We start from the raw sequence: 57,671 nt of genomic DNA, 5'->3' as shown, positions 1-57,671 counted from the left end.
GCGGGGGGCTCTATGAGCTGGGGCGGTTGCAGTACGAGCCGAACCGGGCGGGCGCGGAGGGGCCGGTGGCCTGGTACCCGCGTGAGGAGGCGGCGGAGCGGGGGCCGGAGTGGGCGTGGGGCGCGCCGGTGCTGCGGCTGCACATCCCGGTGCAGGGGCCGCTGGACCCGGGGCGGGTGGGGGAGTCGCTGGGGCGGGCGCGGGGGTTCTTCGCGGAGCGGTTCGGGGTGGACTACCCGCTGGCGACGTGCTCGTCGTGGCTGCTGGACCCGCAGTTGGCCGAGTACCTGCCGGAGTCGTCCAACATCGTGGCCTTCCAGCGGCGGTTCACGCTGGTGGAGGAGGACCGGGAGGTGGTGGGGGACTCCGACGTGTTCCGGTTCGTGTTCTGGCGGCCCGGGGTGGAGGTGGACGCCGTGCCGCAGCGCACGCGGCTGGAGCGGGCGGTGGTGGCGCATCTGCGGTCGGGCCGGCACTGGCGGGTGCGTACGGGCTGGCTGCGGCTGGGGTAGGCCGGGCTAGTCGGGGTCGGGCCGGGGCGGGTCGTCGGCGGGGTCGGGGCGGCTGGTCCAGCCGCTGGTGCGCACCCGGCCCGAGCCGTCGCACTCGCGGCAGCGGCGGGGGACGACCATCTCGCCGGTGAGGTCGCTGCCGCCGTAGCCGACGACGGTGACCCGCAGTCCGCTGCCCTGGCAGGCTTGGCACACGATCATCAGGTCCATCCCCGCAGCATAGGGGCTGATCGGGCGGGGGCGGGGTCAGCCGGGGGCGGTGAGGTCGAGGGCGGCGAGCAGGGCGGTGACGTGGCGCTGGTCGTGTTCGAGGACGGGGGCGTACTCGCAGACGGCCACGCCCACGAGGTCGTGGTGGGCGGTGATGGCGGCCAGGGCGCGGGCGACCTGGGCGGGGCGGGGGCCGCCGGGGGCGGGGACGCCCACGGCGGGGAGGTCGGCGGGGTCGCAGACGTCGAGGTCGAGGTGGACGTAGGCGGGGGAGCCGGTGCGGCGGGCGGCGGTGACGGCCCGGGGAGCCTCGGCGAGTTCCGCGGGGGTGACGTGGGCGATGCCGTGGGCGCTGATGTGGTCGCGTTCGGGCGGGTCGAGGTCGCGGGTGCCCACGAGGACGATCTGGGCGGGGGTGAGGGCGGGGCGGTCGGGGGTGCCGGTGATGTCGGGGTGGCCTTCGCCGAGGAGGGCGCGCAGGCCCATGCCGTGGGCGGTGCCGCTGGGGGAGGTGCGGGGGGTGTTGAGGTCGGCGTGGGCGTCGACCCAGTAGAGGGTGAGGCCGGGGTGGCGGGCGGCGAGGTGCTGGACGGCGGGGATGTCGCAGGCGCAGTCGCCGCCGAGGGTGAGGACGCGGTGGGGGTCGCGGTGGATGAGGCGGTCGCGGGTGCGCTGGAGGGTGTCGGCGACGGCGTCGAGGTTGCGGACGCCGTCGCGGGTGTGGCGGGGGCCGTCGAAGACGGCGACGTGCAGGCGGGCGGTGCTGGTGGGGACCAGGCGGGCGAGTTCGGCGGCGCCGGCGGCGACGCGGAGGTCGTCGGCGCCTTGCCAGAGGGGGACCACCAGATCGACGTCGCGCTTCCAGACCATGGACCCACCTTAGAGCCGCTGAGGCCCGGCGGGGCGGGAATCAGCGGGGGTGCGGGGCGGTGGGGGTGGGGGCGTGCGCGGTCAGGGGGCGGGCTTGGCGGCCAAGACGCGCAGCCGGCGGTAGTCGGCCCACCAGGAGCCGCTGTGGTGGAGGCGGGGGCGCAGGCGGTCGGCGAGGTGGGCGAGGAAGGCGTCGGGGTCGGGGGCGCCTTCGACGAGGTGGGGGGCGAACATGCGCACCCAGGCGGTGAGGCCGTCCTCGCCCTCCAGGCGGGTGGGGCGGTCGAACAGCCAGGCGCCGGTGACGGTGAGGCCGGCGGCGTCGAGCACGGCGGAGTACTCGGCGATGTCGGGGAAGTACCAGGGCTGGGCGGCGGCGGGAAGGTTCTGCTCGGCGCGCAGGGCGCGGGCGGCGGTGTCGATGGCGGTGACGTTGCCGGCGCCGCCGAACTCGGCGGCCAGGCGCCCGCCGGGGCGCAGGGCGGCGGCCAGCGCGGTGGCGGCGGCCTGGGCGTCGGGGATCCAGTGGAGGGTGGCGTTGCTGAAGACGGCGTCGAATCCGGTGCCGTCGAGGTCGAGGCGGCGCAGGTCGGCGACGCGCAGGTCGAGGTCGGGGAAGCGGTGGCGGGCGCGTTCGATCATCTGGGGGCTGGCGTCGACGCCGACGACGCGGGCCCCGGTGCGGCGCAGGGCGTCGGTGAGGTCGCCGGTGCCGCATCCGGCGTCCAGGACGCGTTCGCCGGGGCGGGGGGCGAGGTCGGTGATGAGGTCGGAGCCGTAGGCGGCGACGAAGGCGTGGCGGGTGTCGTAGAGGTGGGCGTCCCACTGGTGTGCTGCCATGGGGGCAACCTACCGTGTTGTCTCACTAATTGGTATTTCCGTCTCATATTTCGAGAAATTCTTTCGGCGGGCCGGTGTGCCGGGGATGGAAGGCGCGCGGGGGATGCGCTTTGCGGGCCTCCCTGGGCCTCCCTGAGAGAATTCACAGGAATTTCGGTGCAGCGACTTGTTTGTAACGAGCAGATCACGCCACCATGGTGGGATCGTCGGGTGACGCCGCCGCGCTGCGCCGGGCGGTTCGGCATCCGGTGAACCCGTGACCCTCTGTGACCCCGTGGCCCCGTACGGAAATGCGCCCGTGACCATAGACACCCGCTCCGCACTCCACCGTCCCCCGTCGTCCTCCGCCGCGCCCGCGGCCGCGCGCCGGTTCCTGCCCGAGGTGCAGGGGCTGCGCGCGGTGGCGGTGCTGCTGGTGCTGATCTACCACGTCGACCACGACCTGCTGCCCGGCGGCTACGTCGGCGTCGACGTGTTCTTCGTGATCTCCGGCTTCCTCATCACCACGCTGCTGCTGCGCGAGGCCCGTGAGAGCGGCCGCGTGTCCCTCGCCGGGTTCTACGTGCGCCGCGTCCGCCGCATCCTGCCGGCGGCCGGCCTGGTGCTGGCCGTCACCGGCGCGCTGTCCTTCGTGCTCCTGCCCTCGCCGCGGCTGATGGACACCGCGATGCAGCTGGCCGCGAGCGCGTTCTACGTCGAGAACCTGTTCCTGGCCGACCAGGCCGTGGACTACCTCGCCGCCGAGACCGCCGCGAGCCCGGTGCAGCACTTCTGGTCCCTGGCCGTGGAGGAGCAGTTCTACCTGCTGTGGCCGCTGCTGTTCGTGGGCTGGGCCGCCCTGCCGCGCCGGTGGCGCCGCGCGTGGACGGTGCTGGCGGCCGCGGCGGCGGTGCTGGCGGCCTCCTTCGCCTTCTCCGTGGCGATGACCCCCGACAGCCCCCAGCAGGCCTACTTCCTGCCGCAGACCCGCATGTGGGAGCTGGCGGTGGGCGGCGTGCTGGCGGTGGTGCTCAGCCGCCGCGAGGTCCCCGCCCGCCTGCGGTGGGCGCTGGGCTGGGCGGGCCTGGCCGCCATCGGCGCCGCCGCCTGGTACTACAGCGACGAGACCGCGTTCCCGGGGTGGGCGGCGGCCCTGCCGGTGCTGGGCGCGGCCGCCGTGATCGCCGCCGGCCACAACGGCGGGCGCTGGTCCACCTACCAGGTGCTCTCCAGCGCACCCGCCCGCTTCGTCGGCGACATCTCCTACGCCCTGTACCTGTGGCACTGGCCGCTGATCGTGTTCACCATCAGCATGACCGACGCCGACACCTTCTCGCCGCTCTACGGCGCGCTGGTGGTGGTGGCGTCCGTCCTGCTGGCCTGGGGCACCAAGGTGGCGGTGGAGGACCCGGTTCGCCGTTACGGCCTGCTGCGCACCGGCCGCGCGGCGGCGGTGTTCGCGGTGGTCTCGGCGCTGGCGGTCGGGCTGATCGCGGCCGGCCAGTACGCCCGCTTCGAGGGGCTGCGCAGCGTCCGGTTCGACCCGGTGGTGCACGTGGGGCCCTCGGCGCTGGCCACCTCCGAGCCGGAGGGCTCGCCCGAGGAGCCCACCTACCCCTCCCCGGTGACCGCCGCCGACGACCTGCCCTCGGTCTACGGCGACGGCTGCCAGGCGTCGGTCCCCGAGACCGCGCTTAACCCCTGCGTCTACGGGCCCGAGGACGCCGAGACCACGGTGGCGGTGGTGGGCGACTCCCACGCCGCGCACTGGGTGCCGGCGCTGCAGCGCCTTGCTGAGGAGCGCGACTGGCGGGTGCACACCTTCACCAAGTCCTCCTGCGGGTTCACCTCGGCCACGCTGTGGCTGTCGGACAAGAACCGCGACTACTCCGAGTGCGTGGAGTACAACGACGCCGTGGTCGAGGAGCTGACCGGTGAGCTGCGCCCCGACCTGGTGTTCACCAGCTCCAGCACCATGGCCGACCTCTCCGGCGCCGAGTCGGTGGCCCAGGACCGCGCCGGGATCGCCGCGGGCATGGCCCGGCTGTGGGAGCCGCTGGAGGAGGCCGGAAGCGAGCTGGTGGTCATCCGCGACACCCCCAAGTCGCGGCCCCGGCTGCCCGAGTGCGTGGCGCGCCACACCCGCGCGCCCGGGGAGTGCGCCAACACCCAGGCCGAGGCGTTCGCCGAGGACGACCCCCAGCTGATCGCCGCCCAGGAGACCGACGCCGACGTCACGGTCGTCGACCTCACCGACGAGTTCTGCGTGGGCGGCACCTGCCCGCCGGTCATCGGCAACGTGCTGGTCTACCGCGACAGCCACCACCTCACCGCCACCTACTCCCGGCTGCTGGCGCCCTACCTGGAGGAGGCCGCCGGCGACACGCTGCGGGTGTGAGGCGGCAGCCGCGCCCGGCCCGCCCCGCCGCACCGGGGGCGGGCCGGGCGCGCGGGGGCGCGGGGCGGCCCGGCCGGCGGGCAGTTGAGTACGCGTACTCGGGCGCGCGGGCGCCGCGCGGCCCAGCATGGTGCCATGAGCACCACACCGGTCCGGCCCAGCACCACCTCCGCCTTCTTCCTGCAGTCGGCGCTGTCCTTCGGGGTCTCGGGGATCGCGGTGTCGGCGGGCATCGTGTTCCTGCCCGTGGACGCCTGGATGCGCGCGTTCCTGGCCCTGGGCGTCCTCTACGTCGTCACCTCGGCGTTCACGCTCGCCAAGTGCGTGCGCGACCGCCACGAGGAGACCACCGTCAGCAGCCGGGTCGAGCAGGCCCGCCTGGACAAGCTGCTCTCCGAGCACGACCCCTTCAAGGTCGACGCCGTCTAGCGGCGCGGACCCGCCCCTCCCGCGCCGAGCCGCGGGCGGGCGGGCCGCGCCTTCAGCGTGCCCGCAGCAGCGCGGCCACCCGGGCGCCGTCCCAGGCGCCCGCGGCGCCGGGGCGCCCCGCCAGGTAGGCGCCCGCCCGCTCGGGCGGCCAGCCGTGGGCGGCGCACAGCCCCGTTCCGATCGCGGTCAGGTAGGCGGCCGCGGGCGCGGCCGCCGCCACGTCGGCCCGGGACCAGTGGGCGGTGAAGGTGAAGGCGGGGCGGCCGTCGATGTCGCCCAGGCGCAGGACGGTCTCGTAGCGGCCCGGGCCCAGCCGCAGCCGGTCGCCGGGTGCGAGCGCGGCCAGGTCGAGTTCGGCCGCGGGGTCGCGGTACATCTCCTGGGCGGCGATGTCGGCGAACTGCCCGGGGGTGACCAGGTAGGCGCGCGCGGGGGCGGCTCCGGGCAGGTCGGGGTCGAGCATGGCCAGCCCGCCGCCCCACATGGGCGAGGCCAGGCCGAAGTAGACGCCGCCGCCCAGCCACACCCGCCGCTCGGCGCGCGGGGGCGAGGTGTCGCGGCAGCCGGGGTTGGCGCGGCTGCCGCCGGGCGGCACGCCCCCGGCCAGGTAGCAGTCGAAGCGGCCGCGGGACATGTTGGCGCCGTAGCTTGCGTACCACACCAGGTCGTGCACGCGGGCTCCTTGTCGCCGGGGGCGGCCTCAGACCGGGGCGGTGCTGGGTTCGCCGGTCAGGCGGCGCTCGAAGCACACGCTGGCCTCGGCGCCGACGTAGGGGCCGAACTGCGGGATCTCGCGGTAGCCGCGGCGCGTGTAGAGCCGGATGGCCTCGGGTTGCAGCGGGCCGGTCTCCAGGCGCATGACCGTGGCTCCGCGCTCGCGCCCGGCCTCCTCCAGGGCGCGCAGCAGCAGTTCGCCGATGCGGCGGCCCCGCCACGCGGGGACCACGTACATGCGCTTGATCTCGAAGGCGGTGTCGTCGATCCGGCGCAGGGCCCCGCAGCCGATGGTCTCGCCGGTCTGGGCGTGGTGGGCGGTGAGGAACACCGCGACGCTGTCGGCCGAGGGCTTGGCGCCGGCCTCCAGGTCGGCGCCGTAGCGCTGCAGGGTCTCGCGCTCCTGGTCGGCGCGCAGGCTCGCCCCGGCGGGGTCGTCCCAGGGGGTCTCCCTGATCTCGATTCGCACGAGTGGTGAGCCTAGCCGCCCTGGGCGGTGATCGTGGCCGGCGGGGGCGCCTGTTCGGGGCGCAGCCGGTAGAGGACGTGGCGGGTCAGGCGGTGGCCGGGCGGCAGGGCGGGGTGGTCGAAGTCGTCGGCGGGATCGCGGGTCATGCCCAGGCGGCGCATGACAGCCTGGGAGCGGTGGTTTTCGCGGGCGGTGAAGGAGACGATCTCGCTGAGCCCGGCGCGGGTGAAGCCGTGGTGCACGGCGGCGGTGGCGGCCTCGGTGGCGTAGCCGCGGCCCCACGCGTGGCGGGCCAGGCGCCAGGCGACCTCCACGGCGGGGGTGAAGTGGGCGCTGAACCCCGGGCGGGACAGCCCGGTGAAGCCGATGAAGGCGCCGGTGCCGGCGACCTCCACCGCCCACAGGCCGAACCCGTTGGCGGCCAGCCCGGCCTCGATGCGGTCGGCCAGGGCGTCGGACTCGGCGCGGGTCAGGGGGGCGGGGAAGTGCTCCATCACCCGCGGGTCGGCGTTGAGCCGGGCGAAGGGCTCGCGGTCGGCGGCGCGCCAGGGGCGCAGGAGGAGGCGGGGCGTGCGCAGGCGCGTGCCGGGGTTCAGGGCCCCGGGGGAGGCGGCGCGGTGGTCCATGCCGCGCAGCCTACCCCGGGCCGGTCGCGGTGTCCGGGCGCTTTTCGCGCGCGGCCGGGCGGGGCGGCCGGGGCCGGGGGAGGAGGCCGCGGCGGGGCGCCGCCGCGGCGGGCCGCCGGGTCAGGCCCGGCGGCCGGTGAGGGCCAGCAGGCGGGTCTGGGCGTCGGCGTCGTCGGGCACCGGGACGGGGTCGGCGAAGATGCCGGACCCGCTGAAGTCCTGGCCCCGGGTCCAGTCCAGGACCGCGTCGACCAGGGCGGGGTCGAGCCGCTCGTCGGCGCCGACGGCGCGGGCCAGGTCCCAGGCGTGCACGGTGAGGTCGAAGGTCATCTGCCACAGGTAGACCTCGCCGGGGGCGTCGCCGAAGGACAGGTGGACGGTGCGCTCCTGGGTGCCGGGCTGGAGCCAGGCGGCACGCGCCTCCCGCGCGGCGACCTCCCAGGTGGCGACGGGTTCGTCGCCCAGCACGTCGCCGTCGAAGCGGTCCCCGGCGGCGGCGGTGTCGCCGCCGGCCAGCAGGTAGGGCACCCACAGTTGCTCACCGGTGATGTGGTTGACCAGGTCGTGGACGTCCCATTCGGTGCAGGGGGTGGGGTCGGCCCACTGGGTGACCTGGACGGCGCGCACCCGCTGGTCGAACTCGGACACGGCCTGGCCGTGCAGGTCCAGCAGTTCGGACATCGGCGTTCTCCTCGCACTGGGGCATGGACGATGCTGGCCGATGCTGGCCCCTACCCCGCTGCGGGCGGGCGCAACCGCGTCGGCGGCGGGCGGGCGCGCCGAGGGTCTCAGGCCACCAGTTCCCAGTCGCTGAGCTTGGCGGTGATGCGGGCGGCGAGCGCCTCCAGGGCGGCCGGGGTGAAGACCAGCCCTTCGGAGAGCATGCGGTCGCGGGAGTAGACGGCGTGCTCGCCGGCGGCGACCTCGCTGCGGGGGCATATCCGGACGGTGCCGTCGTCGGAGACGGCGATGACCGCGTCGGGGGTTGCGTGCAGCAGGGCCATGATGTGGCCGAAGAGGTGCGTGACGGGGAGCATGGGTCCTTTCCGAACGGCGGCGCCCGGGGGTCGCGGCTGCCGTGGCGTGGTGCCGGAGGGCGCGGCGGGGACAGTGTCTCAGGTCGCGCCGGTCTCCGCGTCCCTCGCCCGTTTCGGCCCCGGATAAGGGGGTGTCCGAAACCGGGGGCGCGTGCGGGCGGCGGACGCCGCGCCCGGCGCCCACCGGCGCGGGGCGGCCCGGCGGGAGCCGCGCCCCGGCGGGCGGTCGCCGCAGGTGGCGGCCATGGCGCAGCCGGCCGTTGGGTCCGGTTCGGCCCGCGCGCGGCCGCCGCGGGCCCGTGGCCGCACACGGCCACGCCCGCCCGCCGCACCCTGTTCCCCTCCGCGCGCCGGCCAACCCCCGGAGCCGGTGAACAATGGGCGCACCCGTAGCCTGGGGTGCGCCCCACCGCCCGCCCGAGGGAGCCGTGATGCGGGTCCTGCTCGTCGACAACCACGACTCCTACACCTACAACCTGGCCCACCTGGTGGCCGGGGTGACCGGTGCCGCCCCCCGCGTGCTGACCCACGACGACCCCCGCCTGGCCGACCTGGACCTGTCGGCCTTCGACGCCCTGGTGGTGTCGCCCGGGCCGGGCCGGCCCGCGAACCCCCGCGACCTGGGCGCCCTGCCGCGCCTGCTGGCGGGCGCGCGCCTGCCCGTGCTGGGGGTGTGCCTGGGCCACCAGGCCGTCGCCCACCTGGCCGGGGCCTCGGTCGCTGCCGCCCCGGTGCCCCGCCACGGCCACCTCACCACCGTCACCCACGCCGGAACCGGCCTCTTCGCCGGGCTGCCGGACGGGTTCACGGCGGTGCGCTACCACTCCCTGGCCGTGTCGGAGCCCCTGCCCGCCGACCTGGAGGCGCTGGCGCGGGCCGAGGACGGCGTGCTGATGGCGCTGCGCCACCGCCTCCTGCCCCGCTGGGGCGTGCAGTTCCACCCCGAGTCCGTGGCCTCCGAGCACGGCGGCGACCTGCTGGCCAACTTCGCCGCCCTGGCCCGCGCCGCGCGCTCCGTCCGCGCCGGCCGCCCGGTGCGGACGGCCGCGCCCGGTGGCGCCCCCGCGGCGGGTCGGCCCGAGGCGCCGGCACCGGGCCCGGCCCGCCACGGGGGCGCGGCCCGGGCCCGCCGCGCCGCGCCGCCGGCGTCGGACCCCCCGCCCCCCGGCGGCGGCGACCTCGCCGTGTCCGTCCTGCCCCGGGCGGTGGACCCCGACGCCGCCTTCGCCCTCCTCCACGCCGGCTCCGGCCACGCCTTCTGGCTGGACAGCGGGCGGCTGGGCGCCACCGGCCGGTTCTCCTTCCTGGGCGACGTCCGCGGCCCGCACCAGGAGGTGCTGACCTACCGCGTCGGCGAGGGCGCGGTGCGCGTGGCCCGCCCCGGCGCCCCCGAGCGGCGCGAGGCCGGCACCGTCTTCGACGCGCTGCGCCGGCGCCTGCCCGGCCGGCCGCGCCCGGCCCCCGCGCTGCCCTTCGACTTCACCGGGGGCTACGTGGGCTACCTGGGCTATGAGGTCAAGGCCGACTGCGGCGGGCGCGCCGCCCACCGCGCCGACACCCCCGACGCGGTGTGGCTGCGCTGCGACCGGTTCGTGGCCGTGGACCGCACCGGGCGCCGCACCTACGCGGTGGCCTCGGGCGCCGGCGCCCGGGAGTGGGCGGCGGCCACCGCCGCGCGGCTGGCCGGTCTGCCCGCCGACCCCGGCCCCGCGCTCGACCCCGCCCCCGCGCCGCCCGGCGGCGCCGCGGCCGCGCGGTGGGAGGCGCTGCTGGAGCGCGGGCGGTCGGGCTACCTGGCCGACGTCAAGGAGTGCCTGGGGCTGCTCGCCCAGGGCGAGAGCTATGAGATCTGCCTGACCAACCGGCTGCGCGCCCCCGCGCCCGGCGAGGACGACCTGGCCTTCTACCGGCGGCTGCGCCGCGCGGCCCCCGCGCCCTACGCCGCGCTGCTGCGGCTGGGCGACACCGCCGTCTTCAGCGCCTCACCCGAGCGGTTCCTGCGGATCGGTCCCGACGGGCGCGCCGAGAGCCGCCCCATCAAGGGCACCGCGCCGCGCCACCCCGACCCCGGCACCGACGCCCGGCTGGCGCAGGCGCTGCGCACCGGCGCCAAGACCCGCGCCGAGAACCTGATGATCGTGGACCTGCTGCGCAACGACCTGGCGCGGGTGTGCCGGGCGGGCAGCGTGGAGGTCCCGGCGTTCATGTACACCGAGTCCCACGCCGCCGTGCACCAGCTGGTGTCCACGGTGCGCGGGCGGCTGCGCCCCGACGTCCACCCCGTCGACGCGGTGCGCGCCTGCTTTCCGGCCGGGTCGATGACCGGGGCGCCCAAGAAGCGGACGATGGAGGTCATCGACGACCTGGAGCACTCGGCGCGCGGCGTCTACTCCGGCGCGCTGGGCTACCTCTCCCACCAGGGCACGGCCGACCTCAGCGTGGTCATCCGCACCGCCGTGCGCCACGGCCGGAGCCTCACCGCCGGGGCCGGGGGCGCGATCGTGCTCGACTCCGACCCCGAGGAGGAGTACGCCGAGATGCTGCTGAAGGCGGGCGTGCCGCTGGCCGCCCTGGCGGGGGCCGGGCGGTGGGACCGGGCCCGGGGCTGAGCGGCCGCCGGCGCGGTGCCGGCGGCCGGGCGCGGGGGTGTGGGCGTGCGGGCCGCGCGGCCCGCGGGGGCTCAGGCGGCGGGGCGCAGCGCCGCCGCCGCGCGGGCCAGCTCCTCCACGCGGCCCCAGTCGCCCGCCGCCACCGCGTCGGCCGGGGTGAGCCAGGTGCCGCCCACGCAGCCCACGTTGGGCAGGGCCAGGTAGCCGGGCGCCGTCTGGGGGGTGATGCCGCCGGTGGGGCAGAACCGCGCCTGGGGCAGCGGGCCGGAGAGGGACTTCAGGTAGGCGCGCCCGCCCGCCGCCTCGGCGGGGAAGAACTTCATGGCGTGCACGCCCTGCTCCAGCAGCGCAAGGGCCTCGGAGGCGGTGGCCGCCCCGGGCAGGGCGGGCAGGCCGCTGTCGCGCACGGCCCCCAGCAGGCGCGGGGTGCAGCCGGGCGAGACCAGGAACGCCGCGCCGGCCTCGGCCGAGGCCCGCACCTGCTCGGGCGTGGTCACGGTGCCGGCGCCCACCACGGCCTCGGGCACCTCGGCGGCGATGCGCTCGATGCCGGCCAGCCCCGCCTCGGTGCGCAGCGTCACCTCGATGGCGGGCAGCCCGCCCGCCACCAGGGCCCGGGCCAGCGGCACCGCCGTCTCCGCCGAGTCCAGTACCACAACCGGGATCACGGGGGCCAGGGCGAAGAGGTCGTCGCTGCTGCGCGGGGTCATCGGGCGTCTCCTTGGGGGTCGAGGCACTGCTCCAGGCGGGCGGCCGCGCCGAGCAGGGCCGGGTCGCGCGCCACGATCAGCGACGTGGCGATGCCCTTGAGGTAGTCGGTCATCCGCTGCTTCTCCTCGAAGCGGCGGCGGAACCCGCTCGCCTGCACCAGCGCGGTGATACGAGGCAGGATGCCACCGCCCAGGTACACGCCGCCGGTCGCCCCCAGGGTGAGGGCGGCGTTGCCGGCGAACCCGCCCAGCAGGTCGCAGAAGACCTCCAGGGTCTCCGCGCACAGCGGGTCGCCGCGCTCGGCGCAGATCTGGGCGGCGGTGCGGCCGGGGTCGGGGAGGCCGCGCAGCCGGGCCAGGGCGCCGTGCAGCCGGGCCAGGCCCGGCCCGCACAGCAGGCACTCGGCGGTGACGGTGCCCTGCTCGGCGCGCAGCAGCTCCACCACCGCCACCTCCCGCTCGGCCACGGCGGGCACGTCGACGTGGCCGCCCTCGCCCGAGACCGGCACCCAGCCGCCGCCGGGCACGGGGACCAGCCCGGCCACGCCCAGCCCGGTGCCCGGGCCCAGCACGGCCTTGGGGCCCTCGGCGCGGTGCGGCGGCCCGCCCAGGGAGACGATGTCGCCGTCCTCCAGGCGGGGCAGCGCCATGGCGAGCGCGGCGAAGTCGTTGACGACCTCCAGGTGGGCCAGACCCAGGCGGTGGCGGGTGTCGGCCACCGAGAAGTCCCAGGCGGAGTTGGTGAGCTTGACGCGGTCGCCGGTGACGGGACCGGCCACCGCCACGCACGCGGCCGCCGGCGGCCCGGCCGCCCCGGCGCCGGCCAGGTAGGCGGTGGCGGCGGCGGCCAGGTCGGCGTGGTCGGCGCCCTCCAGGCGCGCCACCCGGGCGGGGCGGGCGCCGGGGGCCTCCAGCAGGCCGAAGCGGGCGTTGGTGCCGCCGATGTCGGCGACGAGCCAGGGGCGGTGGGGGGAGGGCGGGGCCACGCGGGCGGCGGAGGCGATCACCGCAGCGCCCCGAAGACGCCGGCGCCCCGCTCGGCGGGGCCCACCGCGTTGCGGAAGGCGGCGAACAGCTCGCGGCCGGTGCCGGTGTCCGATCCGGTGGGCGGGGCGGCGGCGGGTCGGGAGTCCAGGTCGTCCACCAGCACCTCCAGCACGCCGGCGGCGGCGTCCAGGCGCACGGGGTCGCCGTCGCGCACCCGGGCCAGCGGGCCGCCGGCGGCGGCCTCGGGTGAGACGTGGATGGCGGCGGGGACCTTGCCCGAGGCGCCCGACATGCGCCCGTCGGTGACCAGGGCGACCCGGTGGCCGCGGTCCTGGAGGACGCCCAGCGGCGGGGTGAGCTTGTGCAGTTCGGGCATGCCGTTGGCGCGCGGGCCCTGGAAGCGGACCACGGCCACGAAGTCGCCGTCGAGGTCGCCGGCCGAGAACGCCTCCTGCAGCTGGGCCTGGCTGTCGAAGACGCGGGCGGGTGCCTCGATCACGTGGCGCTCGGGCGCCACGGCCGAGACCTTCACCACCGCCCGGCCCAGGTTGCCCGCGACCATGCGCAGGCCGCCGTCGGGGCTGAAGGGGTCGTCGGCGCCGCGCAGCACGGTGGTGTCGGCGCTCTGCTTGGGTTCGTCGTCCCAGACCAGGCCCTCGTCGGTGAGGCGGGGGCGCTGCCGGTAGCGGGCCAGGCCGGGGCCGGCCACGGTGGCGACGTCCTCGTGCAGCAGGCCGCTGTCCAGGAGCTGGCCGATGAGGTAGGCCATGCCGCCGGCGGCGTGGAACTGGTTCACGTCGGCGGCGCCGTTGGGGTACATGCGGGTCAGCAGCGGCACCGCCTCCGACAGCGCGGCGAAGTCGTCCCAGGTCAGTTCGATGCCCGCGGCGGCGGCCACCGCCACCAGGTGCAGGGTGTGGTTGGTGGAGCCGCCGGTGGCCAGCAGCGCCACCACGGCGTTGGTGATGGCGCGCTCGTCGACGACCTCGCCGATGGGGGTGTGGCGGTCGCCCAGGGCGGTCAGCCCGGTGACGGTGCGCCCGGCGGCGGCGGTCAGGGCCTCGCGAAGGGGGGTGCCCGGCGACTCGAAGCTGGCGCCGGGCAGGTGCAGCCCCATGACCTCCATCAGCATCTGGTTGGAGTTGGCGGTGCCGTAGAAGGTGCAGGTGCCCGGGGCGTGGTAGGCGGCCGACTCGGCCTGCAGCAGCTGGGTGCGGTCGGCCTTGCCCTCGGCGAAGAGCTGGCGGATGCGGGCCTTGTCGTTGTTGGGCAGGCCCGAGGGCATGGGCCCGGCCGGGACGAAGGCCACCGGCAGGTGCCCGAAGGACAGGGCGCCGATGAGCAGGCCGGGCACGATCTTGTCGCACACGCCCAGCATGAGGGCGCCGTCGAACATGTCGTGGGACAGGGCGACGGCGGTGGCCATGGCGATCACGTCGCGGCTGAACAGCGACAGCTCCATGCCCGCCCGGCCCTGGGTGATGCCGTCGCACATGGCGGGCACCCCGCCGGCGAACTGGGCGACCCCGCCGGCCTCGGCCACGGCCCGCTTGAGGAGGGCCGGGTAGGTCTCCAGCGGCTGGTGCGCCGAGAGCATGTCGTTGTAGGCCGAGACGATGGCGATGTTGGGCTTGGTGGTCTCGCCCAGGTCGCGCTTGTCGGCCAGGGAGCAGGCGGCGAACCCGTGGGCGAGGTTGGTGCAGCCCAGCGCGGCGCGGGCGGGGCCCTGGGCGGTGGCGGCGCGCACCCGCTCCAGGTAGGCGGCGCGGGAGGCGGCGCTGCGGTCGGCGATGCGCCGGGTGACCTCGGCGACGCGGGGGTGGACGGTCATGGCGAGGGCTCCTCTGGGTGCCGGGCGCGGTGCGGGGGCGCCTGCCCGCCGGGACGGGCGGCGGCTGCGGTGGGGGTGCGGGGGGCGGCCGGGGCGGGCCTGCGGCCGGCCGCGGGGGGCGGTGCGCCGCGCGGCGCCGGGCGGCCGTCCGCCGCAGGCGGCGGGGGTGCCGGGGTGGCGGGCATGGGCGGCGGACTCCAGAGGCGGCGGGCGGGACGGCGAGCGGAGGGCGGGCGGGGCGGGCGGCGGGGCGCCCGGCGGGGTCAGGGCCGGGTGGCGCCGCCGAAGGCGGGGCGCTGAAGGCGACCCGCCCTCGGGGTTTGTGAGCTTCCGGCAACATAACCGGAACTTCGGCGACGTGACAAGCTTAACTTCTGAACTTTTCATGACAAAAGTACGGGACTTTGACACCGATACGGTGCGGGAGACCGGCCGGCGTGCGCCCCAATGGGGACGAACGTGTTTGAATGGGCCATGCCCAAGCCCGCCTCGGCCGCGGCTGTCTCCAGCGGCCACGTCCTGCAACTGGTCCGTGACGGCCGGGCCGCCACCCGCGCCGACATCGGCCGCCTCACCGGCCTGTCGCGCCCGGCGGTGGCCCTGCGCGTGGGCGAGTTGATGCGCCAGGGGCTGGTCACCGAGGGCGAGGCCGCCCCCTCCAGCGGCGGGCGCCCGCCCGGGCGCCTGGAGTTCAACGCCGCCGGCGGGGTCGTGCTCGCCGCCACGCTGGGCATCTCCACCAGCCAGATCGCCGTGTGCGACCTGGCGGGGCGGGTGCTGGTGCAGGACTCCGGCTCCCCCGACGTCGAGCACGGCCCCCACGCCGCCCTGCCCTGGCTGCTGGACACCTGGGCGGACCTGCTGGCCAAGTGCGGGCGCGGGCCGGGCGACGTGCGCGGCACCGGGATCGGGGTGCCCGGCACCGTGGAGTTCGCCACCGGGCGCGCCGAGACCCCGCCGGTGCTGGCCAGCTGGGGCGGCATCGAGATCCGCCCGCTGGTGGCCGAGCGCTTCGAGGCCCCCGTCCTGCTGGACAACGACGTCAACGTGATGGCGCTGGGCGCGCACCGCACCCACCACCGCGACGTCGGCGACCTGGTCTTCGTGAAGGTCTCCACCGGTATCGGCGCCGGCATCGTGGCCGGCGGCGTACTGCTGCGCGGCGCCCTGGGCGCCGCGGGGGAACTGGGCCACATCCCCGTGCGCGACGGCGCGGGCACCCCCTGCCGCTGCGGCAACACCGACTGCCTGGAGGCGGTGGCCGGCGGGCACGCGCTGCTGGCCGCCATGGAGCGCGCCGGGCGGCCGCTGGGCGGCCTGGCCGAACTCGCCGCGCTGGCCCAGGAGGGCGACGCCGCGGCGGTGACCCTGGTGCGCGGGGCCGGGCGCCGCCTGGGCGAGGTCCTGGCCGGCGCGGTCAACCTGCTCAACCCCGAGGTGGTGGTGCTGGGCGGGCTGCTGGGCGGGGCCTATGACCACCTCGTGGCCGGGGTGCGCGAGATCGTCTTCCAGCGCTCCACCGCGCTGGCCACCCGCCAGCTGCGCATCGTGCCCAACACCGCCGGCGACGAGGCGGGGCTGCGCGGCGCCGCCGCCATGGTCCTGGACCGCGTCCTGGCCCCCGAGGCCGTCAACGCCGCCATCGCCGCCGCCCGCGAGGGCGGCGGCGCCTGAGCATTCGCGGGTGCGGTACGCCTTTTCAGGGGGCCGCCGAGGAGACGGCCGGGCGCGGGGCCGCTGGGCCCCGCTGCCCGCCGTTGCCCAGGTCAGCGGGGCGGCACTAGCGTGGAGGACCGGTACCGCGACGGGGGGCCGCCATGACCGCCCGGCGATCCGAGGGCCCGGCACCGGCGCCCGACGGCCCCGCTGCGCCCGCGCCCGTAGGGCCCTTCCCGGGCGCCGAGGACGCGGTGGCCCGCCGCACCGGGCGCGCGCCGGCCGACCGGTTCGCGGCGCTGGACGCCTGGGGCGCCGCCGAGCGCACCCACACCGAGATCGCCCGCCGCCTCACCGCCCACCACGGCGTCGAGGGCTGGTGGGTCCAGCACATCACCGTGGCCTACGAGCAGGCCCGGGGTCGCCGCGCCTCCGGCCAGCGCGCCGACGGCCGGTTCGCGGCCGGGGCGTCCAAGACCGTGGCCGCCCCCGCCGAACGCGTCTTCGCCGCCTTCGCCGACCCCGCCCGGCGCCGCGCGTGGCTGCCCGGCGCCGAGACGGCCGTGCGCACCGCCACCGCACCCGCCTCCTTCCGCGCCGGCTGGTGCGCCGACGGCACCCTGGTGGCCGTCTACCGCACCGCCCAGGGCGGCCGCACCCGGGTGGGCCTGCAGCACGAGAAGCCGGCCGGCGCCGAGGCCGCCGCCCGGATGAAGGTCTACCGGCGGCAGCGGCTGGGCGTGCTCAAGGAGCTGCTGGAGCGCGGCTGAGCCCCGGCGCGCCGGGCCGGGGCTCAGGCCCGGGCCGGCGTCCCCGCCGGCCGCGGCTCGGGAACCACCCGGAAGTGGGAGGTCACCCGCCCGTCGTCGCCCACCACGTGGAAGGCCACCATCGGCGGGTGGGCGGCGTACACGCGCTCGGCGTCCTCCCAGGGCAGCGGCGCCGTCCACACCGTGGCCGGGGCCGCCAGCAGCGGCCGGCCCGCGAACAGGGTGGCGGCCGGGGTGTGGGCGTGCCCGCACAGCAGCGCGGCCACCTGGGGGTGGCGCTCCAGCACCGCCGCCAGGTCGGCGGCGTTGGCCAGCCCGATGCCGTCGACGGCGGGCATGTGCAGGGGCACCGGCGGGTGGTGGAGGGCCAGGACCACCGGCACGCCGGCCGACTCGGCCAGGACCGCCTCCAGCCACTCCAGGGTCTCGGGCGCCAGGCGGCCCCCGCCCTCGCCGGGCAGGGTGCCGTCCACCAGCACCACCGTGCCGCGTCCGGTGCGGTGCACCGTGTTGAGGGGCGCCTCGACGTTGTGCGGCTGCGGCGCGCCGCCCAGCAGGACGCGCCGGTAGGGGGCGCGGCCCTCCTTGGGCACGTCGTGGTTGCCCGGGCAGGTCAGCACCGGCAGCCGCCCCGACAGCAGCGCGCGCGCCTCCTCCAGCTCCTCGGGGGTGCCGTGGTCGGTGAGGTCGCCGGTGGCCACCACCGCGTCCAGGGTGCCGGCGAACGCGTCGAGGTAGGCCATCACGCGGCCCACCCGCTCGCGGGCGCGCGGCCCGCCGTCGACGTGCAGGTCACTGATGTGGGCCAGAGTGAACAACCGGTCGCTCCTCCGCGTGTCCGCGGCCGCGCGGGCCGGGCCAGGGCGCGGCGCCCCCGCCAAGCGCGCACTCTAGCCCGGTGCCCCGCGCCCTGTGCGCACCGGCCCTCACCGTCCCGCGCTGCCGGGGCTGGCGTGCCAGAGCCGGCGCGGGGCCGCCGCGGCGCCGGCCGGGGCGATGTCGGCGTAGGTGGACAGCTCGTAGCCGCTGGCGTAGCGGATGCGCCGCCCGCCCACGCCGCTGAGCCGGGCGCGCGCGGGGTCCTCGGCCAGGCGGCGGCGCAGCGCCCGCCGCGCGTCGGGGCCGGCCTCGTGGTAGGTCCGCGCCAGCTCCTCCAGGTCCCAGGCGTGGGTGGCGTTGACCGTGGCCATCCCCGACCCCACCCGCCGCACCCGGCCGCGCACCGCCAGCAGCCAGGAGCCGAACACGGTGGCCGCGCAGCGCTCCTGCACCGACTCGAAGAACGTCAGGTCCACCAGGCCGGTGGCGTCGTCCAGGGTGGCGAAGATGATGCGCTGGCCCGAGCGCACCGCCGGGGTCTGGGTGGCCACCTTCACCCCCACCACCAGCACCTCGGCGCCGGCGGGGACCCGCGCCAGGTCGCGGGCGCGCACGGCGCCGCACCCGGCCTCCAGCTCCGCGGTCAGCTCGGCGTAGCAGTCCAGCAGGTGCCGGGAGGCGTCGTAGCCCAGCACCTCCAGTTCGGCCTGCACCTCCTCGGCGGGCGTCATCGCCGGCAGCCCCTCCTCCGGCGGGGCCTCCACCGCCTCCAGGGCCATGGGCAGCTGGCCCCCGCCCAGAGCCCGGCGCCCGGCCCGCTCCAGGGCGCCCGCCCGCAGCAGCAGGTCGCGCCGCGTGGGCGCGCCGGGGTCGGTGCCGATGCCGTAGAGGGAGTCGAAGGCGCCCACCTGGACCAGGCGGTCCAGCACGTCGCGGGAGGGCCGGGCGCGGCGGGCGGCGTCGCTGAGGGAGGTGTAGGGCCGCCCGGCCACCAGCGCCTCGACCTCGGCCTCGGTGATGCCCTTGACGTCGGCCAGTCCGGCGCGGATGCCCAGCCGGCCGTTGCCGGCGGGCTCCACCCGCCATCCGGCGTCGGAGCGGTTGACGTCCACGCCCAGCACCGGCACGCCGAAGCGGCGGGCGTCGTCGATGACGGCGCGGCGCGGGTACATGCCGGGGTCGTGGGTGAGGACCCCGGCGTAGAAGGCGGCGGGGTGGTGGCGCTTGAGCCAGGCCGACTGGTAGGTGGGCAGTGCGAAGGCCGCGGCGTGGGCCTTGCAGAACCCGAACGCGCCGAAGGAGGCCAGCACCTGCCAGACCCGCTCCACCACCGCGGGGTCGTGGCCGCAGTCGGCGGCCATGGCGGTGAAGCGCCGGCGCACCTCCTCGCGGCCCTCCTCGGTGCCCAGTTGCCGGCGCATCGCCTCGGCCTGGTCCAGCCCGCAGCCGGTCATGGCGTGCAGCACCCCGATGACCTGCTCGTGGAAGATCACCACCCCGCCGGTCTCGGCCAGGACGCCCTCCAGCACGGGGCTGGGCAGGTCGAGGGCGCGGTCGCGGCCGCGCGCGGCGATGAAGGGGGTGATCATGTCGCTGTTGACCGGGCCGGGGCGGAACAGGGAGATGTCGGCGATGAGGTCGCCCATGTGGGCCGGGCGCAGCCGCGAGACCAGTTCGCGCTGGCCGGGCGACTCGATCTGGAAGCAGCCCAGGGTGCCCGAGGAGCGGATCATGGCGTAGGTGGCGGGGTCGTCGGGGGGCAGCGCGTCCAGGTCCACGCGCGTGTCCTCCACCCGCTCGATCTCGGCCAGGGCGTGGGTCATGGCCGACTGCATGCGCACCCCGATGACGTCGAGCTTGATCAGGCCCATCTCCTCGACGTCGTCCTTGTCGTACTGGACCATGTCGTAGCCCACGCGGCTGGGCTCCAGGGGGGCGCGGTCGCGCAGGGAGGAGTCCGACACCACGATCCCGCAGGGGTGCATGGCGATGTGGCGGGGCAGCCCGTCCAGCCGCTCGGCCAGCCGGAACAGCGTCTCCACCTGGGCGCCGCCCAGCCCCACCGAGCGCAGTTCGGGCAGGTCGGCGCATGCGGTGCGGATCTGGCGGGCGCGGATGTGGGGGAACGCCTTGGCCAGCACGTCGATCTCGTGGGGCGGCACGCCCATGACCGTGCCGGCGTCGCGGATGGCGCTGCGGGCGCGGTAGGTCTCCATCATCGACACGCACGCGGCGTCGGGGTAGGCGCCCATGACGACCCCGTAGGCCTCCAGCCGGCGGGCCGACTCCACGTCCAGGTCGATGTCGGGCAGGCCGGTGCGGCTGTGGGTGAGGAACCGCTCCATGAGCAGCCCGTGGGCCAGGGGGTCCACCGCCGAGATGCCGATGAGGTGGTTGACCAGGCTGCCGGCGCCCGAGCCGCGGATGGAGCAGCGGATGCCGGCGGCGCGGATGCGGCGGGCGATGTCGGCGACGGTGAGGAAGTAGGCGGAGAACCCCTTGCGCTCGATGATGTCCAGTTCGTGGGCAAGCCGGTCGCGGGCGCGGGTGTCGCGCGCCTTGCCCAGCCGGTCCATGCCCTCCCGGCAGGCCAGCCACAGCCGGTCGCGGGCGCCGGGGACCTCGGGCAGGTGGTGGCGGTCCATGCCCAGGTCGGCGCCCGGGTCCAGGGCGCAGGAGGCGGCCAGGGCGCGGGTGTGGGCCAGCAGCCGGCGGGCGGCGGCGGGGTCGGGGCCGCAGATCCGCTCGGCCACGGCGGCCATCTCGGCGGTGCCCTTGAGGTGGGCCTCGCCGGTGTCGGGGACCTCGGGCGGGGCGCCGCCGGGCAGCCAGCGGCGGGCCTCGTCCAGCACGCGGGCGACCTCGGCCTCGCCGGGGCGGGCGTAGCGCACCGCGTTGCCCAGCACGGCCAGGGTGCGGGTGTCGGCGGCCAGGCGCAGCAGGGCGGCGGCGCGGCGGTGCTGGCCGGGGCCGTAGTGGTCGACCAGTTCGACGGCGGTCTCGGCGACCTCGCGCCAGCGCTCCAGGCGGCGGCGCGCGCCCTCCAGGTGGCCCTGGGCGGCGGCCCGGGCGACGTCGGATTCGGGCCCCAGCAGCACCACCAGCCCTTCGGCGTGGGCGGCCAGGGCGGTGCGGGACAGGGCGGGCACCCCTCGCGCGCCCTCGGCGTGGGCGGCGCTGACCAGGCGGCACAGCGAGGCCCAGCCGCGGGCGCCGCGGGCCAGCAGGGTGACGCGGCCCCCCTCGGGGGCGGCCACGGCCAGGCTGGCGCCCAGCAGGGGGCGGATCCCGGCGGCCTGGCAGGCCCGCACGTGCTTGACGGCGCCGTAGACGCCGTCGCGGTCGGTGAGCGCGAGCATGTCCATGCCCAGTTCGGCCGCGCGCTCCACCAGGGCGGCGGGCGGGGTGGCGCCGTGGCGCATGGACGCCGAGGAGACCACGTCCAGGTGGACGAAGGGGTCGGCGGGCGGGGTCATCGCGCGCGGCCCCCCGCCGGCGCGGCGGCGCCGGGCGCGGTGCGCGCGGGTCTGGCGGTGAGCGGTACGGCCATGGCTTCCCCCCGAATGCCGCGGCCGGAGGGGCGCGGAGGCACCCTCGGGGAAGACAGGCCGAAATCGAACCTTTGTACGAAGAATAGCGCACCCATGATCGCCGACAAAACCGTGACCTGGTAAAAGACCGTCCCGGGTTTCGGTCACGGCGGCCTGGGGCCGGAAACCCCGGCGGTTTCGGACCTGGCGGCCCGCGCGCCCGGCGGCCCGCGCCCGGTTCCCCTGGGGCGCGATACCGTAGCGAGCATGGGCAACCCAGGGGAGCGGCCGTCCACCTCGGTCGAGGACTACGTCAAGGTCATCTACGACCTGCAGGAGCGCGGTTCGGGCCGGGTGACCATCTCCGCCATGGCCGAGCGGCTGGCGGTGTCCAACTCCTCGGTCTCGGGCATGCTGCGCAAACTGAGCGAGCTGGGGCTGGTGGAGCACCGCCGCTACGGCGACGTCCGCCTCACCGAGACCGGCGACAAGGCGGCCCTGGCCGTGCTGCGCCGCCACCGGCTGCTGGAGACCTACCTGGTGGAGGCCCTGGGCTACTCCTGGGACGAGGTCCACGACGAGGCCGAGATCCTGGAGCACGTGGTCTCCGACCGCTTCGTCGACCGCATCGCCGCCCACCTGGGCGACCCCCTGGTCGACCCGCACGGCGACCCCATCCCCACCCGCGACGGCCGCGTGGTCGAGCGCGAGACCCGGCTGCTGTCGGCGGCCGAGCCCGGCACCGTGGGCGTCATCGTGCGCGTCAACGACTCCGACCCCGACCTGCTGCGCTACCTGTCCGAGGAGCGCATCGGGATCGGCATGCGCGTGGAGCTGGTGGGCCGCCAGCCCTTCGGCGGTTCGCTGATGGTGCGCGTGGGCGCCCCCGGCGACCAGCGCGACCAGGCACTGGGCCTGCAGGCGGCCGAGGCCCTGTGGATCGCGCCGGCGCCCGAGCAGCACCCGCCCCGCGCCCCCCGCTCCGGCGGCTGAGCGTCCGGCGCCCCGCCGCCGCCCTCACCGGCAGCCGCGCGAATGGCCCGGTGGTGCGCCGGGTAGTCGTCCCCGCGCACGCCCGGCGGCGCCGAGCCGCGCCGACCGCGCCCACACCGCTCGGCGGCGCCGGGGCCACGCGGTGGAAAGGAGCGATGCCATGGCCGTGCTGCACGACGTCGAGGGACTCCGGCAGATCCTGTCCGGGCTCGACTTCCCCGTGGGCAAGGACCGGATCGTGGAGTACGCCCAGGACCAGGGCGCCGACCGGTCCCTGCTCAGCGCCCTGCAGGCGATGCCGCAGGCCGACTACAACGAGCCCAACGAGGTGCTGCGCGCGGTGCCCCAGGGCGAGCTGGGCGGGCAGCGCCGCTCGGAGACCGAGCGCTACCAGCAGCGCCACCCGCCGCAGGGCATGGCGGCCTCGTCCCGCGAGACCGGCCCGGTCAACCCCATCGAGGAGGAGCTGGGCGAGAACCGCAAGTCCTGACGGACCCGGCAACACCGCCCGCGCGCCCTGCCGGGCGGCCCCTCTAGGGCTCCACCGACTGCCGGTGGCGGAACACGTTGAAGGGGTCCCACGTCCGCTTCACCTGCCGCAGCCGGGGGTAGTGCTCCTTGTAGTACAGCGCGGACCAGGGGACCTCCGATCGGTTCCACTCGGGGTCGCTCAGGTCGGCGTCGGGGTAGCTGATGTAGCAGCCGTCGGTGGTGGCGTCGGGCACCGGCACCCCCGGGCGGCCCTCGGCGTCGCCGTAGACCGCCCGGTACAGCTCGCGGATCCACTTCAGGCGCGGCGCGGGGTCGCCGCCGCTGGGCCAGTAGACCTGGTACTGCAGCTTCACGACGGAGTCGCGCTGGGCCACGGCGGTGTCGGCGGCGTCGCGCCGGTTGATCGCCCCGCCGTAGGAGTCGATCTGCACGGTGGCGTCGCGCACCGCCTCGGGCGGGTTGGTCAGCGCCTCCCAGACCGCCCGGACGTGGTGCTCGGGCAGCGGCGTGCGCATGTAGGCCGACTTGTACTTGCCCGCCTGGTCGTTGGCGAGCAGCGGCACGGCGGTCAACTCGGAGATGTCGACGTGCACGGGGTCCTTGGAGCCGGTGAGCACGGGGTGCTCGCCGTGGGCCTGGGAGCGGTGGTCCAGGTCCGCTCCCACCCCGTGGTCCAGGGCGCGCACGAACTCCGTCAGCCGCTGGCGCGCCTCGGGCAGGGTGGCGTCGATCTGGGCGATCAGGCCGATCTGGTCGGAGGTGCGCGGGGTCAGCAGCAGGATCCCGAAGAGCGGGCCGTAGCGGTCGTCGTCCTGGTGGTCGCGGAAGAACCCGCCGAAGTTGTCGACGAGCCGCTTGAACGACGCGTAGTCCATGTCGGCCCACTTCCAGCCGGCCTCCACCCGCAGCGCGCCCGAGGGCGCCTGGGGCAGGTCCTTGAACCAGAAGCGGGTGACCATGCCGAAGTTGCCGCCCCCGCCGCCGGTGTGGGCCCACCACAGCTCGCGCAGTTCGCCGGTGTCCTGGCAGGAGGCGGTGACCAGGTCCACCTCCAGGCGCCCGGCGGGCGAGCGCCGCCGGACCACGGCCACCTCCACCGCGTCGAGGTAGTCGACGGTCAGGCCGTGCTGGCGGGAGAACAGGCCGAACCCGCCGCCGGTGATGTGCCCGCCGACGCCCACCGTGGGACAGGAGCCGCCCGGCATGAGCAGGCCGAGCTTCTTGGTCAGCTTCTCGCCGATGTCCCAGTTGCTGGCCCCGGCCTCCACGCACACCGCCTGGCGGTGCGCGTCCCAGTAGATCCCGTTCATCAGGCTGACGTCGATGATGACCCGGACGTCGGGGGAGGAGACGAAGTCCTCGTAGCAGTGGCCGCCCGAGCGCACGGTGATGCGGGAGCGCCGGTTGCCGCCCGTGGCGGTGTCGGCCTCGTTGACGGCGATCTCCAGCGCCCGCACCGCCTCCTGGGGTGTGGCCACGAGCCGGATGTAGGCGGGGTCGGCCGTCCAGCGGGGGTTGTAGCCGCGCCGGAGCGTGGGATAGCGCCAGTCATAGGGGCCGATCCGCAGACCGGCGCCGTCGTTGTCCACCACTGCACCGCCCTTTCGCCGTGGAACGCGCGGCGGGCGCCCCCTCCGGCACCCGCCCGCGGGCCGTGTACCCCTGGGGTGTTAATGCGAAAGGCAACCGCCGGGCCGCACCGGGTTAAGGACCCCGCAGGCCGCTCAGCGCGTGCGGCGGGCGGCCACCGCGCAGTCGCCGCAGTAGCCGCCGCCGGGCAGCCGGTAGTACAGGCAGCAGGTGGTGCGGGTGAACGCCGCCTGGGCGGGGCCGGTGCCGGTGAAGGAGCCCAGGCCGGCCAGCGGCGGGCGGGCCAGCAGGGCGCGGCCCAGCGCGAACGCGTCGGCGGCCAGGGGCGGGCGGGCGCGGGCCAGGGCCAGCACGGTCCCGGCCAGCGACGAGGCGGCGTTGCCGTAGAGCAGCCGGGGCGCCAGGCGCACCTGGGCGCGCAGCGCGTCGGCGGCCGGGGCCAGCGCGCCGGCCACCACGTGGCGGGCCACCGCCTCGGCGGCGGCCCGCGGGGTGCGCTCCGCCACCGGAACGGGTCGGGCCCCGGCCGCCAGGGCCAGGGCGAGCCCGGCGGGACGGGCCGGCCGCCAGCGCAGCGCCTCGGGCGGGGCCAGCAGGCCGTGGGACAGCGCGGTGGCCGCGGCGGGGGACAGCAGCCGCGAGGCCAGGCTCTGGAACAGCAGGGAGGCCGCGACGCGGACCTCGACGACCGCGACCGGGCGGCCCGCCGCGAGCCGGGCGCGCACGGCGGCGACCTCGGCGGCCAGCAGGCCCGGACGCCGCCACAGGTCGGGCAGCGGGGCCCAGCCGCCGGCGGCGGGGGCCTCGGGCACCGCGAAGAAGGGGTTGACGCCGCCCGCGTCGTCCAGGGCCCGGCGCAGGTCGGCGTGGGTCATTCAGGTCCTTTTGGTGAACACCGAGTCCGAGGCGGGGGAGGGCGCGGGGCGGCGGTGCGGGGCGCGGTCCGCGGCGCCGTCGCGCGGCGAGAGCATCAGTATCAGCGAGACGATCATCAGCAGCAAGCCCAGCCCCACGAACATCGGCAGGAAGAAGTCCATCATGGTCGCGCCGGCGGGCGGCTCCGCGAAGGGGTCCTCGGGCAGGTGGTGCACGCTGGTGCCCAGCATGGCGGTGTAGTGCATCGCCGAGACCGCGGCGGCCATGACCAGCGCGGCGCCGGCCAGCGCCCAGGTGCCCTCCAGGCGGATGGCGAACAGCAGCGCCACGGTGGAGGCCGCCACGGCGATGGCGGCCGAGGCCGCGACGTGCAGGGGGTCGTAGGCGGTCTCGGCGTGCATCTGGACGGCGGCCATGCCCATGTAGTGCATGGCCACCACGCCGCCGCCCATCACGGCCCCGCCGCTGAGCACGCTGGTCCAGCCGGGGCGCACCACGGTCAGCAGCAGGCCCACGGCCACCACGGCGATGGCGACGACGCCGCTGAGCACGGTGAGCACGACGTTGTAGCGCAGGGCGGTGGCGTGGACGGAGAACCCCATCATGGCGATGAAGTGCATGGCCCAGATGGCGGCGGCGCCCAGGCAGACCGCGCCCAGCAGCACCCAGGCCAGGCGGGAGCCGCCGGCGGCGCGGCGGGCGCGGGCGGCGGCCTGCAGGCCCACCAGCGAGCCGACGAAGGAGACGGCGTAGGCGATCGCGGGGGTGGTCCACCCGTAGGCGAAGTGTTCGATCATGGTCCGTTGTCCTGAATGTCGGTGTTTTCGCTGGTATGGCGTATTTGTTAATTGTGAATTCCGAGTAAACGCAACCCTACGGATGTGTCCTTTTGCGGCAAGGGGGGTGAACTGGCCGTTTGCGGTCAACGCACAGGTAAACCGGCTGCCCCTCCGGCGGCCGGGCGAAATCCGCCCCGGGCCGCAAGGCCGGCTCCCGGCGCCGCACGCCGCCGAAAGCCGGCGCGTCCGCTCCGCAGTCCGCAGTCCGCACTCGGCCGCCGGCGCGGAGCCGCGCGCGCCCGCCCGTGCGCGCCGGGGCGCGGGCGCCGTTGCCGGACGGCGCGCCGCCAATGGCGCGGCGGAAAACGCGGCCGGCGCGCGGCCGTGCTCGCCCGCGTAAACACAAATGCACGTGAATCCCGCCGCCTACGGCGAAATGACATTTCCCGCGCGTTCGGTTGCGTGCTGAAACGCGTGCAAAACCGCAGGTCGCCGCTGCGGGCCGCGCGGGCCGGAGCGGTGGTGACAATTCGGACCCCGGCCGCGGCGCTATGCGCGCCCCCGAAGTGGCATAGTGCTCTGCAAGCTCTTCGGCGAGCGGCCGACAGCCCCCGGCGGCGGACCGCCTCGCTCCCCGCTTCCGCGCGCGCTGGTTTCGGCGTGTCCGAGAAAACGTTGGAAGACCCGAATGGAGCCCCGATGGAACCTGGACCCCGAGTGACCCCCAGCGGCCCGGCCCCCGCCGCTGCGGCGCCCGCGCCACGCGCGGGCGGAGGGCCCCGGGGAGCCGCCCGCCGCGCCCACGGCGCCCGCCGCACCGCGCGGCCCTAGCGCATGGCGGGCGACGTCTGGGGCGGATCGCCCACGGTGGTCTGCCAGATCCTCGACCAGGTCTACCCCCTGCCGCGCTACAGCGCCCAGCAGCGGCTGCGGGCCATGGTCTTCATCGTCCTGGGCACCTCCTCGGTCGAGGAGCACCAGGTGCGCCCGGCCGCGGCTCGCCTGGGGGTGCCCGACGACGTGGTGGCGGCGCTGGTCCGCGACGACGCCGGCGCGCTCGACGCCGCGCTGGCGCGCGCCGGCCACGGCTGGGACCTGCTGGCCGCGCTGCTGCTCTACAGCGGCGGCCTGCACGCCGAGTTCGCCACCGGGCGCGCCGGGGCCCCCGGGCGCGACGACCCCGCCGCCGCGGGCCGCCCGCGTCCGCCCCGCCCCGCCGCCGAGGACCCCCGCCGGCGCGGCCGCCGGGCCCGCCGCGAGCGCCCGCGCGAGGTCCGCGAGGCCACCGCCCCGCCCGAGGGCGAGGAGTGGGAGGAGTTGGACGGCGTGGGCGCCTTCCCCGCCGCCGACCCCCGCACCGTGCGCACCCGCGAGGAGCTGATCGAGGCGCTGCGGCTGCTGCGGGTTTCGGCTGGCCGGCCCTCCTACCGCGAGATGGAGCGCCTCAGCGGGCGCCTGCCCGGTGGCGCCGACCCCCTCAAGCACCGCTCGCGCTCGCACAGCACCCTGCGCAACCTGCTGCTGGGCGAGGCCGAGCCGACCCCGGTCAACGTGCTGGCGTTCGTGCGCGGCTGCGGCACCAGCGCGCCCGCGCGGCTGCGCGCCTGGGAGGACGCGTGCGCGCGGGTGGCACGCGCGGGCGCGTCGGCCGCGTCCCCGCGCCGCTCGCGCTCCGACACCGGCGGCCACCCCTCCCTGCGCTGAAGCGCCGCGCCCCCGCCCGGCCCGGCGGCGCGCGGGCGGGCCCGCGGGAAGGAGGCGGGTGGTAAGGCGGGGGCGGGGGTGGCGCCGTGGCCTTCGGGTGGTTAGGGTAGCCTTGCCTTGCCGTCGAAGCGGCGGTTGTCATTCCTGATCAGAAGAGGTACACCCACCCATGCGCTCGCCCCTCCGGGCCCCGGCCCTGACCTCGCGCCTCGCCCTGGCGGCCGCCGCGGCGCTCGCCGCCGCCGGCTGCGGCGCCCCCGCCGACACCGAGGACGGCGCCTCCGGCGGCGACTGGACCCCGGTCACCATCGAGCACGCCTACGGATCCACCGAGATCACGGAGAAGCCCGAGCGCATCGTCACCGTGGGCTGGTCCGACGAGGCCACCCTGCTGGAGCTGGGCATCGTCCCGGTGGGCATGACCGCCTCCACCTACGCCGGCGACAAGGACGGCTACCTCCCCTGGGACCTGGAGAAGCTGGAGGAGTTGGACGCCGACAAGCCCGAGCTGATCAACACCGACGACGGCATCTCCGCCGAGCAGGTCGCCAACCTGCGCCCCGACCTCGTCCTGGGCGTGCAGTCGGGCATGGAGGAGTCGGAGTACGAGCAGCTCTCCCAGGTCGCCCCCACCGTCCCCTACCTCGACCAGCCCTGGATGACCGACTGGCAGGACCAGACCCTGGCCATCGGCCGGGCCGTGGGCATGGAGCAGGAGGCCCAGGACCTCGCCGAGGAGACCGCCGCCCGGGTCGAGGACGCGGCCGAGGCCCACCCCGAGTTCGCCGGCACCACCTTCGCGGTGGGCTCGGTGGTGCCCGACACCAACGAGTTCGGCTTCTACGTCGAGCAGGACGCCCGCTCGGTCCTCATGGAGCGGCTCGGCTTCGCGCCCGCGGGCTTCCTCGACGACATCACCGTCCCCGACGGCCAGTTCTACGGCACCCTCAGCATGGAGAAGGCCGAGGACATCGACGCTGACGTGCTGGTCATGTGGTACAACACGCCCGAGGAGCGCGAGAGGCTGGAGGAGAACCCGGTCTTCCAGCAGATCGACGCCGTGCGCAACGGCGGCTACGTCGCCTACGACGACCCCGCCACCGCCATGGCCATCTCCACCCCCAACCCGCTGACCCTGCCCTGGGTCCTGGAGGACTACACCGGCGACCTCGCCGCCGCGGTCGAGGGCGAGGCCGAGTAGCCCCGGACCCCGGTCCCGCCCGCGCCGCCCGAGCGGCGCGCCCGCACCACCCCGGCGCCCCCGCGCCCGGGCCGCCCGCGAGGCGGCGCCGGGCGCGGGGGCGCCGTGTCGCGGGGGCGGGGACGCGCACCGGGAGCAACCGCACCTGTCCGCCATGTATGGATCGGCGCGCCTATGGTAGTAGTTAGGCGTGCCGAACTTGAGAGATCGCCGCGCTTCAACTCGGTACGCCACCGCGCTGGCCGCGGCCGCCGCCCTTCTGGCGGCGGGCGCCTGCGCCGGCCCCGACGGCGTCCACGACGACGGCCGCCCCGCCGTCCTGACCACCTTCACCGTCCTGGCCGACATGACCCGCAACGTCGCCGGCGGGCACATCCGCGTGGAGTCCGTTACCCGCCCCGGCGCCGAAATCCACACCTACGAACCCACCCCCAGCGACCTCGTCCGCGGCGCCGGCGCCGACCTGCTGCTGGACAACGGCCTGGGCCTGGAGGGCTGGCTGGCGCAGTTCAGCGAACGCGTCGAGGCGCCCACCGCCACCCTGAGCGAGGGCGTCGAGACCATCCCCATCGCCGCGGGCGCCCACCGGGGCGCGCCCAACCCCCACGCCTGGATGTCGCCGGACAACGCCCTGGTCTACGTCGACAACATCGCCGCCGCCCTCAGCGACCTCGACCCCGCCCACGCCCGCGACTACGCCGCCAACGCCGCCGACTACAAGGAGCGGATCCGCGCCATCGGCGAGGACCTGCGCGCCGACCTGGAACAGGTGCCCCCCGACCGCCGCGCCCTGGTCACCTGCGAGGGCGCCTTCTCCTACCTGGCGCGCGACGCCGGCCTGGCCGAGCGCTACCTGTGGCCGGTCAACGCCGACAACGAGGGCACCCCCCAGCAGGTCGCCGCCGCGGTGGAGTTCGTCTCCGCCCGCGACGTCCCCACCGTCTTCTGCGAGTCCACCGTCAACGACGGCGCCCAGCGCCGGGTCGCCGCCGAGACCGGCGCGCGGCTGGGCCGCCCCCTCTACGTCGACTCCCTGTCGGGGCCCGACGGCCCCGTGCCCACCTACCTGGACCTGCTGCGCCACGACACCGAGGCCATCGCCGACGGCCTCACCCGAGAGGAGACCCTGTGAGCAGCGTCCCCGGACCGCAGACCGCACCCCCGCCGCCGGCCGTGGAGGTGGAGGGCGCCACCGTGCGCTACGGCGACGTCCTGGCCCTCGACGACGTCCGCCTGCGCCTCACCCAGGGCCGGCTGTGCGCCCTGCTGGGCACCAACGGCTCGGGCAAGTCCACCCTGCTGCGCACCGTCCTGGGCCTTGCCCCCGCCGCGCGCGGCACCGTGCGCGTGCTGGGCCGCACCCCCGCCGCCGCCCGCCGCGCGGGCCTGCTGGGCTATGTGCCCCAGTCCGAGCAGGTCGACTGGGCGTTCCCGGTGCGCGTGGTCGACGTGGTCATGATGGGCCGCTACGGCCGCATGGGGCCGCTGCGCCGCCCGCGCCGCGCCGACCGCGAGGCCGTCGAGGCCGCCCTGGAGCGCACCGGGCTCACCGGCCTGGCCCACCGCCAGATCGGCGCGCTCTCCGGCGGCCAGCGCAAGCGCGCGTTCGTGGCGCGCGGGATCGCCCAGGGCGCCCAGGTGTTCCTCCTCGACGAGCCCTTCGCCGGGGTGGACCGGCCCTCCGAGGCCACCATCATCGAGGTCCTGTCCGCCATGCGCGACGAGGGCCACACCCTGCTCGTCTCCACCCACGACCTGGCCGGGGTGCCCCGGTGGTGCGACGAGGCGGTGCTGCTGCAGCGCCGCGTGGTCGCCCACGGCACCCCCGAGGAGGTGCTGACGCCCGAACGGCTGATGTCGGCCTTCGGCGCCGGCCCCGCGCCCGCCGCCGAGGAGGGCCGCGCCGCGTGAACCGCCGCACCCCCGCCCCCCGCACCGTCGGCGCCCGCGCCGGCACGCCCGCCGCCGAACCGCCTCCCGACTCCGCCACCGCGGGGCCGGCCGCAGCCCTGGGGAGCACGCCGTGTCCGGTCTGATCGAGTGGGTCACCGTGCCTCTCCAGTTCGACTTCATGGTGCGCGCGCTGCTGGTCAGCGCCGTGGCCGGCGGCGTGTGCGCGCTGCTGTCGTGCTGGATGACGCTGACCGGCTGGTCGCTGCTGGGCGACGCCGTCTCCCACGCCGTCCTGCCCGGCGTGGTGCTGTCCTACCTGCTGGGACTCCCCTTCGCCCTGGGCGCGCTGGTCTTCGGCGCCGGGTCGGTGGCCCTCATCGGCGTGGTCAACCGCACCTCCCGGGTCAAGGAGGACGCCGCCATCGGCATCGTGTTCACCGCGATGTTCGCCGTGGGGGTCGTGCTCATCTCCCGCGTCCCCTCCGAGACCGACCTCATGCACATCCTCTTCGGCAACGTGCTGGGGGTCTCCGACGGCGAGATCGCCCAGGTGCTGGTGATGGCGGCGCTGACCACGGCCGTGGTGCTGCTCAAGCACCGCGACCTCACCCTCTACGCCTTCGACCCCGTCCACGCCCACGCCATCGGGCTCAGCCCGCGCCGCCTGGAGGCGCTGCTGCTGGGCCTGCTGTCGGTCACCGTGGTGATCGCCCTGCAGGCCGTGGGCATCATCCTGGTGGTGGCCATGCTGGTCATCCCCGGCTCCACCGCCTACCTGCTCACCGACCGCTTCGAGCGGATGCTGGCCATCGCCGCGGCGGTCTCGGTGGGCGCCTCGGTGGTGGGCACCTATGTCAGCTTCTACGCCGACATCGCCACCGGCGGGGCCGTGGTGGTCGCCCAGGCGGTGGTGTTCGCGCTGGCCTACCTGTTCGCGCCGCGCCACGGCGTGCTGGTGCGCCGGCGCGCGGCCGGGCGCGCCGCCGCGCGCTGACCCCGCCGCCGCGGGGACGACCTGGCCACCAGGGCGGTCTGCGCGGCGGCGCGGGCCGCCCCGCGGCTTCCCACCCGCCCCACCCGGCCCACCCGCCCCGCACCCGGCCTGACCTGGACCTCACCGCGCGCCCGGCGCCGCCGTGAGGTCTCCGTTTCCCGGGTGTTACCGAAAGATACGCACCGGCAACCCCGGCTACCTAACGTCGTTGGCGTTTCCATGAGTCGCCCTCGATCGAGGAAGGCCGGGTCGTGACCTCACCGCACACGCCGACACCGCACCGCGCCCGCGGACGCTGGATCGCCGACTGGGACCCCGAGGACACCGGCTTCTGGGCCGCCTCCGGGCGCAGGATCGCCAACCGCAACCTGTGGGCGTCGATCCTCGCCGAGCACCTGGGCTTCTCCATCTGGAGCATCTGGTCGGTGCTCACCCTGTTCATGACGCCCGAGACCGGGTTCGACTACACCCCCGAGCAGAAGTTCCTGCTGGTCTCGGTGGTCACCCTGGTCGGCGCCGTCCTGCGGGTGCCCTACACCCTGGCCGTGCCCAAGTTCGGCGGCCGCAACTGGACCCTGGTGTCGGCCTCGGCCCTGCTGGTGCCCACGGTGATCGCCGTCGTGCTCATCCAGCGCCCCGACACCCCCTACTGGCTGTTCCTGGTGCTGGCCGCCACCGCCGGACTGGGCGGCGGCAACTTCTCCTCCTCCATGTCCAACATCAACGCGTTCTTCCCCGAGCGCCACAAGGGCTGGGCGCTGGGCCTCAACGCCGGCGGCGGCAACATCGGCGTGGCCGTCGTCCAACTGGCCGGCCTGGGGGTCATCGCCGCCTTCGGCGTGGGCCAGGGCTACCTGCTGGCCGCCCTGTATGTGCCGCTGCTGCTGCTGGCCTCGGTGATCGCCTGGACCCGCATGGACAACCTGGTGGGGGCGCGCGCCGACGTCGGCGCGCAGGTGGCCGCCGCGCGCGACCGCCACTTCTGGATCATGTCGTTCCTCTACATCGGCACCTTCGGGTCCTTCATCGGGTTCTCCTTCGCCTACGGCCTGCTGCTGCAGAACCAGTTCGGCCGCACCCCGCTGGAGGCCGCCGCCCTCACCTTCCTGGGCCCGCTGCTGGGCTCGCTGATCCGCCCGGTGGGCGGCCGCCTGGCCGACCGGTTCGGCGGGGCGCGGGTGACGCTGTGGAACTTCGCCGCCATGGCCGGCGGTATCGCCGTGATCGTGCTCGCCAGCTTCCAGCAGTCGCTGTGGCTGTTCACGGTCGCCTTCGCGGTGCTGTTCGTGCTCGCCGGGATCGGCAACGGCTCCACCTACAAGATGATCCCGGCCATCTACGCCGCCGAGGCCCAGAACCGCATCGCCGCCGGCGCGCCGCGCGAGGAGGTGCTGGCCCACACCAAGCGCGTGGCCGGCGCCGTGCTGGGCCTGGTGGGCGCCGTGGGCGCGCTGGGCGGGGTCGCCATCAACCTGGTGTTCCGCCAGTCCTTCCTCAGCTTCGGCGGCGCCACCCCCGCCTACATCGCCTTCGGGGTATTCTACCTGGTCTGCATGGCGGTGACCTACCGGGTCTACCTGCGCGCCCCGGCCGCCCCCGCCCGCCGGCCCGCCGCGGCCTCGGCCGGCGCCGACGAACCGGTGGCGCCATGAGCCGCGCGACCCACTGCCCCTACTGCGCGCTGCAGTGCGCGATGTTCGTGGAGGCCGCGCCCGGCCAGGCGCCGGCCTCCCGGCCCGCGCCCTTCCCCACCAACCGCGGAGGGCTGTGCCGCAAGGGCTGGACCTCGGCGGAGCTGCTGGCCTCCCCGCAGCGCCTCACCGCGCCGCTGCTGCGCACCCGCCGCGGCGGCGACCTCGCCGAGGTCGACTGGGACACCGCGCTGGACCACGTCGCCGACCGGCTCGCCGCGCTGCGCGCGCGCCACGGCGCCGACGCGGTCGCGGTCTTCGGCAGCGGCGGGCTGACCAACGAGAAGAGCTACCTGCTGGGCAAGTTCGCCCGGGTGGCGCTGGGCACCTCCCAGATCGACTACAACGGCCGGTTCTGCATGTCCTCGGCCGCCGCCGCCGGCAACCGCGCCTTCGGCCTGGACCGGGGCCTGCCCTTCCCGCTGCCCGACCTGGCCGGGGCCGAGGTCGTGCTGCTGGCCGGCGCCAACCCCGCCGAGACCATGCCGCCGATGATGCGCCACCTGGCCGCCCCCCGCCTCATCGTGGTCGACCCCCGCCGCACCGCCACCGCCGAGCAGGCCCTCAAGAACGGCGGCATGCACCTGGCGCCGCGCCCGGGCACCGACCTCGCGCTGGCCCTGGGGCTGCTGCACGCCGTGCGCGCCCAGGGGCTGCTCGACACCGACTACATCGCCGCGCGCACCACCGGCTTCGAGGACGCCTGGCGGCACGCCGCCGCCTGGTGGCCCGAGCAGACCGAGCAGGTCACCGGGGTGCCCGCCGAGCACATCCGCGCCGCCGCCCGCATGCTGGCCGCCGCCTCGGGCGCCTACGTCCTCACCGGGCGCGGCACCGAGCAGCACGCCAAGGGCACCGACACCGTCTCGGCGTGGATCAACCTGGCCCTGGCACTGGGCCTGCCCGGCCGCGTGGGCTCCGGCTACGGCTGCATCACCGGCCAGGGCAACGGCCAGGGCGGGCGCGAGCACGGCCAGAAGGCCGACCAGCTGCCCGGCTACCGCCGCATCGACGACCCCGCCGCCCGCGCCCACGTGGCCCGGGTGTGGGGGGTGGACCCCGGCAGCCTGCCCGGGCCCGGCCGCAGCGCCTTCGAACTGCTCGACGCGCTCGGGGGCCCCGGCGGGCCGCGCGCTCTGCTGGTGTTCGGGTCCAACCCGGCGGTCTCGGCGCCCGACTCCGAACGCGTCCGAAACCGCCTGGCCCGCCTGGACCTCCTGGTCACGGCCGACTTCGTGCTGTCCGAAACCGCGGCCATGGCCGACGTCGTCCTGCCCGTCGCCCAGTGGGCCGAGGAGGAGGGCACCATGACCAACCTGGAGGGCCGCCTGCTGCGCCGGCGCGCCCTGCTCACCCCGCCGCCCGGGGTGCGCACCGACCTGGAGGTCATCGGCGGCCTTGCCCGGCGGCTGGGCCAGCCCGCCGAACGGTTCCCCGCCGACCCCGGCGCGGTGCTGGCCGAACTGGGCGCGGCCTCGGCCGGCGGCGCCGCCGACTACTCCGGGGTCAGCGTGGAGCGCCTGGAGGCCGGCGAGGAGGTGTTCTGGCCGGTGCCCGACTCCGCCGCCACCACGCCGCGGCTGTTCCTGGACTCCTTCGCCCACCCCGACGGGCGCGCCCGATTCGCCGCCGTGGGCCACCGGCCGCCGGCCGAGGCCGTCGACCCCGAGTACCCGCTGCTGGCCACCACCGGGCGCGTCATGGGCCACTACCAGTCGGGCGCCCAAACCCGCCGCATCGGCGAACTGACCGCCGCCGAACCCGAGGCGTTCGTCGAGGTCCACCCCGACACCGGGGCGCGCAGCGGCCTGGCCGACGGCGCGCTGGCGCGGGTGGTCTCGCGCCGGGGCGCCACCCTGGCCCGGGTGCGCCTCACCGACCGCGCCCGCACCGACACCGTGTTCCTGCCCTTCCACTTCGCCGGCCCCCAGGCCGCCAACAACCTGACCAATGCGGCCCTGGACCCCACCAGCCGCATGCCCGAGTTCAAGGTCAGCGCCGTGCGGCTGGAGCCGGCCGGACCCCAGGACGCCGTCGGCGCCGCCCTGGCCCGCGCCGCGCCGCCCCGCGGCTGAGACCACCGCGCCCCGCAGCGCGCCTCCGCGCGCCCGGGGACCCCGCGCACGCCCCCCAGCAGGTAACCCCACGAAGCAAGCGGCAACGAAGGGAGGCGGCGCGCGCACCGGGCCACACCGCAGCGGCCCGCACCGCGCGCCGACACGCCATGGTCACTGACACGGACACCGCGCGCCACGTCGTGGTGATCGGCAACGGCATGACCGGGGCCCGCTTCGCCGAGGAGGTCGCCCGCCGCGACCCCCGGGGCGAGCGCCTGCGGGTCAGCGTCGTGGGCGAGGAGACCGAGCCCGCCTACAACCGCGTCCTGCTGCCCGGCGTCCTGGCCGGGCGCTACGCCCCCGAGGACATCCGCCTGCCCGTGCCCGAGACCGGCGCGGTCAGCGTGCGCACCGGCGTGGCCGCGGTCACGCTCGACACCGAGCGGCGCCGCGTCCGCCTGGACGACGGCACCGCCCTGGACTACGACGAACTCGTCCTGGCCACCGGCGCCCGCGCCGCCTTCCCCCCGGTCCAGGGCCTGGCCTCGCCCGACGGCACGCCCGAGCCCGGCGTCACCGCGCTGCGCGACCTGGCCGACTGCCGCCGCCTGGCGGCGCTGGCCCGCCCCGGCGGCCCCGTCGTGGTGCTGGGCGGCGGCGTGCTGGGCCTGGAGGCCGCCCGCGCGCTGACCGAGCGCGGCATGCGCGTGTCGCTGGTGGAGTCGGCCCCCTGGATCATGCGCCGCCAGATCGACCAGCCCGCCGCCCAGATCCTGGCCCACCACTACACACGGCTGGGCGTGGCGGTGCACTCTTGGCGGGTGGCCGCGCGCTGGATCCCCGGCACCGGGCTGGAGTTGGACGACGGCCGGCTGCTGGCCGGCGACGCGCTCGTCGTCACCGCCGGGGTGCGCGCCAACACCGAACTCGCCGAGGCCGCCGGCATCGAGGTGGACCGCGGGGTGCTCGTCGACGACACGCTGGCCACCAGCGACCCCCGTGTGCACGCCATCGGCGACTGCGCCCAGCACCCCGGCGGCGGGGGCGGACTGGTGCAGCCGGGCTGGGAGCAGGCCGCGGTGCTGGCCGACCTGCTTACCGGCACCCGCCTGGACGCCCGCTACACCGGGGCCCGGCCCGTCACCCGGCTCAAGGCCGAGGGCATCGAGCTGACCTCCATGGGCGACCCCGAGGCCGACGACACCGCCGAGACCGTCACCATCGCCGACCCCCACGGCGGCCGCTACGCCAAGCTGTCGGTGCGCGACGACCGCGTGGTGGGCGCGGTGCTGCTGGGCCTGCCCGAGCCAGCCTCGGCCATCGCCCAGCTCTACGACGGGCGCGCCCCGGTCCCCGGCGACCGCCTCGCCCTGCTCATGGGCCGCGCCCAGCCGGAGGCGCCCGCCGACCAGCCCGGCCCCGCGCCGCTGGTGTGCCGCTGCAACGCGGTCAGCCGCGACGACATGGAGGCCGCCTGGCTCGACGGCGCGCGCACCCGCGACGCCATGGCCCGGGCCACCCGCGCCACCACCGGCTGCGGCGGCTGCACCCGCGACGTCGACGCCCTGCTCTCGGGCTGGAACGGGCGGGAGCCCATCCCCACCCCCTGACCCGGCGGCCGCCCGCAAGCCCCGCCCGCCCCGCCGCCGCGCCGCGCCCCCGGCCCCCTCGGCGGCGGGGCGGCGTGTTTACCGCCGCCCCGCTGGGTCATGGGACCGGGGTGACCATGCAGCGCGCAACCGGGACAGAACCCATGTATGCCGACATCACCCTGACCGTCGACGGACGCACGCACGAGCTGCGGGTGGACACCCGCACCACCCTCCTCGACGCGCTGCGGGAGAACCTGAGCGTCACCGCGCCCAAGAAGGGCTGCGACCACGGCCAGTGCGGCTCCTGCACCGTCCTGCTCAACGGCCGCCGCGTCGTGACCTGCCTGGTGCTGGCCGCGGCCGGCGACGGCGCCGAGGTGGTCACGGCCGCCGGCCTGGCCGAGGGCGGCGACCTGCACCCCATGCAGGAGGCGTTCATGGACCACGACGCCTTCCAGTGCGGCTACTGCACCCCCGGCCAGATCTGCTCGGCCGTGGGCATGCTGGACGAGGCCGCCGCCGGCTGGCCCAGCGCCGCCACCCCGCCGCGCGCCTCGGCCGAGGGCGCCGTGGCCGAACTGGACGACACCGAGATCCGCGAGCGCATGAGCGGCAACCTGTGCCGCTGCGGCGCCTACGCCGGCATCGTCGCGGCCATCGGCGACGCCGCCCGCCGCACCCACGCCGCGGCCGCCTCGGGCATACCCCGCCCGGCGCCCGAAGGGGGCCGGCGATGAACCCTTTCGCCTACCGGCGTGCCGAGGACGCCGCCGGAGCCGCCGCCATGGTCGCCGACAATCCGGGCGCGGCCTTCCTGGGCGGCGGCACCAACCTCGTGGACCACATGAAGCTGGGCGTGGCGGCCCCCGACGTGCTCGTCGACATCACCCACCTGCCCATGGACGAGGTGGAGGCGCTGCCCGAGGGCGGGGTGCGCATCGGCGCCAACGTCCGCAACAGCGACCTGGCCGCCCACCCGCTCATCCGCCGCCGCTACCCCGTGCTGTCCCAGGCGCTGCTCTCGGGCGCCTCGGGCCAGCTGCGCAACCTCGCCACCACCGCCGGCAACCTGCTCCAGCGCACCCGCTGCGTGTACTTCCAGGACACCAGCACACCCTGCAACAAGCGCGAGCCCGGCACCGGCTGCTCGGCGCTGGACGGCTACCAGCGCTACCACGCCATCCTGGGCGCCTCGCCCGACTGCGTGGCCACCCACCCCTCCGACATGGCGGTGGCGCTGACCGCCCTGGACGCCCAGGTGGTGGTGCAGGACGCCGCCGTGGAGCGGCGCGTGCCCATCGCCCGGCTGCACCGCCTGCCCGGCGAGGCGCCCGAGCACGACACCGTCCTCAACCACGGCGACCTCATCACCGCCGTGGAACTGCCCGACATGCCCATGGCCGTCCACGCCCGCTACCGCAAGGTGCGCGACCGCGCCTCCTTCGCCTTCGCGCTGGTGTCGGTGGCCGCGACCATGGCGCTGGGCGCCGACGGCGCCGTCTCCGACGTCCGCATCGCCCTGGGCGGGGTCGCGCACAAGCCGTGGCGGGCGCTGCGCGCCGAGGAGGCGCTGCGCGACGGCCCCGCCACCGAGGAGCGCTTCGCGGCGGCGGCCGAGGCCGAACTCGCCGAGGCCCGCCCCCTGCCCGGCAACACGTTCAAGGTCGCCCTGGCCCGCTCGGCCATCACCGCCACCCTGCGCCAGGTCCACGCCGAGGTGCTCGGCGGCGACGGCCACGGCGGGCCCGGCGGCCGCGGAGAGGAGCAGGGGTGAGCACCACCGGGGAACGGACCACCGCCCGCACCGGCGCGATCGGCGCCGACCCCCGCCGCGTCGACGGGCCCCGCAAGGTCGCCGGCGCCGCGCCCTACGCCTACGAGTACCAGGCCGCCGACGCCGCCTACCTGGCGCCCGTGCAGGCCACCGTCGCCCGCGGCCGGGTGGCCGCGGTGGACACCGCCGCCGCCGAGGCCGCGCCGGGCGTGCTGGCGGTGCTGTGGCACGGCAACGCGCCCCGGCTGCGCGAGGACGCCGAGCTGCCCGGGCTCCAGCAGCCCGGCGAGCTGCACGTGCTGCAGTCGCCCGAGGTCCACTACCGGGGCCAGCCGGTGGCCGCGGTCGTCGCCGAGACCTTCGAGGCCGCCCAGCACGCCGCCGCGCTGGTCACCGTCACCTACGAGCAGCTGCCCCACGACGCCGACTTCTCCGGCGACCGCACCGACCTGGTCGCCCCCGAGGAGGACCACCGCCAGGGCGACGTGGGCGCCGCCGAGGGGGAGGTCGTGGTCGACCAGACCTACACCACCCCCATGCAGCACAACAACCCCATGGAGCCGCACTCCACCATGGCCCGCTGGGACGGCCAGGCCATCACCCTGCACGAGTCCACCCAGGGCGCCCACATGGTCCGCGAGACCGTGGCAGAACTGCTGGGCCTGGAGCAGGGCCGGGTCCGCGTCGTGGCGCCCTACGTGGGCGGCGGGTTCGGCTCCAAGGGCCCGCTGCACGCCCCCACCGTGCTGGCGGTGCTGGGCGCCCGCGCCGTGCCGCACCGCTCGGTCAAGCTGGCCGCCACCCGGCGCCAGATGTTCAGCCTGGTGGGCTACCGCAGCCCCACCGTGCAGCGGGTGCGGCTGAGCGCCGACGCCCAGGGCCGCCTGACGGGCATCGACGTCACCGCCACGGTGCAGAGCGCGCGCCTGGGCGACTTCATCGAGGAGGCCGCCGGGCCCGCCAAGTCGATGTACGCCGCGCCCAACCGGCGCATGGGCCACCGCGCCGCCCGCCTGGACGTCCCGGTGCCCACCTGGATGCGCGCGCCGGGGGAGTGCCCCGGCATGTTCGGGCCCGAGGTCGCCATGGACGAACTGGCGGCGGCCTGCGGGCTGGACCCCGTCGAGGTGCGGGTGCGCAACGAGCCCGAGCGCGACCCGGCCACCGGAAAGCCGTTCTCCACCCGCAACCTCATCGCCTGCCTGCGCGAGGGCGCCGACCGCTTCGGCTGGCACGACCGCTCCCCGCGGCCGGGCACCCGCCGCGAGGGCGACTGGCTGGTGGGCACCGGGGTGGCGGCGTCGTTCTACCCCGTGGTGCCGCCGGTGAGCGGCTCGCGCGCCCTGGTGCGCCACACCGGCGACGGCCACTACGTGGTGTCGCTGGGCGCCGCCGACATCGGCACCGGCGCCTGGACCGCGCTCACCCAGGTCGCCGCCGACGTGCTGGAGGTGCCCCTGGACCGGGTCGAGGTCCGCCTGGGCGACAGCGCGCTGCCCCTGGCGTCGCTGGCGGGCGGCTCCACCGGCATGATGTCGTGGGGCTCCACGGTCCACGCCGCCGCCACCGCCTTCCGCGCGCGCCACGGCGAGGACCCCCCGCCCGGCGCCGAGGCGGCGGCCGACCTGCCCGAGGCCGCCCACCGCGACGACTACGCCATGCACGCCTACGGCGCCCAGTTCGCCGAGGTCCGCGTCAACGCCGACACCGGCGAGGTGCGGGTGCCGCGCCTGCTGGGCGTCTTCGCGGCCGGGCGCATCGTCAATCCGCGCACCGCACGCTCCCAGTTCGTCGGCGGCATGACCATGGGGCTGTCGATGGCGCTGCACGAGGAGAGCGTGCTGGACCCGCGCTTCGGCCACGTCGTCAACGCCGACTTCGCCGAGTACCACATCGCGGCCAGCGCCGACGTGGCCGACATCCAGGCGCACTGGATCGACGAGCACGACCCGCTGGTCAATCCGCTGGGCGCCAAGGGCATCGGCGAGATCGGCATCGTGGGCACGGCGGCGGCGGTGGCCAACGCCGCCTACCACGCCACCGGCGTGCGGGTGCGGCGCGTCCCGCTGCGGCTGGACGACTTCCTGCCCGGCGCGGGCGGCTGAACCGGCGCCGCCGGTGCGGTCAGGGCGGCCGGAGCGGGCGCGCGGCGGGGCCGGGGCGGATGAGTCCCGGCCCCGCCGCGCGCCCGCCGCCGCACCGCCCCCGTTCCCGGTCGACGGCCCCGCGCGCCCCGGCCCCGGCCGCGCCGCTCCGGCGCGGGGAGCCGACCTGACACACCCGCGGCGCCCCCGCCGCCCCCGCGGCCGCGCCGCGGTTAGGCTCCCGGTCTCGCGCCGCGGCCCCGCCGCACCGACCCGGCCCCACCGGGTTTCGCCCCCGCCGCAAAACCCCAGGTCCAGCCCCTCACGCGGTCTTCACCTGCGATGACAGGGAAACGAAACATCCCCTTCACGGACGGCTGACGGGTGCGAAACACGTCCCAGGTTGCCTGAAAGCGCGTCGGCGGCAGTGCTGGGAGTGCGAGCAGTGCCCGCACCCCCGCCGCCGGCGGTTGGCGCCCCGCACGTGAGCGAGGAGAGGCACCCGGCATGAGACAGCTCGTGGTCATCGGAAACGGCATGGTCGGCCACCGCCTCGTGGAGGCCGTCCGCAGCCGCGACACCGCCGGCGAGTGGCACATCGTCGTGCTGGGGGAGGAGCCCCGGCCGGCCTACGACCGCGTGGCGCTGTCCTCCTACTTCGACGGCGCCGGCGAGGAGGACCTGCGGCTGCCCGACCTCACCGTCCACCCCGGGGTGGAGCTGCGGCTGGGCGAGCCGGCCACCGCCGTCGACCGCGCCGCCCGCACCGTCACCACCGCCGCCGGCGCCGTCATCGGCTACGACGCCCTCGTCCTGGCCACCGGATCCACCGCCTTCGTGCCCCCGGTGCCCGGTCGCGACCTCCCCGGCTGCCACGTCTACCGCACCATCGAGGACCTGGAGCACATCACCGCCACCGCCCGCGCCGCCACCGCCGCCCACGGGGGCGGGGGCGCTGAGGGCGTCGTCATCGGCGGCGGCCTGCTGGGCCTGGAGGCGGCCAACGCGCTGCGGCTGCTGGGCCTGCGCCCCCACGTCGTGGAGATGGCGCCCTGGCTGATGCCCCGCCAGGTCGACGAGGGCGGCGGCGCCGTGCTGGGCCGCCTCATCGACGACACCGGGGTCACCGTGCACACCGCCGCCGCGCTCACCGGGATCGAACCCGGCCCCGGCGGGCGGGGGCTGCGGGTCCTGCTGGGCGAGGGCCCCGACCAGCTGACCGTGGACGCCGGGATCGTGGTGTTCTCCGTGGGCGTGCGCCCCCGCGACGACCTGGCCCGCGCCGCCGGCCTGGAGCTGGGCCCGCGCGGCGGCGTGGCCGTCGACACCGCCTGCCGCACCAGCGACCCCCGCGTCTTCGCCGTCGGCGAGTGCGCCAGCGCCGACGGCACCGTCTACGGCCTCATCGCCCCCGGCAACGCCATGGCCGAGGTGGTGGCCGACCGCCTGGCCGGCGGTGCCGCCGTCTTCACCGGCGCCGACACCTCCACCAAGCTCAAGCTGCTGGGCGTGGACGTCGCCAGCTTCGGCGACGCCCACGGCACCACCGAGGGCGCCCTGGAGGTCGTCCTCAACGACGCACCCGGCCGCCGCTACGCCAAGCTCGTGGTCTCCGACGACGCCACCACGCTGCTGGGCGGCGTGCTGGTGGGCGACGCCTCCGCCTACGCCGGGCTGCGCCCTCTGGTGGGCCGCGAACTGCCCGGCGACCCCCTGGAGCTGATCGCCCCCGAACGCGGCGCCGGCGGCGGGATCGGTGTCTCCGCGCTGCCCGACGACGCCCAGGTCTGCTCCTGCAACGCCGTCACCAAAGGCGCCGTGCGCGCCGCCATCGCCGAGGGCGGCACCGACATCCCCGCCATCAAGGCGTGCACCCGCGCCGGCACCAGCTGCGGCTCGTGCGTGCCGATGCTCAAGAACCTGCTCGCCGACTCCGGCATCGAGCAGTCCACCGCGCTGTGCGAGCACTTCGCCCACTCCCGCGCCGAGCTGGTGGAGATCGTCCTGGCCACCGGGATCGCCACCTTCTCGGAGCTGATCGCCCGGCACGGCAGCGGGCGCGGCTGCGACATCTGCAAGCCCGCCGTGGCCTCCATCCTCGCCTCCCTGGGCGGCGGCCACATCCTCGACGGCGAGCAGGCCGCCCTCCAGGACACCAACGACCACTTCCTCGCCAACATCCAGCGCAACGGCACCTACTCGGTGGTGCCGCGCGTGCCCGGCGGCGAGATCACCCCCGACAAGCTCATCGTCATCGGCGAGGTCGCCCGCGAGTTCGGCCTCTACACCAAGATCACCGGCGCCCAGCGCATCGACCTGCTCGGCGCCCGCGTGGAGCAGCTGCCCGCCATCTGGAGCCGCCTGGTGGAGGCCGGGTTCGAGTCCGGCCACGCCTACGGCAAGGCGCTGCGCACCGTGAAGTCGTGCGTGGGCAGCACCTGGTGCCGCTACGGCGTGCAGGACTCGGTGGGCATGGCCATCCGCCTGGAGACGCGCTACCGGGGCCTGCGCTCGCCGCACAAGCTGAAGTCGGCGGTCTCGGGCTGCGCCCGCGAGTGCGCCGAGGCGCGCGGCAAGGACTTCGGCGTCATCGCCACCGAGCACGGCTGGAACCTCTACGTCGGCGGCAACGGCGGGTTCACGCCCCGCCACGCCGAACTGCTGGCCTCCGACCTCGACGACGACACCCTCATCCGCTACATCGACCGGTTCCTGATGTTCTACATCCGCACCGCCGACCGCCTCCAGCGCACCTCCGCCTGGATCGAGAACCTGGAGGGCGGGCTGGACCACCTGCGCGCCGTCGTGGTCGAGGACAGCCTGGGCATCGCCGAGGAGCTGGAGGCGGCCATGGCCCGCCACGTCGCCGGCTACGCCGACGAGTGGCGCGGCGTCCTGGAGGACCCCGACAAGCTCGCCCGGTTCGTGTCCTTCGCCAACGCCCCCGAGGCGCCCGACCCCACCATCTCCTTCGAGGTCGAGCGCGAGCAGCCGGTGCCCGCGGCGCCCGTGCCGCTGGGCATGCCGGGCATGCCCGCCCCCGCGGGCGCCGGCCCGCGCTGACCCGGACCCGCCCCGAGCCGACTCCCGTTCCGCCGCCGACTCCCGTCCCCGCACCCGCGCCGCGCCGAGAACCCGTACAACCGGAGGTCGACCGCCATGAGCACGCCAACCCTGCCCGTCCGCACCGAGCGGCTGTGGGTCGCCGCCTGCCGCTGGGATAGGCTCACCCCGGAGCGCGGGGTCGCCGTCCTCCTGCCCGACGGAGGACAGGTCGCCGTGTTCCGCACGCACGACGACGTGCTCTACGCCGTGGGCAACATCGATCCCTTCAGCGGCGCCGCGGTGATCTCCCGCGGCATCGTCGGCGACCGGGCGGGCGAGCCCACCGTCGCCTCTCCCATGCTCAAGCAGGTGTTCTCCCTGCGCACCGGTCACTGCCTGGACGACCCCGCCGTGCGGCTGCCCACCTACGCCGTACGCGTGCGCGACGGCTCGATCGACGTCAGCACCCAACCGGACGAGGCCACCACATGAGCGCGACGCCTTCGCCCCTGTCCGCGGCCGGCACCGGCGCCGAGGACCCCGCACCCGCGCCGGCGCGGCCCCACACCCGCGGCGAGCCCGCCGCCACGGTCGCCCCGCTGGCCGGGTTCACCGTGGCGGTCACCGCCGCGCGCCGCGCCGACGAGCTGGCGGCCATGCTGCGCCGCAAGGGGGCGGAGGTGGTGTGCGCGCCGGCGCTGCGGATCGTGCCGCTCAGCGACGACCAGCGCCTGGCCGCGGCCTCGCGCGAGCTGATCCGCCGGCCCGCCGACGTCGTGGTGGCCACCACCGGCATCGGGTTCCGCGGCTGGGTGGAGGCGTGCGAGACCTGGGGCACGGCCGAGCCGCTGCTGGCGGCCATGCACAACTCCCGGCTGCTGGCGCGCGGCCCCAAGGCCAAGGGCGCCATCCGCGCCGCCGGGCTCACCGAGGAGTGGTCGCCGCCCTCGGAGTCCTCCGCCGAGGTCCTGGACTACCTCCTGGCCACCGGCGTGGAGGGGCTGCGCGTGGCCGTGCAGCTGCACGGCGAGCCGCTGCCCGACTTCTGCGCGGCGCTGCGCCTGGCCGGCGCGGAGGTGGTGGAGGTGCCCGTCTACCGGTGGACCCTGCCCGACGACGTGGCGGCGCTGGACCGGCTCATCGAGGACATCACCGGCGGCGGCGTGGACGCGGTCACCTTCACCAGCGCCCCGGCCGCCGCCGGGCTGCTGGACCGCGCCGAGGCCGTGGGAATGCGCGCCCCCCTGGTGCGGGCGCTGACCCGCGACGCCCTGGCCATGTGCGTGGGGCCCGTCACGGCGCGCCCGCTGATGGCCTACGACGTGCCCACCGTGTGGCCGGGCCGCGCCCGCATCGGCGCGCTGGTCAAGCGCCTGGCCGAGGAGCTGCCCGGGCGCTTCCCCAGCCTGCCGGTGGCCGGCCACCGGCTGCGGCTGCGCGGCCACGCCGCCCTGGTGGACGGCACGGTGCGTCCGGTCTCGCCCGCGCTGATGCGGGTGCTGCGCGAACTGGCGCGGCGCCCCGGACAGGTCCGCGACCGCGCCGACCTGCTGGCCTCCCTGGGCGGCGACGCCGACGCCCACGCCGTGGAGACCGCCGTCGCCCGGCTGCGCACCGCGCTGGGCGACCCCAAGATCATCCAGACGGTCGTCAAGCGCGGCTACCGCCTGGCCCTGGACAGCGGCGACTGCCTGCCCGAAGGAGACTGATGGCCGCCACCGCACAGCGCGCCCCCCGCGGCGCCGCCGTCCTGCCGCGCCGGCCGGTGGGCGGGGGAGCGGCACCGACCCTGCTGCTGGCCGTGCACGGCACCCGCGACCCGCGCGGAACGGCCGCCGCGCGCGGGCTGGCGCGCGCGGCGGCGCGGCGCACCGGCGCCCCGGTGCGGCTGGCGTTCGCCGACGTGCTGGCCCCCGACGTCGGCGAGGTCGCCGCCACCGCGGAGGGCCCCCTGGTCGTCGTGCCGGCGTTCCTGGCGGCCGGCTACCACGTGCGCGTGGACATCCCCGGGCAGTTGGAGCGCGCCGGCCGCGCCGACGCGGTGCTCACCCCCGCGCTGGGCGGCGACGACCGGCTCGTCACCGCCGCCGCACGCCGCCTGCGCCGGTCGGGGTGGCGGCCCGGGGACGCCGTCGTGCTGGCCGCGGCCGGGTCCTCCGACCCGGCCGCCCGCGCCGAGGTGGCCGACGCCGCCGCGCGGCTGGCCGCCCACCTGGCCACCCCGGTGGCCCAGGCCTATGTGGCCACCGCCCGCCCCACGGTCTGCGAGGCGGTCGCGCGGCTGCGCGAGCAAGGCGCCGCCCGCGTCGGCGTCGCCGCCTGGCTGCTGGCGCCCGGCCTGTTCCACCGGCGCCTGGCCCAGGCCGGCGCCGACACCGTCGCGGCCCCGCTGTGCCCCGACCCGGCCGTGGCCGACATCGTCGCCGCCCGCTACCACGCGGCCGTCCGCGCCGCCGCATAGCCGCCGCCGACACCGACGCCGCAGACGCCGCCGCGCCCGGGCCGTGGGGCCGGTGACGGTCACCGGTCCGCGGGGTGGACGGCTGAGGCCGTGGCGGGGCGCCGAGGCGGCTGAGGGCTGGGGCGTGCGGTCGCCGGTTCTCCGGGTGCAGGGTCCGGGGTGCGGCGGGGGCGCCGAGGGCGGTGGGTGGCCGGGGTGAGTGGTCAGCGGGTCGCGTGGCGGTGGGGTGCGGTGGAGGCGGGCCTCAGCCGTTGCCGGTCCGCGCGAGGGTGTGGCCCGGCGGTCGGGCGCCGTAGACCTGGCGGAGCAGGCGGCCGGAGCGAGGCCGGGATGGGTGTCCTGCCGCGCGCGACCACGGACCGGCTCCGCCGGCTCCGGCCTGTCCTCCATTGCCGGCGACCCTCCGAAGGGCATATGTGGGCAAACGGGGCATGCAGGCTTGGAAATCTCACATAGTGAGAAGAATATGGCCCCGTCTTCGACGATCTATGCCCGGTGGGCGCCGAAGTGGCGAAAAGGGCAGACTCGTGGCTTCGAGAACGCGACATAGGAGACAAAGGGGTGCCTGGAGTACTCAGGGTGTCTCAAAATGTGGACATGTGATGCCGGTGAGGCCGTTTGTGATGCTCGGGTGACAGGCGAGTGAAAGCGTAAACCGGGCAATCAGCCCAAAAGGTCCGCGTATGAGCAGACGATCCTGCGGTTCTTGCTCATCCGACCCCGCCGGTTGCGTACCTCGCCGCCATGGGCAGACCCGGCGAACGGCGACCGAGCCCTGGCGCCGTCGCCGCTCCCGCCGCGATGTCTGCCGTCCCTGCCATAGGGCCACCGGTGCCGGTGGTCGCCGCCCTGAACCCCGGAGCCCTCGTTGCGGCGGCGCCTCCCTCGCCGCTCCCGTTGCGACATCTGCCACCTGTCCGGTGATCGCTGTCCTGAGCGGCCGGTGCTGTCGGTGCCCGTTGGCACCCGCGCTGTCCGCTCTGAGGGCCGGGGGTCGCCGCCCAGTACCCCCGGCGTCCTTGGCGCCTTGTCAGGGCCCTGCCTGTCTGTGCGGCTGGACGGTGATCGCCTCGGGTTGGTGTCGCTCGCCTCGCCGCTCTTGTCGCCACCCCGACCGCCGGCCACCGGTACCGGTGGCCGCCGACCCGGGCCCTCATCGGCCTCGGTGCCCGTTGGCGCCTGTGCCGTCCGCCCTCCAGGACGGTGCTCGGATGCCTGTACCCCTGGCGTCCTTGGTGCCTCCGTTGCGGCCCGCGCCACTGGGCTCGGGCTCGATGGGCGGTGACGGCCTCCCCGGGCCACATCCCCGCCCTTTCCGCCCCAGGCCTTTCCCGCTCCAGCCCCCGCACCTGTCATCCCACCGGGTGCCGAACGGGAGCGGCGCTGGCCCGTCGGCGGGGCGGCGGGCATACTCGCACCCGACGGCTATCGCCCGACACCGGGAGTGGCATGCCCTCTGACGCCCTGTCCGCACCCTCCGGCTCCACCGATTCCTCCCTTCCGGCCTCCGCGTGGCACCGTGACGACCCGCGACACGACCGCGCCGCGGGCGCCTGGGTGGGCGCCGCCGCGGCCGGGTGCCTGGTGGACGCCCCGGCGGCGCTGGTCACCGAACTCGTCAGCGCGTCGGCCGCCGACGCCGGACCCGGCACCGCCGCCGCCCCCGCAACCGACTCCGGTCCCGCGCGCCTGGCCGGGCTGATCCGTGCCGCCATCACCCGCATCGACGCCCCGCTCGACCTCGACACCGCCCTGGCCGACCCCCACGACCGCGCCTTCGCGCTGGCGGTGCGCCGCGCCTGCGCCGAAGGCCGCCCGCCCGCCCCCGGCACCCCCGTCCCCGCGCCCGGCGACCCCCGAGGCGCGGCCCTGCGGGCCGTGACCGAGACGCCCGTGCCCGAGCCCGACCTGCGCGGCCCCTCCTTCCCCTGCCGCCACTTCGCCGACGCGGTGCGGCGCGCCCTCGACCTGGGCGGCGGCGTGGCCGCCCTCTACGCCGGCGCGCTGGCCGGCGCCCGCTGGGGCGCATCGGGCGTCCCGCTGGCGGCCCAGCGCCGCCTCGCCGACATCATCGCCCCCCGCGAACTCGTCATCCGCGGCGTGGTCATGGCGCGCGGCAGCGACCCCGCCTCCTGGCCGGAGCGCTCCGGGTACCACACCGGCGACTCCAAGGGCATCTACCTGCCCTTCCACACGCCCCACCCCTACGACCCCGGTGTCATCCTGGGCAACCTGACCTACCTGCGCGCACGGCCCGACATCGACGCCGTGGTGAGCCTCAACCGCATCGGCCCCGAGGACGTCCACACCGGGGTGCCGGCCCGCGACCGCGTCGAGGTGTGGCTGGCCGACCACCCCGGCGCCAACCCCAACCTGCCCTTCGTGCTGGAGGAGGCCGCCGCCGCCGTGGCCGCGCTGCGCGCCGAGGGCAAGCGGGTGCTGCTGCACTGCGCCGCCGGGCAGTCGCGCACTCCGGCCGTCGCCGCGCTCTACGCCGTGCGCAGCCGGGGCGCCGACGTGCGCGAGGCGCTGGAACGCGTCATCCGCACCGTCGAGGGCCACCTGGACAACCCCGAACTCTCGGCCACCGTCGCCGCCCTCAGCGGCGACCGCCTGGACGACCCCGCCGCCGAACTGTTCCCCCAGGGCCTTCCGCCGCGTCGCCACCACCCCGGCTGACGCGCCTCCGGCGGGCGGGGCGGGGCGTGTGGCGCCACGCCCACACCCGCGTGACAAATGGCACAAAACCCGGGCGTGAGGTTCCCGTGACCCCGCCGTGATGATTAGCCTCGTTCGAGCGCCGGCGAGCCGACCCGCGGCTCACCCCCACACTCCCCACCGGCGCCCCCGCCCCCGGCCCCCCGGGCGGCACCCGCCGTGCCCGCCCCGCGGCCGTCCGCCGCCCCCCGGCGGCCGCCGGCACGGCCTCCCTCCGTCCCCGTTCAAAGGACCACCACCAGTGGGCCACACCCAGCCTTCACGCCGGGCCGTCCGAGCCCGCGCCCGACGCACCCGGACCGCCATCGCCACCGCCGCCGCCGGCGCGGGCCTCGTGGCCGCCGCCACGGCGGGCGCCGCGCTCGCCGCCGGATCCGGTTCCGGCGCCGCCTCGGGCGCCACCACGCCCCCGCCCGCCCAGACGGCCGAGGCGCCGCGGCCGGACGCCGACGCCGCCGCCGACGAGCGCCGCCAGCGCGCCGAGGCCTGGGAGCAGGCGGCCCAGGACGCGGTGCGCCCCCTCAGCGGCACCGCCACCGAGCCCCGACAGCAGGAGCCGGAGGAGCCCGCCGAGGACGCCGCCGACTCCGGCGCAGACACCTCCGGGCTGACCCCCACCGGCGAGGGCGGCGCGTGCGAGGCGTCCATGTACAGCGAGCCCCAGCCCACGGCCAGCGGCGAGCAGTTCGACCCCAGCGCGATGACCGCCGCGCACAAGACCCTGCCGATGGACACCATGGTCCAGGTCACCAACCCCGACAACGGCAGGTCGGTGACCGTGCGCATCAACGACCGCGGCCCCTACGTCGAGGGCCGCTGCCTGGACCTGTCCACCGCCTCCTTCGAGCAGATCGCCTCGCCCAGTGCCGGCGTGGTGGACGTGGAGTGGCAGGTCGTCGGCTAGGAGCCCGACAGCGGGGCCGCCGGCCCCGCCCTCCCGCCCCCCGCACGGCCGGGCCGGCCGGGCCCGCGCACGCCGTGCCGAGGAGTCCCGCCCACGGCCGCTCCCGGTTCGCCGTCCCCGGCCGGCCGCCGGCGCCCGCCGCCGGCCCCGCCCCTTCCCTCACCCTCCCGCCGCGACGCGCGGAGCGCGACTCCGGCTCGCTTGTGGGCCGGGCGTGGCAGAATGCGCGGAGATCGGCCCAGGGGAGAGGTGAGGCGGGTGTTTCGCAACGAGACGGGACTGGTGGTCTCGCCCACCGACCTCGTCGACGCCATGGAGTGCGAGCACCGCAGCGCCCTGCGCCACGCCCTGGCCTGCGACCTCCCCGGCGCGCCCGCGCCCAGCGAACTGGACCCCCTGATCGCCCAGCACGGCGAGGCCCACGAGCGGGCCGAACTGGAGCGGCTGCGCGGCCTGTTCGGCGACGACGTCGTGGCCGTGCCCGACCCCGCGCCCACCCACGAGGCCATGCGCGCCGCCGCCCGGGCCACCGCCGAGGCGATGCGCGCCGGCGCCGCCGTCGTCTACCAGGGCTGCTTCTACGAGCCGCTGGAGGAGGGCGTCTCCTTCCACGGCCGCGCCGACTTCCTCATCAGCACCGCCGTGGACCCCGCCACCGGCGCCCGCCGCACCCCGGGCCCCTCCGGCTACGAGCCCTGGGACACCAAGCTCGCCCGCCGCCCCGGCCCCTCAGCGGTCCTCCAGCTCACCGCCTACGCCGACGCGCTCTCCCGCCTGGCCCCCGAGCCGCCCGAGCACATGCACCTGCTCACCGGCGACCGCGCCGTGCACACCCACCGCGTCGCCGAGTTCGCCCCCGTCCTGTCCGGGGTGCGCGCCCGCCTGCTGGAGCGGCTGCGCCGCCCCGCCCGCCTGCCCGACCCCCTGTGGGGCGAGCCCCGCCCGGCCTGCGAGGGCTGCGGCTACGCCGCCCAGTGCGCCGCCGGCCGCGCCGAGGCCCGCCACCTGTCCCTGGTGGCCGGGCTGCGCACCGACCAGGCCCGCCGCCTCGCCGAGTCGGGGATCGCCACCATCGACGCCCTGGCCGGCGCCGGCGAGGACGACCGCCCGCCCGCCATGCCGCGCCACTCCTTCCGGCGGCTGCGCGACCAGGCCGCCCTCCAGGTGCGCCAGGACGCCACCCGCACCGCCGCCGACCCCCAGGGCACCGTCATCGCCGAGGTCTACGCCCCCGAGGGCCTGGCCGGCCTGCCCGCCCCCAGCCCCGGCGACGTCTTCTTCGACATGGAGGGCTACCCCTACTTCGACGGCGCCGACGGCCGCGGCCTGGAGTACCTGTTCGGCGCGGTCACCCTCGACGGCGACGGCGGCACCGAGGAGTTCCACGCCTTCTGGGCCCACGACCGCGCCGCCGAGAAGCGCGCCTTCGAGGACTTCGTGGACTTCGTGTGCGCCCGCATCGACACCGACCCCGGCGCCCACGTCTACCACTACGCCTCCTACGAGGCCGACCGCCTCAAGCTGCTGGCCGCCGCCTTCGCCACCCGCGAGAGCGAGGTCGACGAGCTGCTGCGCCACCGCCGCCTGGTCGACCTGTTCACCGCCGTCAAGAAGAGCCTGCGGGTCTCCCAGCGCTCCTACTCCATCAAGTACCTCGAACCGCTCTACCTGGGCGGCGCCCGCTCCGGCGAGGTCACCACCGCCACCTCCAGCATCGACGCCTACGCCGACTACCTCGCGGCGGCCGAGGCCGGCGACACCGAGCGCGCCGACAAGGTGCTGCGCGCCATCGCCGACTACAACCGCGACGACTGCGTGTCCACCGCCCGGCTGCGCGCCTGGCTGGAGGACCTGCGCACCGAGAACGGCATCACCGCCCGCCCCACCGCCCAGGGCGAGCTGAGCGCCGAGGCCGCCGACGAGGCCGCCGCCGAGCGGCGGCGCCGCCGCGAGGAGCAGGAGGCGCGCCTGCGCGCCCTCACCGACCCCCTGCTCGAAGGCGTGCCCGAGGACCCCGCCGAACGCACCCCCGACCAGCGGGCCCGCGCGCTGCTGGCCGCCCTGGCGGGCTACTACCGCCGCGAGGAGAACCCCTCGTGGTGGGACTACTTCCGCCGCGTCTCGGCCCCCATGGAGGAGCTGGAGGCCGACAACGACTGCCTGGTGCCGGTGCGGGCGCGCGTGGGCGACTGGCAGGAGCCCACCGGTCGCCAGCGCAAGATGCGCCGCGAGATCGAGCTGCGCGCCGACCCCGCCCGCCCCCACCCCTTCACCACCGGCGACTCCGTGCGCCTGCTCTACCCCGGCGCCCCCGGCCAGGAGGCCGACACCGTCGACGCCGCCGTCGAGTCCGCCACCGCCGACCGCCTCACCCTCGTCGAGACCTCCGCACCCGGCCAGACCTACGCGCGGGCGCCGGCCGCGGTGCTGCCGGGCGCCCCCGTGCGCTCCTCGCCCAAGGACACCGCCCTGTGGACCCTGGCCGGGGCCGCGCTGGCCGACCTGCCGCGCCTGCCCGCCACCGCGGGTATCGACGTGCTGCGCCGCACCCCGCCGCGCACCCGCACCGGCGCGCCCCTGCCCGACCCCGCCGACCACGGCGGCGACCTGGTGGCCGCGGCGATCGCCGCCGTCGACGCCCTCGACGGCTCCTACCTGGCCGTGCAGGGCCCGCCCGGCGCCGGCAAGACCTACCTGGCCGCGCGCCTGATCACCCACCTGGTGGGCCAGGGGCGCACCGTGGGCGTGTGCTCCACCAGCCACAAGGCCGTGGAGAACGTGCTGGCCTCGGCCGTGCAGGCGGCCCGCATCGCGGGACTGGACCTGCCCTGCGCCAAGCGCCCGGCCAAGAAGCCCGACCCCAAGGCGGCGTGGGACCAGCCCAAGAGCCCCAAGGAGCTGGCGGCCTGGCGCGCCGCCCGCCCCGACGGCCACCTCGTGGGCGGCACCGCCTGGAACTTCGCCAACGAGGCGATGACCGCCGACCCCCTGGACGTGCTCATCATCGACGAGGCCGGGCAGTTCGCCCTGGCCGACACCCTCGCCGTCTCCGCCGCCGCCCGCGACCTGGTGCTGCTGGGCGACCCCCAGCAGCTGCCGCAGGTGGTGCAGGGCGCCCACGCGCCCGGCGCGGCCTCCTCGGCGCTGGAGCACCTGGTCGGCGGCGCCGAGATCATCGACCCCGCGCTGGGCTACTTCCTGGACCAGACCCGCCGCATGCACCCGGCGGTGTGCGCGCCGGTGTCCCACCTGTCCTACCGGGGCCGCCTCACCGCCCACCCGGTGGCCGCCGAGCGCGCCATGTCCGGCGTCGAACCCGGCCTCTACGCGCTGCCCGTGGCCCACACCGGGCGCGCCACCCACAGCCCCGAGGAGGTCGCCGCGGTGGTGGACGCCGCCGCGCGCCTGGTGGGCCGCTCCTACCGCGAGCCCGGCGCCACCGCCCCGCGCGAGATCACCGGCGAGGACATCCTGGTGGTGGCGCCCTACAACCTCCAGGTGCGGGCCCTGCGCCAGGCCCTGGAGCAGGCGGGCCTGGGCGAGGTGCGGGTGGGCACGGTCGACCGCTTCCAGGGCCAGGAGGCCCCGGCCGTCATCTGCTCGATGACCGTCTCCAGCGCCCTGGACGCCCCCCGGGGACTGGACTTCGTGCTCTCGCGCAACCGGCTCAACGTGGCGCTCTCGCGCGCCCAGACCGTGGCGGTGCTGGTGTACTCCCCCCGCCTGGCGGCCTCGGCGCCGCGCTCGGTGGCCGAACTGCGGGTGCTGGCCGGGTTCGCCGGCCTGTGCGAGCGGGCGCGCCCCTGGCCCGCGGCGCGCTGAGGGTCCTGCCCCGGCGGGGCGGCCCGCGCCGCGGCGACGGCACCGGAACGGGGACGGCGCGTGGCGGGGCGGCGGGTCGGCTCACTCGGGCAGCAGCGCGGCGTCCTCGGCGGGCAGCCACGCGCCGGCGGGGCGGTGCATCCAGTCCTCGGCCGCGGCCAGCTTCTCGGCGGCCCGCAGCAGCGCGTCGAGCCCGGGGTGGCGCAGCGCGCTGTCGAAGACCATGCTGACCAGGCTCAGCGGCACCGGGTCCACCAGCGGGCGCACCACGGTTCCGGGCACCGGCGGCAGCTGCATGCTCACCAGCACGGGGTCGCGGTGGCGGCGGATGTAGAGCGCCATCTCCTCGGCGCCGGTGGGCCGGGTGCGCGGCGGGGCCATGCCGATGCCGCGCTCGGCCAGCAGCCGCCGGCCCAGGTCGGTCCACTCGGCGGTCTCGGGGCTGCCCATCATGGCGTCGACGCGGTGGCGCCCGGCCAGGGCGGGCAGCGCGATGCGCTCGCAGGCCGCCAGCGGGTGGTCCTCCACCAGCATCAGCCCCAGCGGCTCCAGGCGCACCGGAACCTGGCGCAGCCAGCTGCGCACCCGCGGCTCCAGCCCGGCGACCCGGCCGAAGGCGACGTCGAGGCGGTGGGCCAGGATCTCCTCGGCGCTGGCGGTCAGCCCGCCGTGGAAGCGCGCCATCAGCTCGGCCTCGGGCGCCATGCGCCGCGCCTCGTTGAGCACCGTGCCGGCCGTGGCCCCGGGGTTGTTGATGTCCACCAGCAGCGGGCGGCGCTGGGCGCTGGCGTCGGCCACCAGTTCGTCGTGCAGCGCCAGCAGCCGGCGGGCGCGCGGCAGCAGGCGCTCCCCGGCCGGTGTGAGCCCCACCGCGCGCGTGCTGCGGGTGAACAGGTGCACGCCCAGGTCGCGCTCCAGGCGTCTGATGTCGCGGCTGACGGACTGCTGCGCCGCGTAGAGGCGCCCGGCCGCCCGGCCGAAATGCAATTCCTCCGCAACGGCGACGAATGTCCGTAGCAGGCGTGGATGAATGTCGGAGTACACGTGCCGAGATTAACAACGCAACCGCGTGAATGGAGCCAAGAATGGTGTTGGACGCCCGGAAACAATTGACGGCACTATCGGAAACATGAGCCGCCTTTTCTTCTTGCCTCTGCTCTGCCTCGTCCAAGTCCTGCTCATGATCGATGCGATCGTGGTCACGGCCCTGCCCGCCATCGCCGCGGATTTGCGCGTCGACGAAGCGCATCTGCCGTGGGTGGGCGCGGCCTACTTGGTGGCCTTCGGCGGCTTCCTGGTGGTCGGCGGCCGCACAGGAGACCTTTTCGGTCACCGCATCACCCTCATTGCCGGCCTATCCCTATTTACGGTCGCCTCGCTGCTGTGCGGCCTGGCCGACACCCCCGCCCTGCTCTTCGCCGGCCGCGCCGCCCAGGGACTGGGCGCCGCCTTCGCCTCGCCGGCCGCCTTCGCGCTGGTGACCACGCGCTATCCCGAGGGCCTGGCCCGCAACCGCGCCCTGGGGATCTGGAGCGCGGTGGGCACCGGCGGAACCCTGGCCGGCAGCGCCCTGGGCGGCGTCGTCGCCGACCTCGCCGGATGGCGCTGGGTGTTCCTCATCAACGTGCCCGCCGCCATCGTGCTGCTGGTCGCCGTGGTCCTGCTGCTGCCGCGCGACCCCGCCCGCGCCCCCGGCCGCATCGACATCGGCGGCGCCCTGCTGCTGACCGGCGGAGCGGTCTCCATCGTCACCGCCGCCGTCACCGCCGAGGACGGCGTCGACCTGACCGTCATGCTCTTCGCCGTGACCGGCGCCGGCCTGGTCGCCGCCTTCGTCGTGGTCGAGCGCCGCGTGCGCCAGCCCATCGTCCGCCTGGGCCTGCTGGCCAACCCCTACGTGCGCGTGGCCAACCTGTTCACCGTGCTGGGCGTGCCCACCGTCCACTCCGTCAACTGGTTCAGCAGCTTCTACATGCAAAACGAGCTGGGCATGAGCGCCACCCAGGCCGGCCTGGGGCTGATCCCCGCCAGCGCCGTCATCGTGCTGCTGTCCACCCGCTCGGGCGCCATGGCCGCCCGCGTGAGCGTGCGCACCATGTTCCTGGCCGCCGCCGCGGCCACCGCCTGCTCCCTGGCCGCGCTCATGTTCATCACCGAGGGCGGCTCCTACTGGACCCACGTGCTGCCCGGCGTGGTCCTCATGGGCGTCAGCGGCGGCCTCAGCTACGCGCCCTCCCTGATCGCCGCCACCACCGGTGTGCCCCGCGACGAGCAGGGCCTGGCCGGGGGCATGCAGAACACCTCCTCCCAGCTGGGCGGCGCGATCGGCCTGGCCCTGCTCAACACCGTGGCCGTTGCCGCCGGCGGCTACGGCGCCGCGTTCATGTGGGCGCTGGTCCTGCCGGTGCTGATGGCGCTGTGCGCGCTGACCCTGCCGCGCCGCGACTCCTTCCCCGCGGCCCCCGGCGCCCTGCCCGCCGAGCACGCCGCCCACCACTGAGCGACCGGCGCGGCCCCGCGCGCGTCATCCCCGCCACACCGCTCCGCCCCGCCCGGGCAAACCCTTGATCATCGGGCGCGGGCGGAGTTGGATGTCGGTAGGGCACCGAAGCCGCGCCGACCACTCCCGCCATGCCCGACAATCGGAGCGGAGGCACCGCGGCCCGCCCGCGCTCCGCCGGGGCGCCGGGTGCCCGCCCCCCGTCCGCACCGCACCGCCGCCCGCGGCGGCCGTCCTGTTGGGAGAAGGATCCCCCGTTGACGCCTGCAGAGAATGGAGACCGATCGGCGCGCAACACCCGCCACCCCCTGGGGGTCCGCATCACGGCCGGCCTGCTGGGCGTGCTGTGCCTGGTGCTGGGGCCCGTCGGCTACATCAGGGCCATCTCCGCGGGCAGCGAATCGGCCGCCGAGTGGTACACCCTGGGCTTCAGCGTCTCGGTGGGCCTGCCGCTGCTGGCCGCCGCCATCACCACCGTCGCCGGCGACCGCCGCGCCGCCCTGTGGTCGCTGGCGCTGCTGGGCTGGCCGGTCGTCTACGTCGTGGCCATCCACCTGGCGGCGGGCTAGGCCCGGCCACCCCCGCGCGGCCGCTACGTTGGGGCAGGTCCGATCACCCGCCCCACGGAGGACCCGTGTCGCCCAAGAAGAGGAAGCGCCGCCCCGCCGGCCGCGCCCCGGCCCGCACCGGTGCGCCGGCCGCCGCGACCGAGGACGAGAGCCCCGGCGGCGGGGCGGCGGCCGACCCGCGCGCTGAGGACGGCGGCACCGCCGCGCCGCGCCGCCGCGTCAGCCGCACCCCCGTCGTCCTGGACGACCGCCGCCGCTGGCCCGTGGCGGTGTGGATCGCCCTGAGCGCCCTGTGGCTGCTGGGCTCGGCGGTCTTCTTCGTGCTCTTCCTGGCCGAGGGGTTCGCCCTGCTGGGCCAGGACCCCGAGCAGGCCGCCGCGGGCATGCGCGCCGCGGCCTGGTACCTGCTGTGCCTGCTGGTGTGCGCCCTGGGCGTGCCCCTGGCCGGGGCCGTGGCCGCCGCGCTGATGCGCCGCCGCATCGCCGCCATCCTGTTCGCCGTGGCCCTGCTGCTCTCGGCCGGGCTGCTGTTCTCCCTGGACTCCCCGGCCGGGATGTTCCAGGCCCTGCGCAACGGCCTCACCGCCGGGTAGCCGCCGCGCCGCGACCGCCCGCGGGCGCCGAATGCGCCATCATGGGTGCCCGTGGAGACCGCAGAGGGCAGCGCCGACAGCGAGGACGTCCCGACCACCGCCGGCCCCGTGCGCGCCGCGCCCGGCGCGGACGCGCCGCCCACCGCGCCCACCGGCGCGGCGGCCCCCGAGGAGGGGGCCGCGGCGGACACCGGCGATCGGGAGGCGGCCGGCGGCGCGGCCGTCCCGGCGCCGGTGCTGCGGCGGCTGGCCGCCGGGCCCCACAGCGTCCTCATCGACGAGCGCGCGCTGGCCGACGTGCGCCGCCGCTTCGACGCCGACCAGGCCGCCGCCCTGGGCCGCT

The 57,671-nt window shown here is 76.5% G+C and carries 47 protein-coding genes (2 of these 47 running past the window's edge); 30 read left to right on the top strand and 17 right to left on the bottom strand.

Annotated features, from left to right (window positions below):
- Window positions 1–512 carry the 3' portion of an acyltransferase domain-containing protein gene (locus tag HNR12_RS03415; protein ID WP_179766070.1) on the top strand. Its footprint begins 508 nt before the window's first position, so only the last 512 of its 1,020 coding nucleotides appear in the window; its start codon lies off the left edge, out of view; it ends in the stop codon at window positions 510–512.
- Between the two features lie 6 nt (window positions 513–518).
- Here HNR12_RS03415 and HNR12_RS03410 read toward each other — a convergent pair whose 3' ends face one another.
- The 3 genes from HNR12_RS03410 to HNR12_RS03400 all read right to left on the bottom strand — a co-directional run bounded on the left by HNR12_RS03410 (window position 519) and on the right by HNR12_RS03400 (window position 2,432).
- Entirely contained in the window at window positions 519–722 is a 204-nt protein-coding gene (locus tag HNR12_RS03410) for a hypothetical protein (protein ID WP_179766069.1), read from the bottom strand.
- 36 nt (window positions 723–758) lie between these two features.
- On the bottom strand, window positions 759–1,592 hold the full coding sequence (locus HNR12_RS03405; RefSeq protein ID WP_179766068.1) for an arginase family protein: 834 nt from the start codon (window positions 1,590–1,592) through the stop codon (window positions 759–761).
- Between the two features lie 81 nt (window positions 1,593–1,673).
- Window positions 1,674–2,432 carry a class I SAM-dependent methyltransferase gene (locus HNR12_RS03400; protein ID WP_179766067.1) on the bottom strand — a complete coding sequence of 253 codons (759 nt, stop codon included), beginning with the start codon at window positions 2,430–2,432 and terminating at the stop codon, window positions 1,674–1,676.
- 298 nt (window positions 2,433–2,730) lie between these two features.
- Here HNR12_RS03400 and HNR12_RS03395 point away from each other — a divergent pair, with 298 nt between their 5' ends.
- Complete coding sequence (locus HNR12_RS03395; protein WP_308118479.1) at window positions 2,731–4,809, top strand: acyltransferase family protein; 2,079 nt, start codon at window positions 2,731–2,733, stop codon at window positions 4,807–4,809.
- A 135-nt stretch (window positions 4,810–4,944) separates the two neighbouring features.
- Window positions 4,945–5,238 carry a YiaA/YiaB family inner membrane protein gene (locus HNR12_RS03390; protein WP_179766066.1) on the top strand — a complete coding sequence of 98 codons (294 nt, stop codon included), beginning with the start codon at window positions 4,945–4,947 and terminating at the stop codon, window positions 5,236–5,238.
- 52 nt (window positions 5,239–5,290) lie between these two features.
- On the opposite strand, the gene HNR12_RS03385 is transcribed toward HNR12_RS03390, so the two are convergent.
- The 5 genes from HNR12_RS03385 to HNR12_RS03365 all read right to left on the bottom strand — a co-directional run bounded on the left by HNR12_RS03385 (window position 5,291) and on the right by HNR12_RS03365 (window position 8,084).
- Entirely contained in the window at window positions 5,291–5,911 is a 621-nt protein-coding gene (locus tag HNR12_RS03385) for a histone deacetylase (protein WP_308118478.1), read from the bottom strand.
- Window positions 5,912–5,938: 27 nt separating this feature from the next.
- Window positions 5,939–6,421 carry a GNAT family N-acetyltransferase gene (locus tag HNR12_RS03380; RefSeq protein WP_179766065.1) on the bottom strand — a complete coding sequence of 161 codons (483 nt, stop codon included), beginning with the start codon at window positions 6,419–6,421 and terminating at the stop codon, window positions 5,939–5,941.
- Between the two features lie 11 nt (window positions 6,422–6,432).
- Window positions 6,433–7,047, bottom strand: a complete 615-nt coding sequence (locus HNR12_RS03375) for a GNAT family N-acetyltransferase (RefSeq protein ID WP_179766064.1) — start codon at window positions 7,045–7,047, stop codon at window positions 6,433–6,435.
- Between the two features lie 120 nt (window positions 7,048–7,167).
- Window positions 7,168–7,728, bottom strand: coding sequence for a TIGR03086 family metal-binding protein (locus tag HNR12_RS03370; protein ID WP_179766063.1), 561 nt, complete (start codon window positions 7,726–7,728; stop codon window positions 7,168–7,170).
- 107 nt (window positions 7,729–7,835) lie between these two features.
- Window positions 7,836–8,084, bottom strand: a complete 249-nt coding sequence (locus HNR12_RS03365; protein WP_179766062.1) for a hypothetical protein — start codon at window positions 8,082–8,084, stop codon at window positions 7,836–7,838.
- A gap of 431 nt (window positions 8,085–8,515) precedes the next feature.
- On the opposite strand from HNR12_RS03365, the gene pabB reads away from it, so the two are divergent.
- Window positions 8,516–10,693, top strand: coding sequence for an aminodeoxychorismate synthase component I (pabB, locus tag HNR12_RS03360; RefSeq protein ID WP_179766061.1), 2,178 nt, complete (start codon window positions 8,516–8,518; stop codon window positions 10,691–10,693).
- 71 nt (window positions 10,694–10,764) lie between these two features.
- Here pabB and eda read toward each other — a convergent pair whose 3' ends face one another.
- From eda to edd, 3 genes are read right to left on the bottom strand one after another with little or no spacing between them, the layout of a single operon-like run.
- Window positions 10,765–11,403, bottom strand: coding sequence for a bifunctional 4-hydroxy-2-oxoglutarate aldolase/2-dehydro-3-deoxy-phosphogluconate aldolase (eda, locus tag HNR12_RS03355; protein ID WP_179766060.1), 639 nt, complete (start codon window positions 11,401–11,403; stop codon window positions 10,765–10,767).
- The gene (glk, locus tag HNR12_RS03350; protein WP_308251352.1) at window positions 11,400–12,410 is read right to left on the bottom strand and encodes a glucokinase; all 1,011 of its coding nucleotides are present in this window, start codon (window positions 12,408–12,410) and stop codon (window positions 11,400–11,402) included. Before glk ends, eda begins: the two co-directional genes overlap by 4 nt.
- Complete coding sequence (edd, locus tag HNR12_RS03345) at window positions 12,407–14,221, bottom strand: phosphogluconate dehydratase (RefSeq protein ID WP_179766059.1); 1,815 nt, start codon at window positions 14,219–14,221, stop codon at window positions 12,407–12,409. Before edd ends, glk begins: the two co-directional genes overlap by 4 nt.
- Before the next feature lie 474 nt (window positions 14,222–14,695).
- Between edd and HNR12_RS03340 the strand changes: the two genes are divergently transcribed.
- Together HNR12_RS03340 and HNR12_RS03335 are read left to right on the top strand one after the other, a co-directional pair.
- Entirely contained in the window at window positions 14,696–15,895 is a 1,200-nt protein-coding gene (locus tag HNR12_RS03340) for an ROK family transcriptional regulator (protein WP_179766058.1), read from the top strand.
- 143 nt (window positions 15,896–16,038) lie between these two features.
- Window positions 16,039–16,647 carry a hypothetical protein gene (locus HNR12_RS03335; RefSeq protein WP_179766057.1) on the top strand — a complete coding sequence of 203 codons (609 nt, stop codon included), beginning with the start codon at window positions 16,039–16,041 and terminating at the stop codon, window positions 16,645–16,647.
- A 23-nt stretch (window positions 16,648–16,670) separates the two neighbouring features.
- Here HNR12_RS03335 and HNR12_RS03330 read toward each other — a convergent pair whose 3' ends face one another.
- Window positions 16,671–17,465 carry a metallophosphoesterase gene (locus HNR12_RS03330; RefSeq protein ID WP_179766056.1) on the bottom strand — a complete coding sequence of 265 codons (795 nt, stop codon included), beginning with the start codon at window positions 17,463–17,465 and terminating at the stop codon, window positions 16,671–16,673.
- Between the two features lie 108 nt (window positions 17,466–17,573).
- Complete coding sequence (locus HNR12_RS03325; RefSeq protein ID WP_179766055.1) at window positions 17,574–20,942, bottom strand: DNA polymerase III subunit alpha; 3,369 nt, start codon at window positions 20,940–20,942, stop codon at window positions 17,574–17,576.
- Between the two features lie 321 nt (window positions 20,943–21,263).
- Between HNR12_RS03325 and HNR12_RS03320 the strand changes: the two genes are divergently transcribed.
- Window positions 21,264–21,989 carry a metal-dependent transcriptional regulator gene (locus HNR12_RS03320; RefSeq protein ID WP_179766054.1) on the top strand — a complete coding sequence of 242 codons (726 nt, stop codon included), beginning with the start codon at window positions 21,264–21,266 and terminating at the stop codon, window positions 21,987–21,989.
- Between the two features lie 160 nt (window positions 21,990–22,149).
- Window positions 22,150–22,479, top strand: a complete 330-nt coding sequence (locus HNR12_RS03315) for a DUF2795 domain-containing protein (RefSeq protein ID WP_179766053.1) — start codon at window positions 22,150–22,152, stop codon at window positions 22,477–22,479.
- Window positions 22,480–22,522: 43 nt separating this feature from the next.
- Here HNR12_RS03315 and HNR12_RS03310 read toward each other — a convergent pair whose 3' ends face one another.
- The 3 genes from HNR12_RS03310 to HNR12_RS03300 all read right to left on the bottom strand — a co-directional run bounded on the left by HNR12_RS03310 (window position 22,523) and on the right by HNR12_RS03300 (window position 25,744).
- Window positions 22,523–24,073 carry an FAD-binding protein gene (locus tag HNR12_RS03310; RefSeq protein WP_308251380.1) on the bottom strand — a complete coding sequence of 517 codons (1,551 nt, stop codon included), beginning with the start codon at window positions 24,071–24,073 and terminating at the stop codon, window positions 22,523–22,525.
- 132 nt (window positions 24,074–24,205) lie between these two features.
- Window positions 24,206–24,946, bottom strand: a complete 741-nt coding sequence (locus HNR12_RS03305) for a (2Fe-2S)-binding protein (RefSeq protein ID WP_179766052.1) — start codon at window positions 24,944–24,946, stop codon at window positions 24,206–24,208.
- Window positions 24,947–25,744, bottom strand: coding sequence for an MHYT domain-containing protein (locus HNR12_RS03300; protein WP_179766051.1), 798 nt, complete (start codon window positions 25,742–25,744; stop codon window positions 24,947–24,949).
- A gap of 816 nt (window positions 25,745–26,560) precedes the next feature.
- Between HNR12_RS03300 and HNR12_RS03295 the strand changes: the two genes are divergently transcribed.
- The 18 genes from HNR12_RS03295 to HNR12_RS03210 all read left to right on the top strand — a co-directional run bounded on the left by HNR12_RS03295 (window position 26,561) and on the right by HNR12_RS03210 (window position 53,666).
- Complete coding sequence (locus HNR12_RS03295) at window positions 26,561–27,430, top strand: hypothetical protein (protein WP_179766050.1); 870 nt, start codon at window positions 26,561–26,563, stop codon at window positions 27,428–27,430.
- Window positions 27,431–27,599: 169 nt separating this feature from the next.
- On the top strand, window positions 27,600–28,631 hold the full coding sequence (locus tag HNR12_RS03290) for an iron-siderophore ABC transporter substrate-binding protein (RefSeq protein ID WP_179766049.1): 1,032 nt from the start codon (window positions 27,600–27,602) through the stop codon (window positions 28,629–28,631).
- A gap of 190 nt (window positions 28,632–28,821) precedes the next feature.
- The gene (locus HNR12_RS03285) at window positions 28,822–29,763 is read left to right on the top strand and encodes a metal ABC transporter substrate-binding protein (protein WP_179766048.1); all 942 of its coding nucleotides are present in this window, start codon (window positions 28,822–28,824) and stop codon (window positions 29,761–29,763) included.
- Window positions 29,760–30,542 carry a metal ABC transporter ATP-binding protein gene (locus HNR12_RS03280; RefSeq protein WP_179766047.1) on the top strand — a complete coding sequence of 261 codons (783 nt, stop codon included), beginning with the start codon at window positions 29,760–29,762 and terminating at the stop codon, window positions 30,540–30,542. The genes HNR12_RS03285 and HNR12_RS03280 overlap by 4 nt, the downstream gene beginning before the upstream one ends.
- Before the next feature lie 160 nt (window positions 30,543–30,702).
- Window positions 30,703–31,518 (top strand): metal ABC transporter permease, encoded by an 816-nt coding sequence (locus tag HNR12_RS03275; RefSeq protein ID WP_179770371.1) that lies wholly within the window; start codon window positions 30,703–30,705, stop codon window positions 31,516–31,518.
- Window positions 31,519–31,769: 251 nt separating this feature from the next.
- Window positions 31,770–33,170 carry an MFS transporter gene (locus HNR12_RS03270; RefSeq protein WP_179766046.1) on the top strand — a complete coding sequence of 467 codons (1,401 nt, stop codon included), beginning with the start codon at window positions 31,770–31,772 and terminating at the stop codon, window positions 33,168–33,170.
- A complete protein-coding gene (locus HNR12_RS03265) occupies window positions 33,167–35,284 on the top strand; it encodes a molybdopterin oxidoreductase family protein (RefSeq protein WP_179766045.1) in 2,118 nt (705 codons plus the stop codon). The genes HNR12_RS03270 and HNR12_RS03265 overlap by 4 nt, the downstream gene beginning before the upstream one ends.
- A 149-nt stretch (window positions 35,285–35,433) precedes the next feature.
- Window positions 35,434–36,876 carry an FAD-dependent oxidoreductase gene (locus HNR12_RS03260; RefSeq protein ID WP_179766044.1) on the top strand — a complete coding sequence of 481 codons (1,443 nt, stop codon included), beginning with the start codon at window positions 35,434–35,436 and terminating at the stop codon, window positions 36,874–36,876.
- A gap of 143 nt (window positions 36,877–37,019) precedes the next feature.
- Window positions 37,020–37,595, top strand: a complete 576-nt coding sequence (locus tag HNR12_RS03255; protein ID WP_179766043.1) for a 2Fe-2S iron-sulfur cluster-binding protein — start codon at window positions 37,020–37,022, stop codon at window positions 37,593–37,595.
- Window positions 37,592–38,632 carry an FAD binding domain-containing protein gene (locus HNR12_RS03250; RefSeq protein WP_179766042.1) on the top strand — a complete coding sequence of 347 codons (1,041 nt, stop codon included), beginning with the start codon at window positions 37,592–37,594 and terminating at the stop codon, window positions 38,630–38,632. The genes HNR12_RS03255 and HNR12_RS03250 overlap by 4 nt, the downstream gene beginning before the upstream one ends.
- A complete protein-coding gene (locus HNR12_RS03245; protein WP_179766041.1) occupies window positions 38,629–40,737 on the top strand; it encodes a xanthine dehydrogenase family protein molybdopterin-binding subunit in 2,109 nt (702 codons plus the stop codon). Before HNR12_RS03250 ends, HNR12_RS03245 begins: the two co-directional genes overlap by 4 nt.
- Before the next feature lie 486 nt (window positions 40,738–41,223).
- Window positions 41,224–43,779 carry a nitrite reductase large subunit NirB gene (gene nirB, locus HNR12_RS03240; RefSeq protein WP_179766040.1) on the top strand — a complete coding sequence of 852 codons (2,556 nt, stop codon included), beginning with the start codon at window positions 41,224–41,226 and terminating at the stop codon, window positions 43,777–43,779.
- A 96-nt stretch (window positions 43,780–43,875) separates the two neighbouring features.
- Window positions 43,876–44,253: a nitrite reductase small subunit NirD gene (gene nirD, locus HNR12_RS03235; RefSeq protein ID WP_179766039.1), complete on the top strand. Its 378-nt coding sequence runs from the start codon at window positions 43,876–43,878 to the stop codon at window positions 44,251–44,253.
- Entirely contained in the window at window positions 44,250–45,470 is a 1,221-nt protein-coding gene (locus tag HNR12_RS03230; protein ID WP_179766038.1) for a uroporphyrinogen-III synthase, read from the top strand. Before nirD ends, HNR12_RS03230 begins: the two co-directional genes overlap by 4 nt.
- Window positions 45,470–46,222, top strand: a complete 753-nt coding sequence (locus HNR12_RS03225; RefSeq protein ID WP_179766037.1) for a sirohydrochlorin chelatase — start codon at window positions 45,470–45,472, stop codon at window positions 46,220–46,222. The genes HNR12_RS03230 and HNR12_RS03225 overlap by 1 nt, the downstream gene beginning before the upstream one ends.
- Window positions 46,223–47,671: 1,449 nt before the next feature.
- A complete protein-coding gene (locus HNR12_RS03220) occupies window positions 47,672–48,901 on the top strand; it encodes a dual specificity protein phosphatase family protein (RefSeq protein ID WP_179766036.1) in 1,230 nt (409 codons plus the stop codon).
- 280 nt (window positions 48,902–49,181) lie between these two features.
- Window positions 49,182–49,844 (top strand): septal ring lytic transglycosylase RlpA family protein, encoded by a 663-nt coding sequence (locus tag HNR12_RS29420; RefSeq protein ID WP_338119714.1) that lies wholly within the window; start codon window positions 49,182–49,184, stop codon window positions 49,842–49,844.
- 258 nt (window positions 49,845–50,102) lie between these two features.
- On the top strand, window positions 50,103–53,666 hold the full coding sequence (locus tag HNR12_RS03210; protein ID WP_179766035.1) for a TM0106 family RecB-like putative nuclease: 3,564 nt from the start codon (window positions 50,103–50,105) through the stop codon (window positions 53,664–53,666).
- 81 nt (window positions 53,667–53,747) lie between these two features.
- On the opposite strand, the gene HNR12_RS03205 is transcribed toward HNR12_RS03210, so the two are convergent.
- The gene (locus HNR12_RS03205; RefSeq protein WP_246424992.1) at window positions 53,748–54,653 is read right to left on the bottom strand and encodes a LysR family transcriptional regulator; all 906 of its coding nucleotides are present in this window, start codon (window positions 54,651–54,653) and stop codon (window positions 53,748–53,750) included.
- 193 nt (window positions 54,654–54,846) lie between these two features.
- Here HNR12_RS03205 and HNR12_RS03200 point away from each other — a divergent pair, with 193 nt between their 5' ends.
- From HNR12_RS03200 to HNR12_RS03185, 4 genes are all read left to right on the top strand, one after another.
- Entirely contained in the window at window positions 54,847–56,166 is a 1,320-nt protein-coding gene (locus HNR12_RS03200) for an MFS transporter (protein ID WP_179766033.1), read from the top strand.
- A gap of 257 nt (window positions 56,167–56,423) precedes the next feature.
- The gene (locus HNR12_RS03195) at window positions 56,424–56,735 is read left to right on the top strand and encodes a hypothetical protein (protein WP_179766032.1); all 312 of its coding nucleotides are present in this window, start codon (window positions 56,424–56,426) and stop codon (window positions 56,733–56,735) included.
- 65 nt (window positions 56,736–56,800) lie between these two features.
- Entirely contained in the window at window positions 56,801–57,328 is a 528-nt protein-coding gene (locus HNR12_RS03190; RefSeq protein ID WP_179766031.1) for a hypothetical protein, read from the top strand.
- Window positions 57,329–57,562: 234 nt separating this feature from the next.
- Window positions 57,563–57,671, top strand: the 5' portion of a protein-coding gene (locus HNR12_RS03185; RefSeq protein WP_179770369.1) for a tyrosine-type recombinase/integrase. 1,064 nt of this gene lie beyond the right edge of the window; the window shows 109 of its 1,173 coding nt (coding positions 1–109); the start codon lies at window positions 57,563–57,565; the stop codon falls past the right edge of the window.

Origin of the sequence: Streptomonospora nanhaiensis (genome assembly GCF_013410565.1) — a bacterium.
GTDB classification, from domain to species: Bacteria; Actinomycetota; Actinomycetes; order Streptosporangiales; family Streptosporangiaceae; genus Streptomonospora; species Streptomonospora nanhaiensis.
The sequence above is the reverse complement of the archived record's forward strand: the minus strand, read 5'-3'. Positions and strand labels throughout refer to the sequence as shown.

Coding starts and splice junctions, on each gene's coding strand:
- HNR12_RS03410 (WP_179766069.1), bottom strand. CDS start 722: ATGGACCTGATGATCGTGTGCCAAGCCTGCCAGGGCAGCGGACTGCGG.
- HNR12_RS03405 (WP_179766068.1), bottom strand. CDS start 1,592: ATGGTCTGGAAGCGCGACGTCGATCTGGTGGTCCCCCTCTGGCAAGGC.
- HNR12_RS03400 (WP_179766067.1), bottom strand. CDS start 2,432: ATGGCAGCACACCAGTGGGACGCCCACCTCTACGACACCCGCCACGCC.
- HNR12_RS03390 (WP_179766066.1), top strand. CDS start 4,945: ATGAGCACCACACCGGTCCGGCCCAGCACCACCTCCGCCTTCTTCCTG.
- HNR12_RS03375 (WP_179766064.1), bottom strand. CDS start 7,047: ATGGACCACCGCGCCGCCTCCCCCGGGGCCCTGAACCCCGGCACGCGC.
- HNR12_RS03370 (WP_179766063.1), bottom strand. CDS start 7,728: ATGTCCGAACTGCTGGACCTGCACGGCCAGGCCGTGTCCGAGTTCGAC.
- HNR12_RS03365 (WP_179766062.1), bottom strand. CDS start 8,084: ATGCTCCCCGTCACGCACCTCTTCGGCCACATCATGGCCCTGCTGCAC.
- pabB (WP_179766061.1), top strand. CDS start 8,516: ATGCGGGTCCTGCTCGTCGACAACCACGACTCCTACACCTACAACCTG.
- eda (WP_179766060.1), bottom strand. CDS start 11,403: ATGACCCCGCGCAGCAGCGACGACCTCTTCGCCCTGGCCCCCGTGATC.
- edd (WP_179766059.1), bottom strand. CDS start 14,221: ATGACCGTCCACCCCCGCGTCGCCGAGGTCACCCGGCGCATCGCCGAC.
- HNR12_RS03340 (WP_179766058.1), top strand. CDS start 14,696: ATGCCCAAGCCCGCCTCGGCCGCGGCTGTCTCCAGCGGCCACGTCCTG.
- HNR12_RS03335 (WP_179766057.1), top strand. CDS start 16,039: ATGACCGCCCGGCGATCCGAGGGCCCGGCACCGGCGCCCGACGGCCCC.
- HNR12_RS03325 (WP_179766055.1), bottom strand. CDS start 20,942: ATGACCCCGCCCGCCGACCCCTTCGTCCACCTGGACGTGGTCTCCTCG.
- HNR12_RS03320 (WP_179766054.1), top strand. CDS start 21,264: ATGGGCAACCCAGGGGAGCGGCCGTCCACCTCGGTCGAGGACTACGTC.
- HNR12_RS03315 (WP_179766053.1), top strand. CDS start 22,150: ATGGCCGTGCTGCACGACGTCGAGGGACTCCGGCAGATCCTGTCCGGG.
- HNR12_RS03305 (WP_179766052.1), bottom strand. CDS start 24,946: ATGACCCACGCCGACCTGCGCCGGGCCCTGGACGACGCGGGCGGCGTC.
- HNR12_RS03300 (WP_179766051.1), bottom strand. CDS start 25,744: ATGATCGAACACTTCGCCTACGGGTGGACCACCCCCGCGATCGCCTAC.
- HNR12_RS03295 (WP_179766050.1), top strand. CDS start 26,561: ATGGCGGGCGACGTCTGGGGCGGATCGCCCACGGTGGTCTGCCAGATC.
- HNR12_RS03290 (WP_179766049.1), top strand. CDS start 27,600: ATGCGCTCGCCCCTCCGGGCCCCGGCCCTGACCTCGCGCCTCGCCCTG.
- HNR12_RS03275 (WP_179770371.1), top strand. CDS start 30,703: ATGGTGCGCGCGCTGCTGGTCAGCGCCGTGGCCGGCGGCGTGTGCGCG.
- HNR12_RS03265 (WP_179766045.1), top strand. CDS start 33,167: ATGAGCCGCGCGACCCACTGCCCCTACTGCGCGCTGCAGTGCGCGATG.
- HNR12_RS03260 (WP_179766044.1), top strand. CDS start 35,434: ATGGTCACTGACACGGACACCGCGCGCCACGTCGTGGTGATCGGCAAC.
- HNR12_RS03255 (WP_179766043.1), top strand. CDS start 37,020: ATGTATGCCGACATCACCCTGACCGTCGACGGACGCACGCACGAGCTG.
- HNR12_RS03250 (WP_179766042.1), top strand. CDS start 37,592: ATGAACCCTTTCGCCTACCGGCGTGCCGAGGACGCCGCCGGAGCCGCC.
- nirB (WP_179766040.1), top strand. CDS start 41,224: ATGAGACAGCTCGTGGTCATCGGAAACGGCATGGTCGGCCACCGCCTC.
- nirD (WP_179766039.1), top strand. CDS start 43,876: ATGAGCACGCCAACCCTGCCCGTCCGCACCGAGCGGCTGTGGGTCGCC.
- HNR12_RS03230 (WP_179766038.1), top strand. CDS start 44,250: ATGAGCGCGACGCCTTCGCCCCTGTCCGCGGCCGGCACCGGCGCCGAG.
- HNR12_RS03225 (WP_179766037.1), top strand. CDS start 45,470: ATGGCCGCCACCGCACAGCGCGCCCCCCGCGGCGCCGCCGTCCTGCCG.
- HNR12_RS03220 (WP_179766036.1), top strand. CDS start 47,672: ATGCCCTCTGACGCCCTGTCCGCACCCTCCGGCTCCACCGATTCCTCC.
- HNR12_RS03200 (WP_179766033.1), top strand. CDS start 54,847: ATGATCGATGCGATCGTGGTCACGGCCCTGCCCGCCATCGCCGCGGAT.